Raw genomic sequence first — 57671 nt, 5'->3', positions numbered from 1 at the left:
GCAGGCGGCTGGATCGAGGTCGCGGGTCCGGCCATGGCCACCGGACCTGCGCGGTGGGACGCGCTGATCCATCACGGCCCGGCGGGCGCGCGCGTCCTGTCCCAGGCGCAGGCGCTGGCCCTGATCCTGGAGCGGCTGGACCGCCAGCACGGGCCGACGGGGCAGGCGCTGGCCCGGCGGGTGCGCGCCAGCCATCAGCGGATCCGGACGCTGGTCCGGGACCGCCTGGCGCGACCGGACGGCCCGGCCGATTTCCTGACCGCCGAACAAGCGATGGTCTTTGGCCACTGGATGCACCCCTGCCCCAAGGCGCTGTCCGGCATGACCCTGCCCGAGGAGCGCGCGATGACCCCCGACTGGCGCGGCGCGCTGCGGCTGCACCTGCTGGACCTGCCCGCTGATCTGATCGAGGCGACCGACCCCGACCTGGCGCTGTCCCTGCCCGGCATGACTGATGCCCCCGCGCAGGGGCGCCACCTGCTGCCGGTCCATCCGCTGGCCTGGGACCGGGCGCGGCACGACCCGCGCATCGCGGCCCTGCTGGCACGGGGGGTGATCCGCGACCGGGGGCCGGTGGGGCCCCATTGGTGGGCGACCTCATCCGTGCGGACGCTGTGGCGCGCGGACAGCCCCTGGCAGCTGAAGATGTCGCTGCCCGTGACCATCACCAACTCGCAGCGCGTGAACAAGCGCCACGAGATGCTGGCCGGGGCCGCGATGGCCCCGCGCATCGCCGCAATGGCCGGGCGGTTCGGGCCGCTGCGGCTGGTGTCCGATCCGCATTGGATGACCCTGCGCCTGCCGGACGGAGGGCCATCGGGTCTGGAGGTGATCCTGCGCGACAACCCCTGGCGCCAGCCGCGCGGCGGACAGGTGATGCAGGTGGGCGGGCTGGTGACTGAGCCGCTGCCGGGGCGGCTGTCGCTTCTGGCGCAGGTCATGGCGGGGCTGGACCCGGTGGCGTGGCTGCGCGCCTATCTGGATTGCGCAGTGGGGCCGGTGGTCCGGCTCTATGATACGACCGGCATCGCGGTCGAGGCGCATCAGCAGAACGCGCTGCTGGACCTGTCGCAGGGCCTGCCCACGCGCTGCGACATCCGCGACAACCAGGGCTTCTACGTGGCCGAGGACCGCGCCACCCCCGATCTGCGCGCCATCCCCCAGCTGGTCTATCCGCGCACCGAGGCCGAGGATGCGCTGACCTATGCGCTGATCGTGAACCAGGTGTTCGGCGTGATCCACCGCATGGACCTGGACGGATCGCTGCCCGAGGCGCAGGGCCTGACCCTGCTGGCCGCGCATCTGCAGGGGCTGACCGCCCTGCCCGGCCACGGCGGCGCGCTGGCGCAGGCCTGGCTGACGCGCCCGACGCTGGCGGCCAAGGGCAATCTGCTGACCCAGCTGGGCGGCGTGGACGAATTGCTGATCCCCGGAGAGCGCGCGCCGATGATCCGCGTGGCCAACCCCCTGCCCGCCCTGGCGGCCCGCCAGCGCCTGTCCCATGTCGCCTGAGCGCCGCGCCCTGCGCCAGACGCTGGAAGCGCTGGCCTTCGAGGGCATCCTGCAGCCCTCGCCGGGCGGCTGGACCGTGGGCGCCTTGCTGATCCACGTGCCCTGGCGCCGCCAGCCGGGCGGTCGGGTGCGCCTGCTGGCCGATCCGCAGGACGCGCGCGGACGCCCGCTGACCCTTCCCGCCCTGAGCCGGGGGCTGGCGCAGGCGGGCCATGACCCCGCGACGCTGCTGCGCGCCATGCGGCGCAGCGCGCATTTCCTGCGCGCCGCGGGGCCGCTGCGCGCGGACCGCCTGCGCCTGACCGGCCCCGCGCTGGAGGCCGCGCTGATTGAGGGCCACCCCTATCATCCCGGCTTCAAGGCCCGCATCGGCTTCAGCGATGCCGACAACGCCGCCTATGGTCCCGAAGGTGCCAATGCCTTCGCGCCGCTGTGGCTGGGCCTGGACCCCGCGCTGATCCGGCGTGCGGGCAGCGATGTGGCGGCGGGCCTGTCGGCACCGGGCGCGATCCCGGTCCATCCCTGGCAATGGGCGAGGCTCTGCGACGATCCGGTGATCGCGGGCTGGCGGCGCGCCGGGCGGCTGCGCCTGCTGGGTGGCGGGCCGCTGATGCGGGCCACCGCGTCCCTGCGGACGCTGGCGCCGGTGGCGGGGGGCGATCACCTCAAGCTGTCGCTTGGGGTGGGGGTGACCTCCTCGGTCCGCGATCTGGTGCCCTGGTCTGTGCCGGTGGCGCCCGCGATCTCGGGCTGGCTACAGGCGGTGGTCGCGTCGGACCCGGCGCTGGCGGGGCTGAGGGTCCTGCCCGAACATGGCGCGGCGATCGTGGCCCCCGACCTGCTGGGCGGGCGGCTGGCCGCGATCCGCCGCAGCGCCCCGCCCGACGATGCGGTGCCGCTGTCGGCGCTGTCGCTCTGCGAACCCGACGGTCGCCCGCTGATCGCGGATTGGCTGGCGCGGCACGGAACGCGGGCTTGGCTGGCGCGCTTCCTGGCGGTGCTGGCCCCGGTCTGGCACCTGATGGCGCATCACGGCATCGCGCTGGAGGCGCATGGCCAGAACCTGCTGATGACCCATGACGACGGCTGGCCCCGCGCCCTGATCGCCCGCGATTTCAGCGAAAGCCTGGAATATGTGCCGGACCGCCTGGCGCGGCCCGACCTGGCGCCAGACCTGACGCCCTGGCTGCCCGATATCGCCACCGCCCCGCCGGGCACCTATCACCGCATGGGCGGGGCCTGCGATCTGCGCGATCTGGTGATGGATTGCCTGGTGACCCATGTGCTGGCCGATCTGGCCGACCTGCTGCACCGCCACGCCCTGCTGCCCGAGCCGCAATTCTGGGCGGCGGTGCGCGCGGCCCTGCCCGCCGCCCCGTCTCTGGGCACCCATGCGCCGACCTATCCCGCCGAACGCCTGGGCGGAGCCCTGCTGGGCCTGTCCGCCCCCCATCCCGTCCCGAACCCGCTGAAAGCCCCGCCCATGTCCGACCGCTTCTTCCTGAACGACAGGCCCATCGACCCCATGCGCCTCACGCTGCCCGACCTGCCGGGCGATCCCGACCGGATGCGCGTCGCTCTGCACCTGACCGACCGGGCCGCCTGCCTGGCGCTGATCCTGCGGCTGCGGGCGCAGGGCGCGTCCTGCCACCCGATCCACCCGGAAACCCCGCCCGATCAGGCGCGCGATCTGGCCCGGCGGGCGGGCTGCGACCGGCTGGTCCATGACGGCGGCGTCACCCCCCTGGGTCAGGACGCCCCCCACACGCCGGGCGGCGTGCTGATCCAGACCAGTTCCGGCACCACCGGCGCGCCGCGCATCGTCGCCCGCAGCTGGGCCGCCATCCAGACCGAGATCGACGCCTATATCGCAGCCTTCCCCCAGGCCGCCGCGATGACCCCGGTGATCGCCGCACCCATCACCCATTCCTATGGCCTAATCGCGGGGGTGCTGGTCGGGCTGGCGCGCGGGCACGCGCCAGTGGTGCTGGACAGCGCGAACCCGCGCGCGATCCTGCGCGATCTGGCGGCGGTCAGGGACCCGATCCTCTATGCCGCGCCGCCGCTGCTGCATGTTCTGGCGCGGCTGGCGGGGCGCGGGGGGCTGCATGCGGTGATGTCCTCGGGGACGGTGCTGCCACAGCCCTGGTTCGACGCGCTGCGCGGGTCCGCGCGCCACCTGTTCCAGCAATATGGCTGTTCCGAGGCCGGGTGCCTGGCCATCGCGACCGATCCCTCCGGCCCGGACGACATGGGCGCGCCCCTGCCCCATGTCCGGCTGAGCGCTGGCCAGGACGCGCCCGGCCCGGTCGTGGTCGAGGGCTGCGGTGATTCCATCCAGACCGGCGATCTGGGCGTGATCGACGCGCGCGGGCACGTGATCTTTGCGGGCCGCGCGGCCGAGGTGATCGATGTCGCGGGCCTCAACGTCTATCCCGCCCAGATCGAGGCCGCGGCCCTGGCCCTGCCCGGCATCACCGATGCCGTGGCCTTTGCCATGCCCGACCCCGCAGCCCATCAGCGCCCGGCGCTGGCCTATGCGGGCGACATCGCCCCCGCCGCACTGGAGGCGCATCTGGCCGCCCGCCTGTCACCCCGCCAGCGTCCCGCCCGCCTGTTCCCGATGACCGCCCTGCCGCGCGGCGCGAATGGCAAGATCGCCCGCCGCGCCCTGGCGCAGACCCTGCTGGAGCCCACCTCATGACCGACCCCCGCCCCGTGCCCACCCCCGATGCCGTCATGGCCCGCCTGGCGCAGATCCTGTCCGGGCCGATGGCCTGCCCGCGCATGGACCGCTTTGGCCCCGATGCGCGGTTGGGCCATGACCTGGGCTTGGATTCCGTGGCCCTGATGACGCTGATGCTGCACCTGGACGAGGACGGCCTGCCCATGGCCGAGGACACCTTTGACCGCGCCCCCGGCCTGACCGTCCGCGCCTTGGCCGAGGGCCTGTCCGGCACCACCCCCGCCGCGCCCGAGGAGCCCGTCGACATCAAGGTCCATTGCGTCGTCAGCTGCCTGTGCCAGGCGCTGAAGGATCGTGGCGGCATCGACCATCGCCCGATGTATCTGGGCCTGTGGGACGGGCAGGTGGTGGTCGACGACCGGATGCGCCTGTCCTATCACGCGCCCGACATCGACCACGGCTTCTATGCCGATTGGGCGCAGCGCCTGTTCGGGCTGCGGGTCACGCGCTGGTATGACGACGGGGCGCCGAAATCCGCGAACCTGGCGCGGCTGCATGCGCTGCTGGCCGATTGGCGGCCGGGGCGGCATGTGATGCCGATGATCGACCTGTTCCTGCTGCCGCAACGCGACAACAAATTCGCGCAGGACCCCTTTCCGCATTACGCGCTGATCGAACCCACCGCCGATCCCGACACCTGGCTGATGCGCGACCCCGATTTCCGGTGGGAGGGGCCGCTGCCCGCCGCCGACCTGCGCCGCGCCTTTCTGCGGGACAGCGTGGCGGGCGGCTTCGCCATCGACGCGGACGCAGCCCACCCCGCCAGCGATGCGGCCATCGCCGCGATGCATCACGCGACCTTCGACGCGCAGGCGGTGCCGCTGATCGACGCGATCCGCCGCGTGGTCCAGGCCCACGCCACCGCCCTGCCCCGCGCCGATCTGGAGCCCGCGCTGCGCGAGCTGCCGGTCATCGCGATCCGCAAATACGCCTATGAGCATGCGCTGGCGATCTTTGGCGACATCGAGGGCCGCGACCATGACGCGTTCGAGGAATGCTGCGATCGCATCGCGGCGCTGCATGCCGGGCTGAACGCCGTCCATCGCCGCGCCGTGGCCTTTTCCCGCACGGGCCGCCCCGAGGATCTGGCCCAAAGCCTCCACGATCTGGACGATCTGACCGCGCTGGAACGCGGCATCAAGGCGACCGTCGCGCAATGGTTCGCGCGCTGGCTGGGCGCGCGCGCATGAGGGTGCATGCGGCGTCAGTGGCCTTTCGCCATCAGCAGGTGACGGCGGCGGGGCTGGCGGGCTATGTCGCGCGCCACGGATTTGACGGGCTGGAGATCTGGGCCCCCCATGCGCAGGCGCTGCGCGCGGCCTGGGCCGCGCTGGACCGGCGGCCACGCGTGCCGATGCTGGCGGGCTATCTGCCGGTCGGAACGCCGGACTTCGACCTGGCGCAGGCCCGCGCACTGGTCGATCTGACCGGGCAGTGGCGCGCGCCGTGCCTGCGGCTGTTCGCAGGTGCGATCGGCGCGGCCCAGGCCGATGCGGACCAGCGCCGCGCCATCGCCGCCGACCTGCGCCGGGTGGCCGATCTGGCGGCGGCCCATGGCCTGCGCCTGGCGATAGAGACGCATCCCGGCACCCTGGCCGACAGCCCCGCCACCGCACAGACGCTGCTGGACGCGCTGGATCACCCGGCCATCGGGCTGAACTTCGACGTCCTGCACATCTGGGAGGCAGGCGCCGACCCGCTGGCGGCCCTGCACCGGCTGCGCCCCCATGTCCTGCACCTGCATCTGAAAAGCGTGACCGACCGCGCGGCCCTGTCGGTCTTTGCGCCCGCGAATGTCCACGACCCCGCGGGGACGCGCCGGGGCATGTGCCCGCTGCTGCAGGGCGCGCCGGATTACCGCCGGTTCCTGACCGGCCTGCCCGACGGGCTGGAGGGGTCGCTGGAATGGTTCGGTCCCGATCCGGCGGCGCGGATGGCCGCCGATCTGGTCGGCATCCGCGCCTGCCAGCGCCAGGCCCTGCCCGCCCTGGGGTGACGCGCCGATCACGAAAGGCTTGATCGGACAGGGCGATTCGGGCGACGGTATGGTTAACGGGTGAGGCGGGCAGCCTGCCGCACCCGGTCGGGAATATCGGATAAATTCTGTCGAATTTTTATCTGAGGGCCTGCCAATGCCTTTTTCGGACACGCTCGACACGCTTCTGCCCCAGATCCTGCCCCAGGCCCTCCGAGAGATCGTCGGACGGTTCACCACCGATGGCGTCACGTCGACGCCCTTTGCGGGCGGCACCCTGCATCGCGGCACGCTGCGCGCGGCGTCGGACGAACCGCTGCGCCTTGGCATCGGCACGCTGGACCTGCCGGGGGTGACGGCGGGCATTCCATTCCGGCTGGCCGTTTTCGACGCGCCGCAGGGGCGGTTCCATCTGGATTTGGTGCTGGACGGCCTCAGCCTGACGCTGGACGATCTGGTGGCGGCCGATTTCGTGCCCGAACAGGGCACCGTGCCGCGCCGCCTAGTGCGGCGGACGCGCGATACGGATGTGGTGATCCAGGGGCGGGCCACCCTGCGCCTGGCGCGCGCGTCACAGGATGACGCGGTGGTCGTGCTGTTCGTGGACCCGGACGAGGCCGCCGACCCGCTGGCGCCCACCGGCGGGGTCGTGTCGCTGACCTGCACGCCGCCGCATTTCTTTCTGGGCCGCTCTCAATTCGCGATGACGCTGTCGCAGCTGGCGTTCGACGCGTCCGACAGCGTGTCGCCCCCCTTGGTGACCGGCGCGGGCCAGGGCGCGGAATGGATGGGCTTTGCCATCGCCGAGGCCACGTTCTATGCGCCCCCCAACGCCATCGGGCGGGGCGGATTTTCGGGCGGGGTGCGCAACCTGCTGCTGGGCGCCCCGCGCGGTGTTCAGGGCGAGGTCGAGGTCCAGTGGGGCCGAACCGCGTTGGACCCCGCGACATTCGTGTTCACCCAGGACGGCCAGACCCCGCAGGCCGCCACCGGCAGCGACGCGTCCTGGACCGTGGCGATCAGCGCCAACCAGGACGACCGCGTGACCCTGGCCGCCGCCCTGACCCTCTCCGCCCCGCCCGAGGCGGGGTCCTGGACCGCGCGCTGGCACTGGCCCGACGGGCAGGTGACCGAGGGCGTCAATACCGCCGGTCAGATCGGCCACGGCCAAGTGCTGCGCGTCACGCTGCAGGAACAGCTGGCCTCTGGGCTGCGGCTGTCCCACCCCGAGGTGACGTTTCGTATGGTCGCCTCGGGGTCGGTTCCCCGGATCCATGTGGTCGTGGTCCCCGCCGGTGCTCAGATCGTCCGCAATGTCGCGCATCTGTCCGGCCCCGCGGCCGACATGGCCGGATTGCGGCTGCTGGCGGAATCGACCGCCGCCGTTCCGGGCAGCTTTGACTGGGTGCTGCTGCCGGGCGGCACGCCGCAGGCCCGGCCCGACCTGGTGCTGGACCCCGCGCTGCTGACCGGCCCCGACGCCCCGACGGAACGCTTTGTCCTGCTGCGAGAGACCGACGCCCAGGGCCGCAGGCGCGTGGCCCGGCTGCGGGTGCAGATCACCGATGCGCCGCTGTGGATCGGGGCCACGGGCGGGGTCTTTGCCGCCACCGACCCCACCGTGCCGATGCAGCCGGGCCTGGTCGAGGCCAGCTATGACCTGACCGATTTCCACGCCCAGGGCCTCTATCGCAGCGTGACGGGCGGGGCGCGGATCGACGCGGCGCAACCGGGGGGCGTGGCGCTGCCCGACAATATCCTGGCGCGGGTCACCTTCGACACGGGGACTGCCCCGCCGTCGCCGCCCACCCCGGCCCGGCCCGACCGCCATGTCCAGCTGCTGTTCCAGTTCGCCAAGGCCGAGGTGACCGGATGGGGCCTTGCGCGTCCGGCCCGCGACGATCTGACCGGGGATGCGGGCATCCAGGCGCAGCTGCGGGCTTGGGCCGCGCAGTATCCGGGCGCCAGCTTCGTGATGATCGGCCGCTGCGACGATCTGGGCGACGATGCGTTGAACCGCCACCTGGCGCACGACCGCGTGGAGATCGCGCACCGCCTGCTGACCGATGCCGGGGGCGCGGGCACCCCTGTCGCGGCAGGCGGTGTCGCGTTCTGGGGCGAACAGGACGGACCGCCCTCCGGGGCCGCGACCGACATGCTGACCGCGCAGGAGGCTGCCGCGGACCGCCTGATCCGGGCGCATGTCGGCACGCGCCCGCTGGTGGACCGCACCGGCTGGCCCGACCGCCGCGACACCGCGCATGAGAGCGAGGAGACCCGCCGCCAGTTCCGCCGCGTGGACATCTATGCCGTGGGCGGCACCCCCGCCGCCGGGGCCACACCCGAGCCTCTGGCCTCTGCGCGCCAGCCGCATTGGCGCCGCATGCTGATGCCCGGCCCCGCGGCCCAGCCCGCGCCCGTCCCGCCGCTGAGCCCAAAGGACGACACCCGGATGCGCCTGCTGGTCGCGTGGGACAAGCCGACCGGAGAGGGCTTGCGCGACCTGATCCCGTCCAAGGCCGAATTCGAATATGCCTGGTCGCCCACGGTCACACCCCTGCCCCCCCTGGGCGGGCAGCCCGTCGACATGGGCCGCGAGGTGCTGACCGTCTATGGCGCCTGGACCCATGACGACGCGACCGATTTCACGCAATCTCAGCTGGGCATCCGCTCGGACGGCGATCCGGCGGGGCTGATCCGCATCACCCAGCCCAATCTGGTCGCGGCCATGGCGCTTGGCCCGATGCTGCTGTCCGAGGTCGATGCCGATACCGGCACGGTCGAGGGGGCGGGCCGGCTGGCCGCCCTGGCGGCGGGCACGGCCTTTGCGCAGGCCGATCTGGGGGGTGGTCCGCTGGTCGGCCCCGGCTCGGAGGCGGTGATCAAGTCGATCGAGGCGCGCGCCGAATTCGACAGCCTGGCCGATCCGGGACAGGGCTGGAAGGTCAGCCTGACCGGCGATTACAGCACCAAGCTGCACGTGAACACTGGCAGCCTGGGCCTGTCGACAGACCCCGAACACCCGGTGCGGTTCCGCTACAAGGGCGTCGGCGTGCGCTATGACAGCCGCGCGTCGGGGTTCTGGAACCAGGTCGGTCTGGAATATCCGACCGACGCGATGCAGGTCGAGGACCCCGGCAAGTGGAAGATCGACGGCCCGCTGCAGGATCTGCTGCGTGCGGTCGAGACCGCCCTGGGGCTGGGCTCGCTGTGGGTCGAGACGCGCTTTGCCTTTGCGCTGACCATCGGCGTGGTCGAGATCTCCGAGGCGGTGATCCGCGTCACCTTCACCCGCAACGCGACGCCCATCCCGGATGTCGATTTCTCGCTGCGCGGGCTGACGGCGCGGGTGAACATCCCCGCCACCCTGACCGGAGAGGGGCGCCTGCGCATCGAGGATCCGGGCGGGGTGATCCGCGCGGGGCTGGAGCTGGAGCTGATCCCGCTGCAGCTCAAGGCGCAGGCGGCCTTTGCGATGGCCCAGATCGACGGGGCCGACCCCTATACCTTCGTCAGCCTCTACGCCAAGGTGCAGTTCCCGGTGGGCATCCCCTTGGGGCCGTCGGGGGCGGCGATCCACGGCTTTGTCGGCATGACGGCGATCAACGGCGAACGCGCGGTCACAGCCACCGATGACGTCGTCGCCCGAGAGATCGGCTGGTGGACGACCGCGCCCGAGTCGAAATACCGCCCCCGCAAGGACCGCCACGCCCTGGGCCTGGGCGCGGTGGTTGGCACCCTGCCCGATGCGTCCTTCAGCATGTCGGCGCAGGGCATGATCGTCGTGGCCTTTCCCGACCCCGAGGTGATCTTTGCCGTCGAGGTCAGCCTGCTGTCCATTCCCGACCGCACCGCCAAGGAAAAGGGCGGCGGCAGCGGCCAGATCATCGGCCTGATCGTCATCGACGACCAGGCGGTCAGCGTGGCCGTCTCGGCCCGCTATGACATCCCCAAGATCCTGTCGGTCGTGGCGCCGATGTCGGCGCGTTTCCCCTATCAGGGCGGCGGCAACTATGTCCGGCTTGGCAGCGACGGCCAGCAGGGCCGCGCCGGAGAGCCGGTGACGCTGACGCTGCTGCCCGACACGCTGAACCTGCGGGCCTTTGCCTATCTGATGATCCAGCAGGACGGCATCACCAAGCTGGGCGGGCATCCCGATTTCACCTTCGAGGGGTTCTCGGTCGGCTTTGGCGCGGGCGCGGGGCTGGAGTGGAAGGCGGGGCCGATCCGGCTGTCGGCCTCGGTCCTGCTGCTGGCGGGGTTCGGCACCGATCCGGTGCTGATCAAGGCGGGCATCTTCGTGCGCGGCGCGCTGGACCTGGTCGTCGTGTCCATCGCCGCGCGGGGCGAGATCGTGCTGACCTATCAGGACGGCGCGCTGTGGATGGACGGAGAGTTCTGCGGCAGGGTGGACCTGTTCTTCTTCTCGATCTCGGGCTGCGTGCGGTTCCGCATCGGCAACCCGGCCATCGCCGCGCCCCAGGCCCCGCCGCCGCCGGTGGCCTCGGTCGCGCTGATCGATCGCGGCGGGCGCATCATGGGCGAGGCCGCGCCCGACGGCATGCCCCTGCGCGCCGAACCCCTGTTCCGGCTGGAGCCGGACCCCCGCGACCCTAAGCTGGTGATCAACCGCGGTGCCGATCCGCGCGACAACCACACCGTCTGGCCGGACACTGCGCCGGTCGTCAATTTCCGCCACTATATCCGCGACGCGATCCCCGCAGGCGGGCAGTTCGACCCGCTGGAGCAGCCCTCGGGCGCGGTGTGGTTCGGGTCGAACCGGCTGCAATACACCTATCGCCTGGACAATGTCCGCCTGCTGCGCGCCCGCGACGGGGCGCCGGTGACGGGGCCGCGCCCGCTGGAGTCGGTCTGGACCACGTCCCCGGCCCGCCAGCCCGGCAGCGCGGGACCGCAGGCGCCCTCCGGGGCCGAGGTGACCAGCCTCAAGCTCTTGGACTGGCAGCCTTGGGCCTGGGCGCTGCCCACCACCGATGGCGGCGCCAGTCAGCCGGGCGACCCGGCGCAGACCGTCGAAGACCTGTGCCGCCCCGTCCCCCGCCCGGCCCGCGCCTGCCTGCTGGGAGAGATGGCGTGCACCATTGGCCCCCATGCCATCCGCCTGCGCCGCGACGGCCCCGCCCCCGGCCCCTATCCCAGCCGCTTCGCGCTGACCGGCGCCCCCGAGATGCAGCTGGGGTCGATGACCCTGTCGGCCGAGGCGCTGGCCGGGATGATCGCGGGGACGGGCGGGCTGATCCTGCCGGGCGCGGTGGTGGAGCTGCCCGGCCCCGTCACAGGCCCCACGGGTCCGCTGACGCGCGCCTATCGCCTGCCCGAGGCGCAGGCCGCGGCGGGTCAGGGCGCGGTCCGCACCGCCCTGCCCTGGACCGGCCGTCTGGATCGGCGCATCCGCGACGCCCGCCTGCTGCTGCTGATCTGCGACGGGACCAGCCGCCCGGCCCGGCCCGAACCGCGCCGCTGCTTTGATTTCGACGGGCTGACGCCGGATCGCAAGCTGGCGCAGGCATCCGTCCCGGGCTTTCGCCTGGAGGCCGCCGACCCCGACCAACCCTTCATGGTGACCGACAAGGTGGCCGTGTCGCAGGGCTCTGCCCTGGCCGGGACGGACGGCCGCCCCGATATCCTGATCGCCCCGCCGGGCCTGGTCCTGCGCCCCTCGGGTCCCGCCCGCATCGTCGAGCTGCATCTGCTGCGCGGGGATACGCAGGGCATCAACGTCACCTGGACCGACACGCAGGGCGGCACCGGCAGGTTGCCCAGCATCGGCGCGACCTTGGGGTCGCTGGTCCTGCGCATCGACGCCGCCGCCGATATCGACCGCATCCGGATCGAGACCAAGTCGCAGGCGCTGTTCCTGTATCGCGTCTGCGTGCTCAGCACCCATGCGGCGGATGCCTGCGTCGATTTCGGGGGCCTGGACAAGGGCGCGCTGGACCAGCCCACGCTGCGCCATGCGGGCATCCGCCTGTCGGTGATCGACCCCCGCACGCGGATGGGCCTGGCCGATTGGGTCGACAGCGGCGCCAGCCCCGCCCGGCGCGGCGCGGATGGCACGCCTGAGCTGACCTTTCCCGATGCCGGGATCGAGCTGGTCCCCGACACGCCCTGGCAGGCGGTGTCGCTGGCCGTGTTCAGCGGCGCCGGGCCAGTCACGGCGCGCGGCTATGCCGGTGACGGCACCCTGATCGCCGAGGCCACAGACCCGGCCCGCGACCCGGTCGAGCTGCATCTGGCGGCGTCCCAGGGCATCGCCCGGGTGATCCTGACCGGCGGGCGGCACGAGGCCGTGCTGTTCCGCATCTGCGAAACCCGCGAGGCCGGCCCGGTCTGTCACGACCTGCGCGACCTGAAACCCGGCAGCCACAAGCGGCTGGAGCATCGCGGCCTAACCTATGTCCCCGCCGATCCCGCGCAGATGCTGGAGGTGATGGATATCGTCACCGCCACCGACCCGCTGCGCATGGACCCCGACGGCCTGCCGGAACTGCTGGTCCCGTCCGCAGGATTGGTGATCGGCCTGGACCGGCCCCTGGCGGGGCTAGAGCTGCATCTGGTTGCCCTGGGCGGTCAGGAAATTCGCGCCACCGCCCTGGGCATGCGCGGCGCCGTGCTGGAGCAGGTCAGCGCGCCGGGCGACCCGGATCGGGCCGTCACCCTGTCCCTGCAGGCCGAGGGCATGGCCTCGGTCCGCATCGAGGGCGGCGACAAGCTGCTGCTGCTGCGTGTCTGCACCATCGCTCAGGGCAGCGTGCCGCGCCGCGACGATCCGCCGGTGACCGTGCGCAGCAGCGGTCCGGGCGGCTGGACCGGCTGGACCGCGACGCCCCAGGGCCGGGTGACGGATGCCGCGGGCCGGGCCTGCACGGTCATGGCGTTTGCGCAGCCCCGTGCGCTGCGCGACATCGACGATCTGGCGATCACCGCGCCGGGGGGGCGGCGGGTCACGCTGCTGTCGCTGTGCGGAACGGACCTGGCCGCCACGATGGCCGCCGAACAGGACGCCGCCGCCCGCACAGCCCTGGCCCAGGCCGTCACCGACACGGTCAATGCCGGGCCGGTCGCCGCCGCCCGTCAGGTGCTGCTGGAACCGGGCGAGGAATACCGCCTGGAGATCGACTGGCGCTGGCAGGCCTGGATATCGAACGAGCGGGGCACCGACAGCCCGCCCGCGGTGCCGCCCGATCGCTGGACCCCGGCCTCGGGGCAGCCGCCCCTGCGCCAGACCTATCGGTTCCGCATCGCCCCGCGCGATCTGACGGGTCCCGAACCCCAGGACGGGCTGAACGAATACCTGTTCGATCCCCGCGATCTGGCCCGCTATATCGGCCGGACCGAGCCGGTAGACGGGCGCGACACGGTCTTTACCGATGACCCGATCTGGGTGCATTTCACCACCGGCCATGTCGAGGAGATTGTCGCCCGCTATGGCCGCAAGCTGGTCATCGACGTGCAGCGCACCGACCCGCCGCCCCGACCCGCCGCCGCAGGCCCCGCCGGACCCATCCGCGCCGCCCTGCTGGAGATGCTGCGGGCCTGGGCGCCCGACGACGTGCTGCTGCCGCTGGAACGGCGCGTCAATGCGGCGGTGCGCGCGGCGGCCTGCCTGCCCGACGGTGATGTCGCGGGCGGCCTGTCCCTGGGCGCCCGCCTGCGGCTGGACCCGCAGGCGATGTACGACCTGCGCCTGATGGCGCCGCGGCTGGACGGCAGCGATCCGGTGGTAGTGCAGGCCACGCGGTTCGTCACCTCGCGCCATGCCAACCTGACGGCACTGATCGACGAGCTAGGCTTTGCGCGCACGGGCTCTGCCCCCTATCCCCCCGACGAGATGATCCTGGAGCAGACGGCCCTGCTGCCCACCGGCGATCTGGTCGTCTCCGACCTGTCCCCGTCCGAGGCGCTGCGCGGCATCGGTGCCGATACGCTGCCCCTGCCGCAGGCGCGGTCGCGCGTCATCGCGCTGTGGCGGGCGCTGCCCGGCGGGCAATGGGGCGTGGCGGGCCTGCTGCTGGACAGCCCCGAGCCGCTGCGCCGCGAGGGGGCTCTGAGGCTGGGCAACAAGATCATCGAGGGGCTGCGCTGCTCCCCCGAGGAGATCACCATCCGCGGCGCCGCCGGCACCACCGTGCTGACCCCGGTTCGCGCAACGCGCAACTGGACGCGGGTGCTGTTCACCGCGCCCGCCCCCGTGACGCCGCTGCCCGGCTCGGACTTGGTGCTGGTGATGCGGGGCGGGCTGGGGCTGCGTCTGACCGCGCGGCGGACCATCGGCGTCCGTCCCGTCCTGCTGGAAACCGAGGGGTTCTGATCATGACGCAACCCGTCTCGCCCGTCCTGCTGAACCTGTCCGGGATGCCGGGTCATGCGGGCGAGCCGCATCTGCGCCCCGGCAACCACCTGCGCGTGGCGCATCACCCGCTGCTGGGCCTGCCGGTCGGGCCGATGGTCCTGCAGCGCGCGAACCTGGACCGCCTGCCCGAGGGCTTTGCCCCCCGCCGCGATGCGGTGTTCCTGGACCAGGACGATCAGGTCCTGACCCTGCCGATCCGCCTGACCAAGGGCCAGACCGTCCGCGCGCTGATCCCGCAGACCGGCACGGTCACCTGCATCTGGGTCGGCATCGCCGTCCTGCCCCCCGCGACCGAAAAGCCCCGCGACACGCCTCGCGACGATGCCCCCCGTCAGCCGATGATCGCCCCGATCAGCGCGACCACCGCGCTGAACCGCCTGCCGGGCAGCGTCGCGATGCTGCGCGACGGGCCCATGATACGGCTGCGCGACGCGATCGCGGGGGGGCTGCTGCGCCCCGACCCGGCAGCCCCCCTGCTGGACCGCGACCGCCTGGCCGCGCTGCTGGGCGCGCGTGAGGGCGACGACGCCAAGGCCGAACCGGCCAGCACCGGCGGCCCGATCCGCATGCGCGCCTATGGCGGCAGCATCGGCGGGGACCCGGCCCTGCTGGCGGAACGGCGCGCGGCACCCTATGCCGCCGCGGCGCCGGGCATCGCGCAGCTGACCCTGACCGGCGACGGCACCGTGACCGAGCTGTCCTGGCTGGCCGCCCAGGACCTGGACGGGTTCCGGTGGGACACGATCGACCTGTTGCACCTGCCGCGCCTGTCCGGCATGCGCTATCTGTCGGTCACCGACGCCCCGGCCCGCGCCGCCGACAAGGTCGCGGCCCAGGCCCCCCGCCGCACCCCCCTGCACGAGGTCCCGGCCCCCCTGTCGCCCGCATCGGCCCCTCCATTCACCGCAACCCGCGAACGCGACCGCGTGCGACGTCTTGGTGACCCGCTGCTGGCCGATCTGGGCGCGCTGATCGACGGGCCGCAGCCGCCCCTGCAGGCCGCGGCCCAGCACCCGCTGACCGATGCCACGGATCGCAGGCTGTCCGACGATCCGGGCGATGACAGTTCGGTCAGTTTGGGGCACCTGGCGCAGGTGCTGCAATCGACGCTGGACCCCGGGGTCGCGGCCTGGCTGGGCTACAAGGGGATGGACGGCGCGCGCCAGGGGGTGCGGGGGCTGGACCTCTATCGGGTCGTGGCGTTCTTTCGCCACCCCCGCTCTCTGGGCGCGAAGGACGAGGATCTGCGCGACAGCGGGCTGGAATTCGTGTTGCCGAACCTGCCGCGGGGCACCGCCGATCTGGACCCCGACCGCGTGTTCAACACGCTGAGCAAGCTGGCGGGCAACCTGCTGCAGGCCGAAAGGCGCAGCCTGCAGGGGCGTCTGGAACCCGGCGGCGACTATCTGATGCTGGAGGCCGTGGCCGCGGTCGATCGCGGCGCGCCGCCCCTGCCCCCGCCCCCGGTCGGGATGCTGGAGCCGCTGCACCGCGCCTGGATGCCCGCCCCGCCGACTGCCGCCTTGCGCGAGGTCGAATGCCTGCTGCGGGGCGTCCTGCCCGGCGCAACGCTGGCCTTTCACCGCCAGCAACCGCCGACGGGACCCGTGCGCCTGTTGAACCCGCGGGTCGCCGGATCGGACTGGCACAGGCCGATGGTGCTGGGGCTGCCGGGCGTCGATGACGGGCTGATTCCGGCGGACACCCCGCCCCATCAGGGCCGTATCGCCGACCGCCGCGCCGATGCGGGCGCGGCGCGCCACTCGGTCGCGCAGCAGGACCGCTTTGGCCGATGGTCGGAACCGGCATCGGCCGATGCCGCGCCGGGCAAGCGGCCCCTGCCGCCGGTCCCGGTGGTCCAGGGCAGCTATGTGCCGCCCGACCGGACTGATGCGGCCACCATGGGCGGGGTGCTGCACCTGTTCGTGCCCCTGCCGGAACCGGACAGCCTGGCGCCTGCGTCCCATCCGCTGCGGCATGTGACGCTGCATGTCAGCCATCACGGCGTGGACGATCCGACCGACAGCATCAACATGCCGCCGGTCGTGGTGCCGGTGGCCAATGCGCAGGATTACGGCCCGCCGCCTTCTGGCAGCGATCCGCGCCCGCGCGCCTTGCCCGCGCAGATCCGGGGGCCGGTGCTGGCGCCGACCGAACGGCGGCGTGCCGTCATCGAGGCGGTCTGGCACGACATGGGCGGCCAGGAATCGCTCCGGTCGGCGCCGCTGCGCCTGGCGATGACCGATCCGCGCCCGCCACTGCAGATGCCGGTGGCGGATGTCCTGCTCTACAGCGCGCGGCCCGATGCGACGGGGCTGGCCTGGATCGAGCGGCGCTGGAGCGCGCCACCGCGCACAAGCCACGCGGTCTTCTACACCGACGAGGTGCGGCTGGTCAGCTGGCTGGCCGCGAATGGCCATGCAGCGCTGGCCGCGCAGATCCAGGCCGAGGACGACCGCGCCGCCCGCGCCGGCCTGCTGCGCGGGGTCCAGCACCTGTTCCCCGACCGCCTGTTCGAGCGGTTGGCCGGTGTCATCGACGACCCCGCGCCGGGCCAGCGGCGGTTCCGGCACGCGGTTTCAGGGGCCAGCCGGGTGCTGAACGCCTATCGCATCGCGACAGAGGACCCCGACAGCGGCGCGCGGCCCGACCTGTCGGGGCTGGACATGGTGTTCTATGGCGTGCCGAATTCCGACCCGCCGCCCCGGCCCGCCGTGTCGGTGCGCATGGTGCCGCCGGGGCCGGGCGACCGCGGCGCGGCCCTGGTGGCCGAGGTCACCGTGACGCTGGAACCGGGCGTCACCCCGCCCCACAGGCTGCGCCTGCATCGCACGCGGGGCGGTCCGGTCGACCCGCTGTCGGCGCCGCTGGTGGCGATGCAGACCCTGCCCGCCGCCGACCCCGACCAGCCGCGCCGCACGGTGGTGTTCCGCGACATCGGCACCGCGACCATCGCCCCCGATGCGCGGCTGTCGCCCTATGCGGGGTATCGCTGGTTCGCGCTGGCCCAGGGGGCGCCGGAATCGGGATCGTCGGTGCCGGGGATGTTCAGCGCGCCGTCAGACCCCGCGGGACTGAACGCGGTTCCGGTCAGCATCGACGACGCGCCCATGGTGACGCTGACCGGGACTGCCGTTCCGGGCGGGCGCCAGGGCGTGATGCTGGAGATCGACCACCGTCTGGGGCTGGCGCCCACGGCGATGGGGCGCTGGCGCTGGCAGGTGCTGCGATCCGAGCCGGGTCAGCCCGCCACGCTGCTGTCCGAAGGCGCGGTGGTCACCCTGCCGCTGCGCATTCCGGAAACCGCGCCGGACGGGTTCGCGCCCCTGTCCACGACCTATCGGGTGGTGCTGACCGACCCCCTGGGCCGCAACGCCCCCCCGGCCGAGGTGACGGTCGGCTGAGGGCGCGGCCCCTTACCGGCCCGGCGTGACGGGCAGCCGGTTCGAGGCCTTCATCTCCTTCAGCGACAGGTTCGACCGGATGCTGGTCACGCCCGGCAGGCGGCGCAGCGTGCTGTCGACAAAACGGCTGTAATCGTCCAGATCGCGCGCCACCACGATCAGCAGGAAATCATCCGCCCCGGTGGTGTTGTGGCAGGCCAGGATGTTGGGCGTCGTCTGGACGATGCGCTGGAACTCGGCCATGGCCGCCTGGTCATGCTCCGAACAGCGCAGCTGGACAAAGGCCATCACCCCCAGGCCCAGCTTGCGGCGGTTCAGGACGGCCTGATAGCCCTCGATCACCCCCGCCTCCTCCAGCCGTTTCAGGCGGCGCCAGCAGGGGGTCTCGCTCATGCCCAGATGCTCGGCCAGCCTGGCGTTGCTCATGCGCCCGTCCTCCTGCAGCAGGGTCAGGATCTGCGCGCCGACGGCATCGATCTGGGTCAAGGGCAGGAACCTCTCCTAAAGCCGCGTGAATGCGGGCGATCTGCCCCGGATTATGCGCAACTGCGCGGGATTGGCAAAGGTCTTTCGCCGAAATACGGCATGATGCCCGCGACCCGATGCCAAGGAAAGGTGCCCGCCATGAAGGCCGTGCTGTTCGAACAGTTCCGCGAAACCCCAAAGGTCGTGACCCTGCCCGATCCCACGCCGCTGCCGCATGGGGTGGTGCTGCGGGTCGCGGCGACGGGGGTCTGTCGCAGCGACTGGCACGGCTGGATGGGCCATGACGGCGACATCACCCTGCCCCATGTGCCCGGCCATGAACTGGCCGGCGTGGTCGAGGCCGTGGGCCGCGACGTGACCCGTTGGAAAGTCGGCGACGCGGTCACCGTGCCGTTCATCTGCGGCTGCGGCGATTGCGGCGAATGCCGCGCGGGCCATCAGCAGGTCTGCCTGCATCAGCAGCAGCCGGGCTTCACCCATTGGGGGTCGTTCGCGGACTATGTAGCCATCCATCAGGCCGACCTGAACCTGGTGGCCCTGCCGCATGGCATGGATTTCGCCACCGCCGCCAGCCTGGGCTGCCGCTTTGCGACGTCGTTCCGGGCGGTGATCGACCAGGGCCGCGTCAGCGCGGGCCAGTGGCTGGCCGTGCATGGCTGCGGCGGCGTGGGGTTGTCGGCGGTGATGATCGCGGCGGCCGCGGGGGCCAATGTGATCGGCGTGGATCTGGACCCGGCCAAGCTGGCCCTGGCGCGCGATTTCGGCGCGGTGGCGGTCGTCGACGGGCGCGAGGCGGACATCCCCGGGGCGATCCGCGACATCACGCGCGGGGGCGCGCATGTCTCTCTGGATGCGCTTGGCCATCCGGTGACGATGACCAATTCGATCCTGTGCCTGCGGCCACGGGGCAAGCACATCCAGGTCGGCCTGATGCTGGGCGAACACGCCGCCCCCGCCATCCCCATGCCCCGCATCGTCGGGCAGGAGATCGAGATCCTGGGATCGCACGGGATGCAGGCGCATCGATACGGCGCGATGCTGGACATGGTCGCCAGCGGCAGGCTGGACCCCGCGCGGCTGGTGGGCGACCGGATCGCGCTGGCTGATGCGCCCGCCGCGCTGATGGCCATGGACCGGTTCCGCTCCGTCGGCGCGACGGTCATCACGCGGTTCTGAGCGTCAGGCGGCCTGCGCCAGCGGACCGTCCAGCGCGATCACGCGGTCGCAGCTGCGCGCGATCAGATGCGCGTCGTGGCTGACGATCAGCAGGGCCATGCCCGCCTGATGCGCGATGTCGATCATCAGGCGCGTCACCTGGGCCTGGGTGATCAGGTCCAGCCGTGAGGTCGGCTCGTCCGCGAACAGGAACACCGGGTCCAACAGCAGCACCCGCAGCAGGGCCAGACGCTGCAGCTCTCCGCCCGAGACGGCGTCGGGGCGGCGCGTCAGCAGGCCAGGCGACAGGCGCATCCGGTCCAGCAGCGGCGCGATGCGCGCCCCGTCCAGCCGGTGCAGCGCCACCAGATCGTCCAGCGCGCGGCCCAGGGTCACGGCGCGCGGAAAGGCGCTTGGCGGGTCCTGATACAGCTTTTGAAAGCGGACCGGCGCGATGCCCTGCGCCCGCTGGACGCGGCCCGCCTCGGCCCACGCCAGACCCAGCAGCGTGTCGCCCAACGTGGACTTGCCGCAGCCGCTTGGGCCGGTGATGCCCAGAACCTCGCCCAGATGGACGCTGAGGTCCAGGTCGCGAAACAGCACCCGCCCGCCGCGCGCGGCGGACAGCACCTCGGCCCGCAGGACCGGGGCGCCCTGTGCCGGACGCGGAGCCTGGCGCGGCCAACTGGCCGGGTCGGCGGCGATCAGCGCGCGGGTATAGTCGCTGTCGGGGGCGGCCAGCACCTGCGCGGTCGGCCCCTGTTCGACCACCCGGCCCTGGCGGACCACCATCAGATCGCCGCCAAGCGCGCGCGCCAGCGCCAGATCATGGGTGATCGTCAGCAGCCCCCCGCCATCCGCCGCGCCCTTCAGCAGCAGGGCGCAGATCTCGTCGCGGCGATGGGCATCCAGGCCCTTGGTCGGCTCATCCGCGATGATGATGCGCGCGCCGCCCGCCCGCGCGGCGGCAAAGGCCGCGCGCTGCGCCATGCCGCCCGACAGCTGATCGGGGCGCAGGCCGCCCGCGCGGCCCAGACCCAGCCCATCCAGATCGCGCACGGCGGCCGTCCGCGCCTGAACGCGGGACAGGCCACGGACCAGGGCATGCCCCTCGGCCACCTGATCGCGGGCGGGCATCAGCGGGTCCAGCGACAGCCAGGGTTCCTGCGGCAGTACGCCCAGGGTCCGACCCCAGAGCGGGCGGAACGACGCGGGGTCCGCGGCGTCCAGCACCCGGTCCCCGATGGTCACCCGGCCCCGCGCGGTCAGCCCCTGCGGCAGCGTGCCGATCAGGGCCTGGGCCAGCAGGCTTTTCCCCGATCCGGTCTCTCCCAGGATGGTCAGGGGGCGGCCGGGATGCAGGACCAGCGTCGCGGGATGGACCAGCATCTGGCCCGCGGCCTGGACCACGATGTCGGTGGCACTCAGCAATGGCGTCATGGGCGGCGTCCTTGGGCAAGCAGGTTCAGGGCCAGGATGGTCAGAAAGATGGCGATCACCGGCAGGAACAGCGCCATGGGCGCCTCGCGGTAATAGGGCAGCAGCTCGACCATCATCTGGCCCAGCTCGGGGCGCGGGGCGCGGATGCCCACGCTAACGAAGCCCAGGGCCGCGATCAGCATGATCGCCGTCGCCGCGCCAAAGGCCGCCACGGTCAGCAGCATCGGCGCCAGATCGGGCCACAGATGGCGACGGAAGACATAGCCCGGACCAAAGCCCAGCAGGCGGCTGGCCTGGACCCCGGGCGCGGCCAGCAGGCGGGCGGCGGTGGCGCGGGTCAGGCGAAAGAACTCGATCCACAGGACCAGGGTCAGGCCGATGGCAAAGGCCAGGGGCGTGTTCGAGATGATCACGCCGATGATCAGCACCATCAGCAGGCCGGGCAGCGCCAGCACGCTGTCGGCCAGCAGGACCAGCGCCCGGTCAACCCACCCCCCGCGCCAGGCGGCCAGAACCCCCAGCCCGGTGCCCAGCACCCCCGCCAGCAGCACCGCGACCCCCGCGATGGACAGCGACAGCCGCAGCGCCGCCGCCAGCCGCGCCATCAGCGACCGGCCCAGATGGTCATAGCCCAGGGGCGCCGCCGCATCCGGCCCGGCCAGCCCCCGCATCAGGTCCTGGCGCAGCGGATCGGCAGGCACCAGCAGCGGCGCGCCCCAGGCAAAGCCCAGCACCAGCAGCAGGATCGCGCCCCCGGCCCATTGCGCGGGGGTGGGCCCGCGGGCGGCGGGGGGCGTCAGGGTGGCGTCGGACAGGCTCATGCGCGGATCTCCCTCGGGTCGATCAGGCGGGTCAGCAGGTCGGTCAGCGCGTTCAGCGCGACAAAGCCCAGCCCCAGCAGCAGCGCCGTGCCCTGCACCATCGGCACGTCGCGCCCGAAGATCGCATGGACCAGCGCGTGCCCGATGCCGGGCCAGCCAAAGATCGATTCGACGACCACGACCCCCTCGACCAGCATCACGAATTGCAGCGACAGAAAGGTCACCATGGCCACGCCGATGTTGCGCAGCCCGTGGCGGCGCAGCATCTGGCCCTCGGACAGGCCCTTCCAGCGGCCGAAGGCATAGAAGGGCCGCGCGGCCACCCCCGCCATGGCGTCCCGCGCCATGCGCGCCGACACCGCCGCCAGCCCCAGGGCCAGGGTCAGCGCGGGCAGGATGATGTGTTCCGCCCGCCCGTGCCCCGCCGCAGGCAACCAGCTCAGCTGGATTGAGACCAGCACGATCAGGATCAGCCCCATCAGGAATTGCGGCACCGCCCGCAGCCCCGATGACAGGACCAGCAGCCCCCGGTCCAGCCAGCCCCCGGCGCGCAGCCCGGCCAGGATGCCCAGAGGCGGCCCGATCAGCGCCGACAGCAGCAGCGCCGCCCCCGCCAGATGCAGGCTGGCGCCCATCTGGTGGCGGATCTCGTCCCAGACCGGCCGCCCCGAGATGACCGAGACGCCCAGATCCAGCCGCCCCAGATCGCCCAGCCAGACCATGAAGGCCGCCCAGGCAGGACGGTCCAGCCCCAGCTCGGCCCGGACGGCGGCGGCGGCATCGGCCGTCACCATGTCATAGCCGTATCGCCCCGCCGCGATGCGGAACGCCATATCGCCCGGCAGCGCCTGCATCATCAGAAAGGTCAGCACCCCCACCAGGAACGCCACCACCCCCGCCTGCGCGGCCCGGTATCCAAGCGCGCGCCAGATCACGGCTGCACCCAATCCATCTGCGACAGGCCGATGGTCCGTTCGAACGGGTCGATGACCGCACCGCTGACGCCAGTGCTGACCGCGGCGGTCTGCTGATACCAGGCGACGGGAATGACCGGCAGATCGGCCTGCAGCATCGCCATGGCCTGATCGCGCTGATCCTGCCCGCCCTGCCCCGCCGCCAGATCGCGGATCAGGGCGGTGAAGGCGTCATTCTGCCAACCCATCGCGCCCCAATCGCCGCCCGGCGCGTAATCGGTCAGGATCGTGCCGATCGGGTCAGGCACCAGCGCGAAATTGCGCGCCAGCAGCGCCAGATCCAGCGTGCCGTCGGCATGGCGGACGGGGATCTCGCTGGAATTGGTGGAATCGATGGTCACCTCGACCCCGATCTGGGCCAGCATCTGCTGGATCACCGCCGCCGACAGCGGCAGTTCGGGGCGGTCGGGATAGGTGGTCAGGGTCAGCGCGAACCGTTCCCCGTCGCGCGTCAGGATGCCGTCCGGGCCGGGCTGCCAGCCCAGATCGGCCAGGATCGCGCGCGCGGCCTCGGGGTCATGGGCCAGGGGCTCCAACCCCTCCACATGCCAATCGGCGACCGAGGGCGGGAACAGCTGATCCGCCCCCGTCGGATAGCGCAGGATCGCCTGCGCCAGCCCCTGCCGGTCGATGGCCAGCGACAGCGCGCGGCGCGCCTGCGGGTCCGACAGCGCCGGGTGGCCCGCATTCACCTTGACCAGCAGAGAGCGGGGCACCGGCACCGACAGCACCTCGACCCCCGCCACGCCCGACAGGCGCGCGACCGATGCCGGGTCCAGGTTGAAGACGTAATCGGCATCCCCGCTTTCGGCCAGCAGGGCGCGGGTCTCGGCCCGGCCCACGGCCTGATAGGTGACCTGGGCGATGCGCGCGGGCTGGCCCCAATAGCCGTCAAAGCGTTCGGCCTCCAAGCGCAGCGGCTCCTGCATGCGGGTCAGGCGATAGGGGCCGGTGCCGATCACCTGCGTGGCGTTGCCCTGGGCGTCATAAGCGGCGGGCGCATAGATCAGCGCGCGGTATTCCGACAGGAACGCGGGCAGCGGCGCGAAGGGCTGCGACAGCGTGATGCGCAGATCCTCGCCTTCGGGGGCGATGGCGGTGATGGGGGCGGTGTCCAGCAGGCCGGGCTTGGCCCGCGCATGGGCCAGCGCATCGGCCACGGCCTGGGCGGTCAGCGGCGTGCCGTCGTGAAAGGTGACGCCCGGTCGCAGGCGGAACAGCCAAGACAGCCCGTCATCGGCCACCTGCCATTCCGTCGCGAGGCCGGACGTCAGGCGACCGTCGGGGTCGGCATTCACCAGCGTCTCGGCAAGCTCCATCTTGATCATGATGTTGCCCGAGGTCGAGGGGTCGGCGCCCTTGATCTCGAACGGGGCGACGACATCCAGCACGCCTTCGGTGGCCAAAGCGGGGCTGGCGAACAGGGTGGCGAGGGTCAGGGTCAGAAAGGGGCGCATCGCGGTCCTCACAGATTTTTGTAATGCTATTACATTACACGAATAGGACCGCAACCACCTTGCGGCGCGATTGCAGGATGTGCATGACTGCCCCCGCAGCCAGACCGGAGAACCCCATGCGATCCCTGTTCCACCTTGCCATCCACGTCACCGATCTGGACGCGGCGCGTCGCTTTTACGGCGATGTCCTAGGCTGTACCGAGGGCCGGTCAGCCCCGACCTGGGTCGATTTCGACTTTTTCGGCCATCAGCTGTCCCTGCATCTGGGCACACCCTTTTCCACCACGCGGACCGGCAAGGTCGGCGATCACATGGTGATGATGCCGCATCTGGGCGTGGTGCTGCCGCTGGCCGACTGGCGCGCGCTGGCGGAGCGGCTGGCCGCGCATGGCGTGGCCTTCGACATCCCGCCGCAGATCCGTTTTGAGGGCCAGCCCGGAGAGCAGCGGACGATGTTCTTCTTCGACCCGTCGGGCAACCCGATCGAGGTCAAGGGATTCGCCGATTTCGACGGGCTGTTCGCGGCATGAGCGGCCTGGTCCTGCCCGCCCCGCCCCTGCCCACCGCGCCCGTCCACGGATCGGACGATCGATTCGCGGTCCGGCGCATCTTTTGCGTGGGGCGCAACTATGCCGACCACGCCCGAGAGATGGGCCACGACCCCGACCGGGAACCGCCGTTCTTCTTCACCAAACCCGCCGATGCCGTGCTGACGGGCGATGCCGACCTGCCCTACCCCCCTGCCACCCAGGATCTGCATTTCGAGGGAGAGCTGGTCGTGGCCCTGGGCGCAGGCGGCCGCGACCTGCAGGCCGCCGATGCGGGTGCGCTGATCTGGGGTCATGCGGTCGGCAATGACCTGACCCGCCGCGACCTGCAGGCCGAGGCCAAGCGCATGGGCCGCCCCTGGGACATGGCCAAGGGGTTCGACGGCTCGGCGGTCTGCGGCCCGATCCACCGCGCCGACGGCCCCCTGACGCAGGGCCGCCTGCTGGTCGAGGTCAACGGCACCCCCCGCCAGGACAGCGACCTGTCGCAGATGATCTGGCCCGTGGCCGACATCATCGCGCATCTGTCGCGGCTGGTCCGGCTGGAGGCGGGCGACCTGATCTATACCGGCACCCCGGCAGGCGTCGGCGCCCTGCAACGCGGCGACATCGTGACCGTGCGGATCGAGGGCCTGACCCCCATCCGCACGCGCATCACCTAGAACCGCCAGGCGGCGCGGATCTGCATCAGGTCCGCGTCCACCGGCACGCCGCGCCCGCCCAGCCGATCCTCCAGCGCCTCGTCGATATCCATGCGGCTGTAATCCAGCCCGACGGTCACGCGCGGGGTCACCGCAACATCCAGCCCTGCCCCAAAGACCGGCACCGTTTCCGACAGCGCATCCGCCGTCAGCCGCGCCATGCCTGCCGACAGATAGTGCTGCACCCGCCCCAGATCGGCGCCCAGACGGGCCCGCAGCCGGACCAGAACACCACTGTCGTCCAGATCGTCCACCGTGATGCGATCGACCGCCAGTTCAGCCCCCCAGGACGGGCCGCCCCAGGTCGCGGCCATAGCCCGCATGCAGGCCCAGACCGTCGATTCGGCCCAGATCGATATCCCGGCCAAAGACCTGCGCGCCCAGATCGCCCCGCCCGACCTGCGCGCCCAGACGAAGCCCGCTCCAGTCGCCATCGGGCAACCCGATCTGCTGCGCGGACAGCGGACCCCCGGCGGCGAGGACGGTCATCACGGCAGCAAGCAGACAGGGGCGGATCAGGGGCAAAGCAGGCATCCTTGTGACAAGAAAAGACGCGGCCCGCATCGGGACGCGTCCGGCGATCCTGCCGAGGCATGGATCGATTCGCCACTGCCGGTTGCAGAACCGGTCACGAATTCCTGTGGGAGGGTCGGCCGGGCGCGGACCCTAGCCCCAGACCTGTTCGAATTCGCGCCATTCCCGTGCGCCCATTCCTGAATTCTCCTGTGTGACCACCTCGCCGGCAAGGCGGCGCTTCAGGGCAGCGGCCCCCTGTGCGGACAGGCTGACGGCATTCATCCGATAGTCGCTGAAGGCGCCAAAGGCCGCCGGCACCCAGTCGCGGGTGATATCGCACATGATGTCGGCATAGGCGCGGATCTCGAACTGGGCGTGGCTGTCGGCGCGCAGGCGCAGGAAATGCAGCAGGTTGTGCAGGTCGACCTTCCAGTACCACTGGGTATAGATGTTGGCGGGCAGGTTCATCCGCGCCAGCTCCCGCGCCAGGCCCTGCTGGCCGTCCTGGGACAGCATCGCCTCGTAATTGTCATAGCTGCGCATCGCGTCCTCGCGCAGCAGGTCCAGCACGCGCTGCGCCTCCTCGCCCTGCAGCACCGCGCCTCGGCCCTGGTTGTTCTGCTGCGACTGCGCGGCCAGATGCTCGGGCGCCGGGATGTAGAACTCGCGGTCCAGGATGGAATAGCGGGCCGAATATTCGTTCACGTTGGCCGTGCGGTGGCGGATCCACTGGCGCGCGACAAAGACCGGCAGCTTGATGTGGAACTTGACCTCGCACATCTCGAATGGGGTCGAGTGCCAGTGCCGCATCAGATAGCGGATCAGGCCCTCGTCATTCTGAACCGACTTGGTGCCGGTGCCGTAGCTGACCCGCGCCGCCTGGCAGATCGCGGCATCGTCGCCCATATAGTCGACGACCCGCACCAGCCCGTGATCCAGCACCGGATGCGCGACATACAGGTGGTTCTCCATGCCCTCGGACACGGCGCGCAGGGTCTGACGGGGCGTCGCGCGCAGGCTGTCGATCTCGGCCTGCTGGTCGGGCGTGATGGGCATGGCGGAGGTCCTCTTGGGCGGTCGCGGTGGCCCTCGTCCTAAGTCAAGACGGGGGCTGCGGCAACCACTCAGACAGGACCGCGTTGAAGCCTGCGCGCAGACATGCCAGCCTCTGCCCGCAAGAACAGGAGATCCCATGAACATCCGCTATCTGCACACGATGGTCCGCGTAAAGGACCTGGACAAGACGATGGCCTTCTTCCGCCTGCTGGGCCTGGAGGAGACGCGCCGCATCGACAATGACAAGGGCCGCTTCAGCCTGGTCTTCATGGCCCCTCCGGGCCAGCCGGAATGCCCGGTCGAGTTGACCTACAACTGGGACGGCGACGACGGCCTGCCCTCGGACAGCCGCCACTTCGGCCACTTGGCCTACCGCGTCGGCAACATCTACGAGATGTGCCAGCGGCTGCAGGACGCCGGCGTGACGATCAACCGCCCCCCGCGCGACGGTCACATGGCCTTCGTGCGCAGCCCCGACAACATCTCCATCGAACTGTTGCAGGAGGGCGACCACCTGCCCCCGCAGGAGCCCTGGGCCAGCATGGAGAATACGGGCAGCTGGTAAGGCGCCGGGAACAGGCACACCCGGCCCCGCAGGGCCGGGTTCAATTCAGTAGATGTAACGGATCTGCTCGGTCCAGAACCGCTCGATCCGGCGGCACTGCAGGTTCACCTGGTCCAGCGGCGGGTCCTCCAGGACACCGGACATGGCCAGACCTTCGGCGTGGCGCATGAACAGCTGCCGGACCATGCCGCGCACCGCCTGTCCCTCGGCGGTCAGACGCACCCGGACCGAGCGGCGGTCCATGTCGCAGCGTTCGTGATGGACATAGCCCATTGCGACCAGCTTCTTCAGATTATAGCTGACATTCGAGCCCTGATACATGCCGCGCGAGCGCAGCTCTCCGGCCGAGACCTCCGCCTCTCCCAGATTATAGAGGATCATCGCCTGCACGGGCGTCAGGTCGCCGCGGTGCAGGCGTTCGAACTCATCCTTGACCAAGTCCAGCATCAGCCGGTGCATCCGCTCCAGCAGTTGCAGGGATTCCAGGTAGGCGTCGGTCATGTCCGACAGACCGGTGTCAAGCGACGAGGCATCAAGGATCGGGCGCTGATCGCGGGGTGCAGGGGCAAGCATGGGTTTGGGTTGTCCTGTCCTGTTCGTCATGACCCCATGGATGACAGACAAAAGACAATCGTCAGTTAATTCACGCGACATTCCGCGCCGTAATTTCCGAAAGTTTTAGCGACCTTGCGCGAATCTGCCTGCGGCATGGGCCGCCACGCGATCCAGCATCGCCGCCAGCAGGTCCGGCGCGCCCCGATCGGGGCCGTCGCCCTCTCCGATTCGCGCGGTGACCCACAGGTACAGATCCTGGTCGTTCTCGGCCAGCATCCGCTCATAGAGGTCCAGATCGGCCGCGGACAGATCCGCCAGGCATTCATCAGCGAAATAGCCCAGGATCAGGTCCATCTCCTTCATGCCGCGCCGCCAGCTGCGCATGTGCAGGCGCTTGAGCCGGTTCGCCGGGGTTTCCAGGGTCTCAGCCATGCGACAATGCCTCCTCCAGACGGTCAACGCGGGCGGCGGCCTCGGCCAGCAGGCGCCGCAGCTCGGCCAGCTCGGCGCGCATCGCCGCCCCCGTGGTGTCGTCTTTCGGCCCCGCGCCCTGCCCCGTCAACAGCCAAACCGCCGAAACCCCGGTCAGCGTGGCGATCCGTCCCATCAGGCTGGCGGTGGGTTCGGCCTGATCGACCTCCCATCCCTCCAGGGTCTCGGGGCGCAGGCCCAAGGCGTCGGCCATGGCGGGAATGTCCAGGCCGGCCCCCTCACGGGCGGCGGTCAGGCGGTCGCCCAGGGTGGCCACGGGTTCGGCATAGCTGTCCATCGCGTCTCTCTTGCTTGTGAGGCGGGTGGCCGCAGCGTATGCCATGCGGGCCGACAGTTCAAACCGACAGCAGCAAGGTGTCTCATGGCGTTCATCTCGGACCGGCTGGCCCGCATCAAACCCTCGCCCACCATCGCGATGTCCACCCGCGCGGCGGAGCTGGGCGCGCAGGGGCGCGACATCATCAGCCTCTCGGCCGGAGAGCCGGATTTCGACACACCGCTGCATGTACGCGATGCGGCCAAGGCGGCCATCGACGCGGGCCACACCCGCTATACCGCGGTGGACGGCACGCCGTCGCTGAAACGCGCGATCGCCGCGAAATTCGCACGCGAGAACGGGCTGGACTATAGCCCCGCGCAGATCACCGTGGGCACCGGCGGCAAGCAGATCCTGTTCAACGCGCTGATGGCCACGCTGGACGACGGCGACGAGGTGATCGTGCCCGCACCCTATTGGGTCAGCTATCCCGACATGGTGCTGCTGGCGGGTGGCCGCCCCGTGGTGGTCGAATGCCGTCAGGAGGCCGGGTTCCGCCTGACCCCCGAGGCGCTGGAGGACGCGATCACGCCGCGCACCAAATGGCTGATCCTGAATTCACCATCCAACCCGTCGGGGGCGGGATACGACCGTGCGCAGATGCAGGCGCTGTGCGACGTGCTGCTGCGCCATCCCCAGGTCTGGGTGCTGGCCGACGACATCTATGAGCATCTGGTCTTTGACGGGTTCGAATTCTGCACCCCCGCCCAGGTCGAGCCGCGCCTGAAGGACCGGGTGCTGACCATGAATGGGGTCAGCAAATCCTATGCCATGACCGGCTGGCGCATCGGATACGGCGCGGCACCCGAGCCGTTGATCAAGGCCATGGCCAAGCTGCAGTCGCAATCGACCTCGAACCCCTGCTCGGTCAGCCAATACGCCGCCGAGGCCGCACTGACCGGACCCCAGGATTACATCCGCGACAGCCGCGCGGTGTTCCAGCGGCGCCGCGATCTGGTCGTGGCGGGGCTGAACGGCTGCCCCGGTCTGGACTGCCCGGTGCCGCAGGGGGCGTTCTATGTCTATCCGTCGATGGCCGGGCTGATCGGGCGCACCAGCGCGGGCGGCACGCTGATCGACTGTGACGAGGCCTTCGCCAATGCGCTGCTGGACGAACAGGGGGTCGCGGTGGTGTTCGGCGCGGCCTTCGGCCTCAGCCCGCATTTCCGCATCAGCTATGCGACCGCCGATTCGGTGCTGGAGGATGCCGTGGCGCGCATCCGCCGGTTCTGCGAGGGGTGCAACTGACCCCGTCCACCTTGCGTTGAGCCCCTATCGAGCAACCGCAAGAAGGAGCTGACAATGCTGCCGCACAACACCGTGGTCGTCGTCGCAGACGGCCATTCCGCCACCCTCTTCCGCAACACGGCCAAGCAGGGGCTGGAACTGTCCCAGACCGAGACGGTGACCCCCGACAGCCTGACGCCCGGCCCCGTGGCCCAGCTGGACGAGATCTCGCCCCGCGACGAGGAGGAGGCAGGCTTTGCCGTGCAGCTGGCCAAGCATCTGAATGCGCTGGTCCTCAAGAACAAGGTCGATGACATCGCGATCATCGCCGACCCCTCGACCCTTGGCGTGATGCGCAAGCATTACCACAAGGAGCTGCAGCTGCGGCTGCGCAAGGAGGTCGCCAAGACCCTGACCAATTCCGACATTTCCGCGATCCAGAACAGCCTGTCCTGACCGCGCCGAATTGGCGTCAGCCACAATGAAAGACGCCCCGCGATCGCGGGGCGTCTTTTTGCATCAAAAGATGCCGATCAGATACAGAATGATGATCACCACCACCGGAACGCCCATGAACCAGGCAATCAGTCCCTTCATCGTCATCTCCTCACGTTATGTTGAGGGCCAACGGTCCGGGCGCCCGGGGGTTCCCGTCAAAGTGCCGTCCAGCCGCCATCGACACTGATGGTGGTGCCGGTGATCTGCGCCGCCGCATCGCTGCACAGAAAGACGGCCGTGTCGCCCAGCTGGTCGGTGGTGGCGAATTCCTTGGAGGGCTGGCGTTCCAGCAGGACCTTTTCGATCACCTCATCGCGGCCCATGTCGTATTTCGCCATGGTGTCGGGGATCTGGCTCTCGACCAGGGGGGTCAGCACATAGCCGGGGCAGATCGCATTGGCGGTGATGGGCTCGCGCGCGGTCTCCAGGCCGGTGACCTTGGTCAGGCCGACGACGCCGTGCTTGGCCGCGACATAGGCGGATTTGTAGGGGCTGGCCGTCAGCCCGTGGGCGCTGGCGATGTTGATCACCCGCCCCCATCCCGCCTTGCGCATCAGGGGCAGCGCCGCCGCCGTGGTGTGAAAGGCCGAGGACATGTTGATCGCGATGATCGCGTCCCATTTCTCGGCCGGGAAATCGGGGATGGCCGCGACATGCTGGATGCCCGCGTTATTCACCAGAATATCGCAGGCCCCCGCCTGTTCGATCAGCGCGCGGCAGGCATCGCCCTTGGACATGTCGGCGGCGATGTAGCGGACGCGGGTGCCGTGATCGGCCGCCATTTTTTCAGCCAGGGCGTGATCCTCGTCGCGGTCGGTAAAGCTGTTCAGCACCACGTCGGCACCCGCGCGGGCCAGCCGTTCGGCCACGCCCAGCCCGATGCCGGAATTGGACCCGGTCACCACGGCGGTCTTGCCCTTCAGGAATTTCTCGAACATCGGCTGCTCCCTCACTGGCCGGCGCACCGGCTTTTGCAGGCGCAGCATGGGCAAAAAAAAACGCCCGCACAAGGCGGGCGCAAGTTATGAGGCAGGTTTCATACAGGCAAGAAACCTATCGAGCAGTAAGGTCATTTATACGCGAGGAACCGCCCGAGTCCAACAGCAATCCTGCCAGCTTGGTTGACGCACCCCGGCCAAGCCTGTTGATAATGTGCGCAAACAAGAAACGATCGGGCGGCGGGCAATGCGAATCTTCGAAAACCTTAACAAATGCGCGATCAGGACCATGGCCGCGGGCTTGCTGGCGCTGTCGGGCGGTGTTGCAGCAATGCCGCTGGCAACCCTTGCCGAACCGGCCCATGGCATTGCAATCTATGGAGAACCTGCCCTGCCTGAGGGGTTCGCGCACCTGCCCTATGCCAATCCCGACGCGCCCAAGGGCGGCACGATTCGGCTGGCCGAGCCGGGCGGATTCGACAGCCTGAAGCCTTGGGTGCTCAAGGGCAACGCGGCCTGGGGGGTGGGCGTCCATGTCACCGAATCGCTGATGACGCGCTCCATCGACGAGCCCTTCACCCTCTATGGCCTGCTGGCCGAGTCGATCGAGATCGCGCCCGACCGCAGTTGGGTCGCGTTCACCCTGCGCCCCGAGGCGCGGTTCTCGGATGGCAGCCCGGTCACGGTCGAGGACGTGATCTGGTCCTATGAGACGCTTGGCACGCAGGGGCATCCGCGCTTTCTGACCGCCTGGTCGCGGGTCGAGCGGATCGAGGCCACAGGCCCGCACAGCCTGCGCCTGACCTTCGTCGCGCCCGACCGGGAGCTGCCCTTGCTGATGGCGCTGCGCCCGATCCTGAAGAAGGCGCAATGGGAGGGGCAGGATTTCACCGATTCGACCCTGGAGGCGCCCATCGGCAGCGGCCCCTATGTGGTGGACCGGGTCGATCCGGGACGCTCGATCAGCTTTCGGCGCAACCCCGACCATTGGGCGCGCGACCTGCCGGTCATGCGCGGGCTGAACAATTTCGACACGATCCGCTATGATTACTTTGCCGATTCCAACGCCATGTTCGAGGCGTTCAAGGCCGGAGAGGTCACCGTCTGGCGCGAGCTGTCGGCGCAGCGATGGGCGGGCGAATACGATTTTCCCGCCGTGACAAGCGGCCGCGTCGTCAAGGCCGAGATCCCCAACGAGCGCCCTTCGGGGATCATGGGTCTGGTGATGAACAGCCGCAACCCGATCTTTGCCGACTGGCGGGTGCGGCAGGCCATGATCGAGATGTTCAACTTTCCCTTCATCAACCAGACGCTGAATGGCGGGGCCGATCCGCGCATCACGTCCTATTTCTCCAATTCCGTGCTGGGCATGGGCGACGGCCCGGCCACCGGCGCGGTGGCAGACCTGCTGGCGCCCTTTGCCGCCGAGTTGCCCCCCGGTGCGCTGGAGGGCTATGCCCTGCCCGAGGGGTCGGACCGGTCGATGGACCGCGCGGGCGTACGCCGGGCGCTGGACCTGATGGCGCAGGCGGGCTGGACGGTCCAGGAGGGCCAGCTGCGCAATGCCGACGGCCAGCCCTTCGCATTCGAGATCCTGCTGAACCAGAACGGCACCGCGATGCGCAGCGGCTCCGAGACCCAGCAGATCGTGAACATCTATGTCGAGGCGCTGCGCCCCTTGGGGATCACGCCGCGCGTGACGCTGCTGGATGCCGCGCAATATGTCGAACGCACCAACAACTATCAGTTCGACATGACCTGGTACGAACGCGGGTTGTCGCTGTCGCCGGGCAGCGAACAGCGCCTGTATTGGGGCCGCGACGGGGTGACCACCCCCGGCAGCCGCAACTGGATGGGCATCGACAGCCCCGCCGCCGAGGCGATGATCGACGCGATGGTCGAGGCCGACAGCGCCGAGGCGTTCACCGCCGCCGTCCAGGCGCTGGACCGCGTGTTGACGGCGGGGCGGCATGTGATCCCGGTCAGTTTTTCGCCGATCTCACGGCTGGCCCATGCGGCCGATTTGACATACCCCCCGCAGATCCCGATCTACGGGGACTGGCCGGGCTTTATGCCCGAAACCTGGTGGCAGGAGGCGAACTGATGCGGATCTTTTGGGTTACAGTGGTGGCCATGGGACTTTTGGCAGGATGCAACACCGTCGCCGGTGTCGGCGAGGATATTTCAGGGGCGGCACGCTGGTTCCAGGGTGCCATCCCGGCAGGAGGGTATTGATGAAGTGGCACCATGTGCAGGCCAACTGGGCCGCCTTCTACGAGGCGATCATGGACAAATGGCCCGAGGCCGATGAGTCGGAGCTGGACGAGATCGACGGCGACCAGCGCGCCTTCCTGGCCTATCTGGTCGACGTGACCGGCCAGGAGCCCGAGGAGATCCGCGAGGAGCTGCGCGAGTGGCTGGTCGGAGAGATCCCGTCGGATGTCGTCATGGACCCGGTTCATGACAACCACTCGATCGCGCTGTCGTCCAAGTTCGTGAACGAGGGCGAGGACGAATTTTCCGACGACGCCCGTTTCGGCGACGACAGCGACAAGGACGAGTGACCCGATCCGCAGTCGCCCCAAGGTCGGGGCGACTGCGGGTCCGTCAGGCCGCGCCCGGCGCGCCGATGCGGTCCAGCTTGGCGATATGGCGGGCCATCAACAGATAGATCGCCCCGTACAGCGCCGCGACGACCAGCCCGACCCACTGGATCTCGAAGGGGGTGAAGACATAGGCCCCCACTAGCGCCAGCTGCAGCAGGAAATGCAGCGGGTAATAGCGACGGTCGCCCAATGTCTCCCGGGACCAGCCCAGATTGGCGGAATAGAGCCGGATCAAGCTGTCCAGTGAATTGATCACAAAGACCACCCCCACCCCGATCATGAACCAGTTCAGCCAATCGGGGATGACCACGCCCCCCTGATGATAGACGAACAGCACGCTGAACCACAGACCCAGGGGCACGGCGGGCAGCGCCACCATCGCCACCGCCAGCTGCCAGACCCGCATGCCGCCGACGAAGCGCGCGACGAACTGTCCGATCATGATCGACCAGGCGAACCACCAGAACAGGTAGAATTCGTGATAATCGGAGATCGGCGTCGCAAAGCGCGGCAGGTGGCGGAAGTAATCGGCCAGCAGCCCCAGATTGGCAAAGAAATCCGGCAGCCCCACCCGGCTATAGACAAAGGCGATCATCGCCAGCGCGGTAAAGGCCAGCATCCCGAACCCATAGCTGGACAGGATCGCCAGCCATTTCATCACCGCCATGTTCCCGCTGGAGATCACCGCCGTGGCGATCACCACCACCACCAGCCCCCAGACCGCCCCCTGCGACAGGTCGGGCGCATAGGTCGGCAGGTTCGACATGAACAGATAGCAGGTAAACGAACAGGTCGCGATGACGGTCAGGTTATAGACCCATTTCACGACCGGAATCTGGAACAGCTGCAGGCGCGGCTCGATCGCGATGAAATAGAAGGTGGCGACGAAATACATCAGCCAGACCAAGGGCCCCCACATGCCGAACTCGACCGCCAGGGCGTTGGTGAAGCCGAAGGCCGGGTCCTCCTCATACAGGGGGAACTCCGCCAGCGGCAGCATGACCAGGCCCATGTCCAGGCCGGCGGTGAACAGCAGGGCGATAAGGGTGAACAGGCCGACGGGCTCTTCGCCCTGCAGCCGCAGGCGGGGCCAGCGGATCAGGACGAACAGCGCGCAGGCCAGCACGCTGAGATAGGCGACGGTGATGATCGGCGTCATGCGCAATCCTTCTTTGGAACCTGAACGATCGGTTCAGGTAATTCGTAGGCGATCCCTCCGCAAAGGGCGGATGGGACGGCTTTAATTGGCGCAGGGGCCAGTATTTCGCTTTGATAGCCTAAGTGTGATCCAACTTGAGTGACGGGTCAATCAAAAACCGCCCCATCCGCGCCGTCCTGCCACGGCAACGCCCATGCGGGCCGTTTCGGTTCATCATCCGCTTGAGATCGGGGGGCGCATCTGCGACATGCTGCCCGGACACGCAGCGGAGACCCATGTGATGTCCAACAGCCTGAAGATCGCCCTGGGAAGCATCGTGGTCGGCCTTGTCGTGCTGGGCCTCAAGACGCTGGCCTGGCGGCTGACCGGGTCGGTGGCCCTGCTGTCGGACGCGCTGGAAAGCATCGTCAACGTGGCGACCGCGCTGGCCGCGCTGGTGGCGATCAAGGTCGCGCAGCGGCCCGCCGATCAGGGCCATCCCTATGGCCATCACAAGGCCGAATTCCTCAGCGCGGTGCTGGAGGGGGTGCTGATCATCGTCGCGGCCCTGCTGATCCTGCGCGAGGCCTGGCATGCGTTCCAGAACCCCCGCCTGATTCAGGATGCGGGCCTGGGCATGGCGATCAACGCGGGCGCGGGCGCGCTGAACGCCGTCTGGTGCTGGGTGCTGATCCGCCAGGGGCGGCGGCTGCGGTCACCCGCGCTGGTGGCGGATGGCAAGCATCTGCTGTCGGATGTGATCTCGTCCGCGGGGGTGCTGCTGGGCGTGGGGCTGGCGGTGGCGACGGGCTGGGCGGTGCTGGACCCGGCGCTGGCGATGCTGGTCGGGGTCAACATCCTGTGGTCGGGGTGGAAGGTGATGACGGCGTCCCTGTCCGGCCTGCTGGACGAGGCGGTGCCCGAAAAGACCCTGGCCGTCATCCGCGAGATCATCTCGGACAAGGCCAGCGGCGCGCTGGAGGCGCATGACCTGCGCACGCGTCACGCGGGCGCGGTCACCTTCATCGATTTTCACCTGGTCGTGGACGGGCAGACCACCGTGTCGGACGCCCATGACATCTGCGACCGGGTCGAGGCCAGCCTCAAGGCCCGCCTGCCCGACGCGCAGATCACCATCCATGTCGAACCGGAGCACAAGGCCAAGCATTCCGGCGTGCTGGTGATCTGAGGCCGCTCAGGCCGCCAGACGCACCCAGACCGGGACGTGGTCGCTTGGCTTTTCGCCGGCGCGGGCGTCGCGGTCGACGCCGGTCTCGACCATCAGGTCGGCCGCCTGCGGCGACAGCAGCAGGTGGTCGATGCGGATGCCGTTGTCGCGGTCCCACGCCCCCGCCTGATAGTCCCAGAAGGTGAACGGTCCCCGCGTGGCCCAAGGGTCGCGGATGCGCACCGCATCGGTCCAGCCCTGGTTGACGATGGCCTGGAACGCGGCCCGGCTTTGCGGCAGGAACAGCGCATCCTCGGTCCAGTTCTGCGGGTTGGCGGCGTCACGGGCCTGCGGGATGATGTTGTAATCGCCCAGCATCACCACCGGCATCTCGGTCGCCAGCAATTCCGCGGCGCGGTGGCGCAACCGCTCCATCCAAGCCAGCTTGTAGTCGTATTTGGGGCCAGGCGCCGGGTTGCCGTTGGGCAGATAGAGGCCGGCGATACGCACCGCGCGGGTGCCCACCACTGTCGCCTCGATATAGCGGGCCTGCTCATCCGTATCGTCGCCGGGCAGGCCGCGCGTCACGTCCTCCAGCGGCAGGCGCGACAGGATGGCGACGCCGTTGAAGCCCTTCTGGCCATGCGTCTCGACCTGCCAGCCCAGATCCTGGAAATGCTCGCGCGGGAAACCCTCGTCCACCGACTTGATTTCCTGCAGGACGACCAGATCGGCATCGGTCGCGCCCAGCCAGTCGGTCAGCGCCTGGATGCGGGCCTTGACGCCGTTGATGTTGAAGCTTGCGATTTTCATGGGCCGCATCTTTAGCGGCCCCACAGCGATTGGCAACCGGCTCCGGTCAGATCGAGAACGATGTGCCGCAGCCACAGCTGGCGGTGGCGTTCGGGTTCTCGATCACGAAACGCGCGCCGATCAGCTCATCGGTGAAATCGATCACCGCCCCCGCCAGATAGGGCAGCGACACCGGGTCCACCACGACGCGCTGGCCGGATTTCTCCAGGATCAGGTCGTCGGGCTCGGGCGCGTCCAGGCGGATGTCATACTGGAACCCCGAACAGCCCCCGCCCAGCACGGCGACGCGCAGGGAGGCCGGCTCCTTGCCCGCATTGATCTGGGACAGGCGGTCAAAGGCGCGGTCGGTCACTTTGGGCGGCAGGTTCATGGGGCGTTCCCGTTTTCGTCTGATGCCATCAAATATAGGGTCGCCGGGCACCAGCCGCAAGGAATGCCCCGTGACCGCACTTGCCCCCTATGCCTGCCAGCCTGCCGACAGCCGCGGGCGGCTGCATGACGAAAGCCTGTCGACCTTTCGCTCGCCCTGGCAGCGCGACCGCGACCGGATCATCCATTCCAGCGCCTTCCGGCGGCTCAAGCACAAGACCCAGGTTTTTGTCGAGCATGACGGAGAGGGGTATCGCGGCGACTATTTCCGCACCCGCCTGACCCACACGATCGAGGTTGCACAGGTCGCCCGCACCATCGCCGGTGCCCTGGGCCTGAACACCGACCTGGCCGAGACCGTGGCCCTGGCCCATGACCTGGGCCACCCGCCCTTCGGCCATACCGGAGAGGACGCGCTGGCAGCCCTGATGGCCCCCTATGGTGGCTTCGACCACAATGCCCAGGCCCTGCGCATCGTCACCCGGTTGGAGCGGCACTATGCCGATTTCGACGGGCTGAACCTGACCTGGGAAAGCCTTGAGGGCATCGCGAAACATAATGGTCCAATTGTCGGGACAAGCCCGACGGGGGGCCCCATCACCGGCCCCCTGCCCTATGCGCTGGCCGATGTGAACGCGCTGTGGGACCTTGAACTGCACACCAATGCCAGCGCCGAGGCGCAGGTGGCCGCGGTGGCCGATGACGTGGCCTATAACCACCACGACCTGCATGACGGGCTGCGCGCGGGCCTGTTCACCGAGGCCGATCTGGCCGAGTTGCCCGTCATCGGCCCGGCCTTCGCCGAGGTGGACCGCCGCTATCCCGGCCTGGACCCCACGCGCCGCCGCTACGAGGCGCTGCGCCGCGTCTTCGGCGTCATGGTCGAGGATGTGATCGCGGTCGCCCAGAACCGCCTGGCGGGCCTGCAGCCGCAATCGGCCGACGACATCCGCGCGATGGACGGCCCGATCATCCGCTTTTCCAAGCCGCTCTATCAGAACATCAAGGCGATCAAGTCCTTCCTGTTCCAGCGCATGTACCGCGCCCCTTCGGTCGTGGTCGAACGCACGCATGTCACCCAGATGCTGCATGACCTGTTCCCGCTGTATCTGGACCACCCCGACCGCCTGCCCGACCAGTGGCGCGCCGCGGCCGTGGCGCTGAACGATCCGACCGAGCGCGCCCGGCTGGTGCTGGACTATGTGGCAGGCATGACTGACCGCTATGCGATTGCTGAACATCAACGGCTGTTTCACGACGCGCCCTGAACCTTGGCTGGTGTTGCCGCGTTGAGCGCGCAACACTGACCCAAGCAAAGGATGGATGTCATGATCACCCGCACCGGATCTGCCGAATGGACTGGCGGCCTGAAAGAGGGCAAGGGCCAGGTTTCGACCAAGTCGGGCGCGCTGTCCGCCCAGCCCTACGGCTTCAACACCCGCTTCGAGGACAAGCCCGGCACCAACCCCGAGGAGCTGGTGGGCGCGGCCCATGCCTCGTGCTTCTCGATGGCGCTGGCGATGATGCTGGAGCAGGAGGGGATCTCGGGCGTGTCGATCAAGACCACCTCGGACATCTCGATGGACAAGGAGGGCGACGGTTTCGCCGTCAAGAAGGCCCACCTGACCACCACGATCACCGCCGATGCCGACCGCGCCAGGGTGCTGGAGATCGCGGAAAAGGCCAAGGCCGGCTGCCCGATCAGCAAGCTGCTGAACGCAGAGATCACCATGGACGCATCGGTCGCATGATGCTGGTCCGGGTCGGTCATCAGTTTCGCATCACGGTCGAGCAGCCGACCCCCCTGATCTGCCTTGTCGCCCCCGAGGCGGCACGGCACCCCGATTTCGTGGCCCCCGAGGAGGTCACCACCACCCCCGAGGTCGAGGTCCATGAATATCGCGACCGGTTCGACAACATCTGCCGCCGGATGATCGCCCCTGCGGGCGAGTTCATCCTGCGCGGCGACGTGACCCTTTACGACAGCGAGGCCTGGGACGAGGTCGATCCCGACGCCCAGGAGGTGCCGGTCGAGGAGCTGCCCGACGAGGCGCTGATGTTCCTGATGCCGTCCCGCTATGTCGAAAGCGACGTGTTGTCCCAGCAGGCCTGGGACCTGTTCGGCCAGGTCACGCCGGGATGGGGCCGCGTTCAGGCCATCCTGGATCATGGCCACAAGGTCCTGCGCTTCGACTATGGCACGGCGTCCGTGTTCCGCACCGCCCATGACGCCAGCCAGGGCGGGACGGGCGTCTGCCGCGATTTCGCGCATTTGTCGCTGGCCTATCTGCGCGCGATGAACATCCCGGCGCGTTACGTCAATGGCTATGTCGGCGATATCGGCGTGCCCAAGGTCGATGCCCCGATGGACTTCGCAGCCTGGATCGAGGTGTTCCTGTCCGGCCGCTGGTGGACCTTCGACCCCCGCAACAACGAACGCCGCCTTGGCCGCGTCGTTGTCGCACGCGGGCATGACGCGGCGGATGTGTCGATGCTGTCCAGCTTTGGTCCGCACACCCTGACGGGCTTTGACGTCTGGTGCCACCCGGTCGACAAAGAGGGCAACGAGTTGCCGGGGATGGATTACGGTCCGCAGCCACCCAAAGCATTAACTGTTGGCTGACCGGGGAAAGTAACGGGAATGGGTCCGGCCCTGACGAAGGATGTGGATGCCTGAAAACGCTTTTGCAGAACGTTCGATCAAGCCGTCAGTATTCCACAATGATACCCACGCTCGCTCAAACGACACACCCTGTGCCGCTTCATCTTGGATCAACAGATGAAGCGGCGGCTTAAAAGAATAAGTGGAAGCCAGTTTACATTTTTTTAGAATTGCACGGCACATTTCTGAAACCCACAAGTCGTCCGATGCGACCCCGGTCCATCCCGGCGCTTTCGTCGAATCGATTCTCTCCAATACCTGAGGCCGTTTTTTTAGATTGTCTTCAGGTGTCAGATGGTAAAGGGACAAGGTCGTCGGCACTGGCTGACCACGCATTTCCTCTTCATTGGCGATTGAGATGGCACGCGCTGCTATTTGAGGGATCGCTTCCACGATCTCAACGCCGACTGACCCAGTCAGAAAATCGAGGCAAAAATCCGGACATTCCTGTTTCACGATCTTCGTAGGATGCGGACCACCGAAAATAGTCCGGCGCGCCAATAGTGCGTGGCCGAGCGTCCAGCGCTCCCTTGCCTGCGCGTCCTGGCCAAGTCCCCGCCCAAGGATGGGCTGACACAGTTCCTCAAGAACTGCTTCAAACTCCCCAGGCGTGCGTATCTCCCACTCAGTCTTCAGACCATCATCTCCTTGGTCGCGGTCAGCCGGATCTCCGGGTGGTCGCGGCCGATGCGGTCGATGTCCCATTGCAGACGGGTCAGGAACACCAGATCGCCGTCATGGTCATGGGCCAGATGCTGCTTGTTCGCCTCGGCAAAGGCATCGACCTTGGCCTTGGGGCCGCTGACCCAGCGGGCGCTGGTGAACTGGCTGCCCTCGAACCGGACGGGGATGCCGTATTCCAGCTCGATCCGGCTGGCCAGCACCTCGAATTGCAGCGCGCCCACGACACCCACGATGAAGCCCGAGCCGATCGACGGCTTGAAGACCTTGGCCGCGCCTTCTTCCGCGAATTGCATCAGCGCCTTTTCCAGGTGCTTGGCCTTCATCGGATCGGTCGCACGCACCGTCTGCAGCAGTTCGGGGGCAAAGGACGGAATGCCGGTGAAGCGCAGCGCCTCGCCCTCAGTCAGCGCGTCGCCGATGCGCAGCTGGCCATGGTTCGGGATGCCGATGATGTCGCCGGCCCAGGCCTCCTCAGCCAGTTCGCGGTCGGCGGCCAGGAACAGCACCGGGTTCGACACGGCCATGGGCTTCTTGGAGCGCACATGCACCATCTTCATGCCGCGTTCGAAATGCCCCGAGGCCAGCCGCACAAAGGCCACCCGGTCGCGATGTTTGGGGTCCATGTTCGCCTGGACCTTGAAGACAAAGCCGGTGACCGGCGCCTCGTCCGGCGAAATCTGGCGGCCGTCCGTGTTCTGGGGCTGGGGCGGAGGGCCGTATTCGCTGATCCCCGACATCAGCTCCTGCACGCCAAAGCTGTTGATCGCGCTGCCGAACCAAATGGGCGTCATGTGCCCCTCCAGGAACGACTGCCGGTCAAAGGCGGGCAGCAGCTCGCGCGCCATCTCGACCTCCTCGCGCAGCTTGGCCAGCAGGTCGGCGGGCACGTGATCGGCCAGCCGCGGGTCGTCCAGCCCGTCGATCTTGATGCTCTCGGCGACCTTGTTGCGGTCGGCGCGGTCCATCAGCTCCAGCCGGTCATGCAGCATGTCATAGCAGCCGATGAATTCGCGCCCCACCCCGATGGGCCAGGATGCCGGGGCCACGTCGATGGCCAGATTCTCCTGGATCTCGTCGATGATCTCGAAGGTGTCGCGGCTTTCGCGGTCCATCTTGTTGCAGAAGGTCAGGATCGGCAGGTCGCGCAGGCGGCAGACCTCGAACAGCTTGCGGGTCTGCGATTCGACGCCCTTGGCCCCGTCGATGACCATCACCGCCGCATCGACCGCCGTTAGCGTGCGATAGGTATCCTCGGAAAAATCGCTGTGCCCCGGCGTGTCCACCAGGTTGAAGCGGTGCCCGTCGAAATCGAAGGACATGGCCGAGGCCGAGACCGAGATGCCGCGATCCTTCTCCATCTGCATGAAATCCGACCGCGTGCGCCGGGCCTCGCCCTTGGCCCGCACCTGACCGGCCATCTGGATGGCGCCACCATACAGCAGGAACTTCTCGGTCAGCGTGGTCTTGCCGGCGTCGGGATGCGAGATGATCGCAAAAGTCCGGCGGCGGGCGATTTCGGGCGGAAGATCGGGGCGGTTGCTCATGCCTCGCGCTTTAGCGCGCCCGCGCGTCCGGCGCAATTCCCGGTGTTGCGGCGGGTTTGGCTTGAATTGTCTGCATCGTTTCCTTGAACTGCGGCGCCCGCCGGGGAAACTGGCCGGAACGAAAACGGAGAGGCGGATGGACGGCTCGCTGGATCAGCTGATGCGATTGTTGTCGAACCGGGGCCTGGAATGGCTGCGGCAGCGCATCATGGCCCTGCCCGAGGCGATGTCGGTCGACCACCCTGACCTGGGCGCGCTGGCGATGGTGGGCCAGGCGGCACCGGTTCTGTCGGGCTTGCGCGGGCGCATCTCTCCGATGGAGGTGATCGTGATGCGCCGCCTGACGCCCGATCTGGTGCGCGCAGGCGCGATCCGGGTGCTGGAGGGCGCACGCACGCCCGATCTGGTCCGCCTGATGCTGGCGGGGGGCCTCGTCGCCTGCGACGACCCGCTGTGGCAGATGGCCTGCGAGACGCTGGCCGAGGATGCCGCCCTGCCCCTGCCGCAACGGCTGGCCCTGTCCGATGACCCCGCCTTGCTGGCCCAGGCCGAACGGGTGCTGACCACCTCGCCGCGCCGGATCACGCCCGACCATGTCACGACGGTCGCGCAGCTGCTGATGCAGCTGTTTCACTATGGCGCGCGGCGACCGCGCCTGTCGCAGGCGCGTGCCTTCACGCAGATATTCGACCATCTGCGCAGGCTGGCGGATTGGGCGCAGGCGGCAGGCTGCACCGCCTCGGTCGCGCAGGTGGCCTTTTGCCTGCGCCTTCTGGACGAGGATTATCCGCTGGCCGAGATGGTGTCCGACCTGATCCAGGTGCAGCGGCCCGACGGGTCGTTCCCGGCCCGCCTCGGGTTCGGGACCGCCGATCAGGAGCTGGCGCAGGCGGCGGGACCCACGGTTCTGGTGGCCATGGCGCTGCATATGGCCGCGTGGCGGCGCTGGCGGGGCGCGGCGCCCGTCTGGCTGCAACCGCATCCGCTGCGCACGGCGACGCGGCTGCTGGCCGACCGCCTGGCGCGCGCGCCCATCCCCGACACGCTGGCGCTGCATGCCGCGACCAGCCTGACGCGTGCAACGGGGCAGGACTGGCTGCGGCGACTGTCGGCCCCGCGCGGAGCGGAACCGGCGCTGCTGGCGGACCTGGCGCGGGTCTGTTTCCGCGACCCCATCTCGGCGCGGCATCTGCGCCGCTGGCTGGACCTGCCGCGCCTGCCCGCAGGTCCCGCGACCCTGGACCGCGTCGAGGCCGCGTGGCTTTCGGGGGCGCCGGTCTTGATCGCCAGTCCCCTACCCCCTGCCCTGAGTGCATTGTGGGAGCGTGCCGCCCGCACCGGCGATGACGTCCTGTTCATGGACTGCGCCCGCATCGCGCTGCATCACGGCGACGGGGTGCCTGCCCCCGTGATCCGCGACCGCGCCCGACGGCTGGCCGCGCGCGCGCTGACGGCACAGGATTCGGTGCCCGACATGCTGGTCAGCCTGGACCGCCTGTCCCTGCTGGCGCAGCTGTTGGAGCCTGAACCGGCCGCAGCCGCCGCCGCCTGACCGGTCAGAACAGCCCTTCGACCTGGCCCTGATCGTCCAGGCGGATCACTTCGGCCGCCGGGTGTCGCGGCAGGCCGGGCATGGTCATGATCTGCCCGCAGATCGCCACGACAAAGCCCGCGCCCGCGTTCAGGCGCACCTCGCGCACCGGGATCGTGTGGCCGGTGGGCGCGCCCCGCAGGTCGGGATCGGTCGAAAAGCTGTATTGCGTCTTGGCGATGCAGACCGGCATGTGGCCATGCCCCGCCGCCTGCCAAGCCTCCAGCTGGGCGCGGACGCCCGGCGCGGCCTCGACATGGGCGGCGCGGTGGATGCGGGTGCAGATGGTCTCGATCTTGTCCCACAGGGGCATGGCGTCGGGATAGAGCGGCGCGAACTGCGCCTTGCCGCCCTCGGCCAGACCCACCACCGCGCGGGCCAGATCGGTGGCGCCCGCGCCACCCTCGGCCCAATGCCGCGCCAGAATCGCCTGCACCCCCTGCTGGGCGCAATAGGCGCGCAGGGCGTCGATCTCGGCCTCGATATCGCCCGCGAAATGGTTCAGCGCGACGACCACGGGCAGGCCAAAGCTGCGGATATTCTCGATATGGCGGCCCAGATTGGCGCAGCCCGCGGTGACGGCGGCGACATCCTCAGACCCCAGATCAGCCTTGGCGACGCCGCCGTTCATCTTGAGCGCGCGGACCGTGGCCACCAGCACCACGGCGGCGGGCGACAGCCCCGCCAGACGGCACTTGATGTTCAGGAACTTCTCGGCGCCCAGATCGGCGCCGAAGCCCGCCTCGGTCACGACGTAATCGGACAGGCGCAGCGCCGCGCGGGTGGCGATCACGCTGTTGCAGCCATGGGCGATATTGGCAAAGGGCCCGCCATGGACCAGCGCCGGGTTGTTCTCCACCGTCTGGACCAGATTGGGCTGCAGCGCGTCCTTGAGCAGGACCGTCATCGCCCCATCCGCCTGCAAATCGCGCGCGGTGACGGGGCGTCGGTCGCGCGTCTCGGCCACGACGATGCGGCCCAGACGGTCCTGCAGGTCGGCCAGGTCGCGCGCCAAGCACAAGATCGCCATGACCTCGGAGGCCACGGTGATGTCGAAGCCGGTCTGGCGCGAGAACCCGTTGGCCGGACCGCCCAGACCCACGACCGTATCGCGCAGCGCCCGGTCGTTCATGTCCATCACCCGCCGCCAGGTGATGCGGCGTGTGTCGATGTCCAGCGCGTTGCCCCAGTGAATGTGGTTGTCGATCATCGCGGCCAGCAGGTTGTGGGCCGAGGTGATGGCGTGGAAATCGCCGGTGAAATGGAGGTTCATCTCCTCCATGGGCACGATCTGCGCGCGCCCACCGCCTGCCGCGCCGCCCTTCATGCCGAAATTCGGCCCCAGGCTCGCCTCGCGGATGCAGATGGTCGCGCGGTGGCCCAGCAGGTTCAGCGCGTCGCCCAGACCCACGGTGGTGGTGGTCTTGCCCTCGCCCGCAGGGGTCGGGTTGATGGCGGTGACCAGGATCAGGCGGCCCTGGGGACCGCTGAGGCCGGCCAGCGCGTCATGGGTGATCTTGGCCTTGTCATGGCCATAGGGCAGGATCTGGTCGGGCGTCAGGCCAAGCCGGGCGGCGATATCCGCAATGGGCCGCTTGGACGCGGCCCGCGCGATCTGAAGATCGGTCTGCATGATCTAGCGCACCACCATCACGGAGACGGGCGAATGGCGCACCACCGCATTGGCGTCCCGGCTGACCAGGATGCTGCGCAGCTCATCCGGCTTGTCGCTGGCCATGACGATCAGGTCGGCCTTGTACTTCGCCGCGGCCTTGAGGATCGTCTCGGCCACATGGCCGTGCCCCACGTGGATGCGGACCCGGGATTCGTCGGGGAAGTGCTGACTGGCGAAATCGTCCAACGCCTCCTTCATCTTCTGCAGGATCTTCTGCTCATAGCCCTTGGGCAGGAAGGTCGCGACCATCGAGCTGCCGAAATCATGCACGATCCCCAGCAGGTGGATCACCCCCTGCTCTCCCGCCAGCCGCTTGGCGGCAGGCAGGGCCTTTTCCCAGCTTTCGGGATGCTGCAGGTCGATGGGCAACAACACGGTGTCATGCATGACGCGCTCCTTTCACGGGTTCGGCGCGGGGTTCGCGGCGGCGCTGCAGCCAGACGACCAGCCCCATCAGCAGGAAGGCCGGGATATAGATCCAGTACCGCGACGGTGCCGGAACGGGCGCGTTCACCGTCAGGATCGTCTGGTCCCAATCCAGACCGGCGGCCTGTGCAGGGCTGTCAAAGGCCACGTTGTCGATCAGCATCCGGTCGCCATCCTGGGCCAGTTCGATCCCGGCGGCGGCCAGACGCTCCTCTCCGGTGGCGCCGGGCGGGACGGCCAGCAGGGCGGTGAATTCAACCGGGTTGCCGATGTCGTTCAGCCCCGCGATCTGCAGGCGCAGGCCCTCGCCCGGGTCGCTGTCCTCCAGCGCCTGGACGAACTCGGTCCCCGGACGCTCCTCGAAGGGCGGGAAGACATAGTCCCAGAAGAAGCCCGGCCGGAAGATGGTGAAGGCGATCAGCAGCAGCAGGACCGTCTCCCAGATCTTGTTGCGCACCAGGAACCAGCCCTGCGTCGCCGCCGCGAACAGCAGCATCGCGATGGTCGCGGTGACAAAGACAAAGATGCCCTGCATCCACCCCACGTCGATCAGCAGCAGGTCGGTATTGAAGATGAACAGGAACGGCAGCGCCGCCGTCCGCAGGCTGTAGAAGAACGCCACGACACCGGTGCGGATCGGATCGCCCCCCGACACCGCCGCCGCCGCAAAGGAGGCAAGCCCCACGGGCGGCGTCACATCGGCCATGATGCCGAAATAGAAGACGAACAGATGGACCGCGATCAGCGGCACGATCAGCCCGTTCTGCTGGCCCAGGGTGACGATGACCGGCGCCAGCAGCGCAGAGACGACGATATAGTTCGCCGTGGTCGGCAGCCCCATCCCCAGGATCAGCGACAGCACCGCCGTCAGGCCCAGGATGGCCAGCAGGTTGCCGCCCGACAGCACCTCGACCACATCGGCCAGGGCCGAGCCCACGCCGGTCTGGCTGACCGCGCCCACGATGATGCCCGCCGTCGCCGTGGCGATGCCGATGCCGATCATGTTGCGTGCGCCCGAGATCAGACCGTCGACCAGATCGTCCACGCCCACCCGCAGCGCGCGGGCCGTGGTGCTGATGCCGGTGCGGTCCGCGCCGCGCAGCCACACCATCAGCGGGCGCTGCGTCAGCAGGATGAAGATCATATATGCCGTGGCCCAGAAGGCCGACAGGCCCGGCGACAGCCGGTCCACCATCAGCGCCCAGACCAGCACCACCACCGGCAGGATATAGTGCAGGCCCGACCGCACCGTCGGTCCCGGCAGCGGCAGCGCCGTCACCGGGGCGTTGGGGTCGTCGATCTGCAGCGGCTCCTCGCGCGAGGCGACCCACATCAGGCCGACATAGGCCGCCGTCAGCAGGCCAAAGACCACATAGGGCGCGCTGGAGCCGAAGGCGGGCCGGATCCATCCCATCAGGTAATAGACCGCCAGCGACAGCGCGCAGATCCCCGCCACCATGAAGGCGATGAACATCAGGCGCTGCAGGATCGGGGGCGGCTCATAGGCGCGGGGCAGGCCCTGCATGCCGGCCTTCATCGCCTCCAGATGGACGATGTAGACCAGCGCGATATAGCTGATCGTGGCGGGCAGGAAGGCGTGCTTGACCACGTCGAAATAGGGGATGCCCACATATTCGACCATCAGGAAGGCCGCGGCCCCCATCACGGGCGGCATGATCTGGCCGTTGACCGAGGATGCGACCTCGACCGCGCCGGCCTTTTCGCTGGAAAAGCCCACCTTCTTCATCAGCGGGATGGTGAAGGTGCCGGTGGTGACCACGTTGGCGATGGATGACCCCGAGATCAGGCCGGTCATGGCGCTGCTGACCACGGCGGCCTTGGCCGGCCCGCCCCGCAGGTGCCCCATCAGCGAGAACGCCACCTGGATGAAGTAGTTGCCCGCCCCCGCCTTGTCCAACAGCGCGCCGAACAGCACGAACAGGAACACGAAGCTGGTCGAGACGCCCAGGGCGATGCCGAAGATGCCCTCGGTCGTGACCCATTGGTGGTTGGCGACCTCGGCCAGCGAATTGCCGCGATGGGCGATGATCGAGGGCATGTAGGGCCCCAGGAACGTATAGACCAGGAACACCGTCGCCACGATCATCAGCGCCGGGCCCAGGCTGCGGCGCGTGGCCTCCAGCAGCAGCAGGATGCCGATCACGGCCATCAGCACGTCGGTGGTGATCGGCGCGCCGACCCGGCGGCCCAGGGCGTCGCTGTTGAGGAACACGTACATCGTGACGCCCACGCCCACCAGCGCCAGCGCCCATTCCCACGGCGGCACGCGGGTCTTGGGGCTGCCCAGCAGGACGGCGGCGATCACGCCCGCCCCGGCCAGCGCGATCCACCAGATCGGCATGGCGGCGGGGGCGCCATAGATGAACAGGCCCGACAGGATCAGCGGAACCGCGACCCCCAAGGCCAGCTGAAACGGTGATCTTTCAGCGGGATAGGCCATGAAAGCCAGAAACAGCGCGAAGGCCAGATGCACCGCGCGGGCATCGGTCGCGCTGATGATGCCGAAATTCAGCATGAAGGGCAGCGGCGAGGCGATCCACAGCTGGAACAGCGACCAGCACAACGCCACCGCCAGGATCAGCTTGCCCACCAGCCCCGGCGGCGTGCGCGCGCCCGTGTCCGAGGAGGCGACCAGCTCGTCCAGCTCCTCCTGCGTCAGCGCCCCGCGCCCCGAAGCCTGCATCTCGACCGCGCTGGCCTGTTGCTGGCGCTCCTTTGTCCCGTCGTTCCGGCTCATCACGGCACCCCCTGCGATCCATCTTGTTCTTGTTCAGGCATGATGAAGGGGCGGCCCCATCAGGGCCGCCCCGGTCAGGCGTGGATCACTCGATCCAGCCCTGTTCGCGGTAATACCGCTCGGCGCCCGGATGCAGGGGGGCGCTGTTGCCGTCGGCGATCATCTCCTCGGGCGTCAGGGTCGCGAAGGCGGGGTGCAGGCCCTTGAAGCGGTCAAAGTTGTCGAACACCGCCTTGACCACCTGATAGACGGTCTCCTCGGGGATTGCGGCCGAGGTCACGAAGGTCGCCTTGACGCCAAAGGTCTCGGTATCCTCGTCATTGCCGGCATACATGCCGCCGGGGATCGTGACCTTGGAGTAGAAGGGATTGGCCTCGACCAGCGCGTCGATCTCGGGGCCGGACACGTCGACCAAGCGGGCGTCCACGGTCGAGGTCGCCTCCTGGATCGAGCCGTTGGGATGGCCCACGGTATAGCTGATCGCGTCGACCTGGTTGTCGCCCAGCGCCGCTGACTGTTCGGCCGGGCGCAGCTCGGACGACAGGGCAAAGTCGGACATGCTCATGCCCATCGCCTCCAGCACGACCTCGAAGGTCCCGCGCGAGCCCGACCCGGGGTTGCCCACGTTCACGCGCTTGCCCGACAGATCAGTAAAGGTCTCGACGCCGCTATCGGCGCGGGCCACGACGGTGAAGGGCTCGGGGTGGACGGCAAAGACCGCGCGCAGGTCCTCGAACGCGTCGCCCTCATAGTCAGAGCTGCCGTTATAGGCGTGGAACTGCCAGTCGGACTGGGCCACGCCCATGGTCATGCCGCCGGACTTGATCTGGTTGATGTTGTCGATGGACCCGCCGGTCGCGGGCGCGGTGCAGCGCAGGCCGGTGGTGGCGGTGTCGCGGTTCACCAGGCGGCAGATCGACTGGCCCACGACGTAATAGACGCCGGTCTGGCCGCCGGTGCCGATCGTGATGAACTGTTCCTGTTGCGCCATCAGCGGCGTGGCGCAGAGCGCGAAGGCGGTGCTCAGCAGGACGGGTTTCAGGTGGCTCATGCGGCGTCTCCCTTGGTCTGTTTTGGCCGGTCGGGGCGCGCCTGGCGCCCGGACCCGCAGGATCACGTCATCGTCAGGGAACTGTGCGCGAAACACAACCCCGTCGCTGAACCGCCGTGCCTTACCCTCGGTTCCGGCCGGGCTCCAGACCGATCGCGGTTTTTCGCGCCGCCTGCCCTCAGCCCGCCAGCGCAGCCGCCACATGGTCGCGCAGCGCGGGCAGCAGATCGGCCTGAAACCACGGGTTCGCGCGCAGCCAGCCGGTGTTGCGCCAGCTGGGATGGGGCAGCGGGATCACGTCCGGCGCATGGGCGCGCCAGTCGCGCACCGTGGGCGTGACCGACCGCGCGCCCAGGTGCCAGCGCATCGCATGCCCGCCTACCAGCAGCGTCAGCCGCGGCTGCAGCAGCGCCATCACGGGCGCGCGCCAGGTCGCCGCGCAGATCGGCGGCGGCGGCAGGTCGGCCCCACGCGCATCATAGCCCGGAAAGCAGAAGGCCATCGGCACGATGGCGATCCGGTCGCGGTCATAGAAGGTCGGTCGGTCGATCCCCATCCAGTCGCGCAGCCGGTCGCCCGACCGGTCGTCAAAGGGTAGACCGCTGGCGTGGACCCGTGCGCCGGGTGCCTGCCCCGCGATCAGAACCCGCGCCGTGCGGCTGAACCACACGACCGGGCGCGGCCGATGGCCGGTCGCCGTCGCCGCAAAGCGGTCGCGGCAGATCCGGCAGGCCCGGATGCGGTCGTCCAGCGGAGGTTCAGGCGCCATCATCTGCGGCATTTATGACGAAATGATCAAGAAATAAGGCTGGTCAGATCACAATTTCTGGGGCCGGATGGCAAGGCTGGACAGCCCGTCCGGCCCGCCCTAAGGTCGCCCCGGCAGTCGAGGCACCCGGCATGGCACGCCTCGTGCCGTTTTTTGTTGGTAAAGCAAGGCCATGCTAGAATTTGACGATGTGTCCAAGTCGTTCTGGACCGGCAAGCAGCATAAGATCATCCTGGACCAGGCCTCGTTCCGGGTGGAACTGGGCCAGTCCCTGGGCATCCTGGCCCCCAACGGCACCGGCAAGACGACGCTTGTGAACATGATGTGCGGCCTGGAGAAGGCCGATGAGGGGCGGATCAGGCGCGAATGCCGGATCTCGTTTCCCCTGGGCTTCATGGGCGGTCTGGTCAGCCGCCATACCGGCAACGAAAACGCGCGCTATATCGCCCGGATCTACGGGCTGGACCCGGATTACGTCTCGGCCTTCACCCGCTGGCTGTGCGACATCCACGAATATTTCGACATGCCCGTAGGCACCTATTCCAGCGGCATGCGGCAGCGATTCAACTTTTCGCTGCTGCTGGCGCTGGATTTCGACATCTACCTGATTGATGAGGGCATGCCCCAGACCACCGATGTCGAATTCAACCGCAAGGCAGGCCGCGTCCTGTTCGAACGTTTGCAGACCGCCACCACGGTGATCGTGTCGCACCAGCCCAGCACCATCGAAAAGTTCTGCAACCGGGCGGCGATCCTGCGCGACGGCAGGCTTTACCTGTTCGAGACCCTCGACGAGGCAAAGCAATATTATGACTACACCTCCTAGAGCGCGCCGGTATCACCTCTCTGCCTCGGAATCGGTCACGCAGGGCGGCAGCCCCGGCGCCGTGCCCGCGGACCACACCGGCGCCGCGCCGCGCGCCCCTGACGGGGCCATCCGGGTCGAAGTGACGCGCCGTGCGCCCCGTGCCGCAGGGAACACCGAGCCCCCCAAGGACCGCCAGGCACGGCTGGACAAGTTCCTGGCCACCGGTCCAGTCGATGACGGTTTCGGCGATTTCAGCCTGACCAAGCCCCCGGCCGCGGCGCCTGCGGCCCCCGCCCCCGCCGACGACCCCGATCTGGAGGCCAAACTGGCCGCGATCCGCGCGGAAAAGCTGACCGAGCGGCAGATGCGCATCGCCCGCCGCATCGCCGCCCTGCACCAAATCGAGGCCGCATCCCCCGAGGAGGCCGTCCTGCGCCTGCGCGAGCGGGGGATCGACCCGTCGCATCGCACTGCGGTCGGCAGCATCCTGTCCTCCGAAGGCAGCCGCGCGCAGGCGGCCCCCGCGCCCAACGCCCCGGCGCTGCGGCCCGCGCCCGTCCCCTCGATCCTGCCGGACCGGGCGCCGGGAAAGCGCCCCGCCCTGCCCTCGCGGGAGGAACTGACCGAGGAAAAGCGCGCCGCCGAGATTTATCGCATCCAGCGCGACCTGGCCCGCCGCCGCCGCCGCCGGATGGCGATGCTGGCCTTTCGCCTGATGCTGTTCGTCATGCTGCCGACAGTCCTGGTCGGCTGGTATTACCACCGCATCGCCTCGCCGCTTTATGCGACCGTGTCGCAGTTCCAGATCCAGTCGGCCGAAGGCGGCGGGTCGGGCGGCGGTCTGGGGGCGATGCTGGGCGGCACGGGCCTGGGCACGAACCAGGACGCCGTCGCGGTCCAGAGCTATCTGACATCGCGCGACGCCATGCTGCGGCTGGACGCGGAGCTGGGGTTCCGGCGCGCGTATCAGGACCCCTCGGTGGACGCGATCAAGCGCCTGCCCCCCGATGCCACGAACGAGGCGACGTTCAGCCTGTATCAGGATTCGGTCAAGATCGGCTATGACCCGACCGAGGGCGTGCTGAACATGGAGGTGATTGCCCCCAATCCCGAATTAAGCGAGCAGTTCTCGCGCGCGCTGATCACCTATGCCGAGGAGCTGGTCGATGCGCTGACCTCGCGGATGCGCGCCGACCAGATGGAGGGCGCCCGCGAGACCTATGAGGATGCCGAGGCCAAGATGCTGGCCGCCCAGATGCGTGTGCAGGAGCTGCAGGTCAGGCTGGGCGTGCTGGACCCGGTCGCCGAAAGCAGCGTCGTGATGGGCCAGGTCAGCGGCCTGGAAAGCCAGCTGACGGAAAAACAGCTGGAGCTGGGGCAGCTGCTGGCCAATCCGCGCCCGCTGCAGAGCCGCGTGGATGCGGTGCGCGGCGACATCACCCGCCTGCGCGAGCTGATCGCCGAGACGCGCCTGCAACTGACGCAGGACAGCGACACCCGCGGCTCTCTGGCCGCGATCGCGGGAGAGCTGCGCGTGGCCGAGGCCGAGATGGTCACCCGCCAGGAGATGCTGGGCGCCGCCGCCGCCCAGATGGAGGCCGCGCGCATCGAGGCCAACAAGCAGGTCCGCTATCTGTCGCTGTCCATCGCGCCGATCCCGCCGGACGAGGCGACATATCCCAAGGCGTTCCAGAACACCCTGGTGGCTTTCCTGATCTTTTCGGGTATCTATCTGATGCTGTCGCTGACGGCCTCCATCCTTCGCGAACAGGTATCGACATGACCACGCCCAAGCATATCCCCATCGGCCCGATCACCTGCGGCAACGACCTGCCGCTGACGGTGATCGCCGGACCCTGCCAGCTGGAAAGCCTGGACCACGCGCTGATGATCGCCGAGACGATGGCCGCGGCCTGCGCCGATGCGGGCGCGTCCTTCGTGTTCAAGGCCAGCTATGACAAGGCCAATCGCACGTCCCTGTCGGGGCGCCGCGGCCTGGGCATCGACGAGGGGCTGGCGATCCTGGCCGCCGTGCGTGACCGTTTCGGCTGTCCGGTCCTGACCGACGTGCATGACGCCGGCCAGGCGATCCGCGCGGCCGAGGTCGTGGACGTGATCCAGATCCCGGCCTTCCTGTGCCGCCAGACCGACCTGCTGCTGACGGCGGGCCGGACAGGGGCGGTCGTGAACATCAAGAAGGGTCAGTTCCTGGCGCCGTGGGACATGCCGAACGTGGCCGACAAGGTCGCCTCGACCGGCAATGGCAACATCCTGCTGACCGAACGCGGGGCCAGCTTTGGCTATAACACGCTGGTGGCGGACATGCGGTCGCTGCCGATCATGGCGCGCACCGGCTATCCGGTGATCATGGACGCGACCCATTCCGTCCAGCAGCCCGGCGGCCAGGGCGGCAGCTCGGGCGGGCAGCGCGAATTCGCGCCGGTGATGGCGCGGGCGGCGGTGGCGCTTGGCGTGGCCGGGGTCTTCATCGAGACGCATGAGGCGCCCGACACCGCGCCCTCGGACGGGCCGAACATGATCCCGCTGGACCGGATGCCCGCGCTGATCGCCTCTCTGATGGCCTTCGACCGACTGGCAAAGGCCGACCCGCTGCCGGCATGATCCGTGCGCTGCTGATCCTGCTGGCGCTGGCCGCGCCCGTCGCGGCGCAGGCCCCCGACCCCGCCGTGCCGCAGGTGCCAAGCGGCGCGATCTCGACCCAGGACAATCAGGCGACCGATCTGGCGATCCTGGCGCGTATCAGCAGCATCCTGGCGCAGGTGCCCGAATTCGACGGGGTCAGCGCGCGGGTCGATGCCGGCATCGTCACCCTGACCGGAGAGGTCACCGAACAGCAGACCGTCGCCCGGCTGGAGACCCTGCTGGCGCGGGTCGAGGGCGTCGTCGCGATCGAGGACCGGGTGACCCTGTCCACCGATCTGGGCACGCGGCTGGTCTCGGTCCGCGACCGGTTCCAGACGCGGCTGACGGCGGTGGTGGCGGGGCTGCCCTTCATGGCGCTTGGCCTGGCCGTGGGGGCAGTGATCGTGCTGGCGGGCGGCTGGCTGTCGCGGCGCGAACGCGCGCTGGCGGGAATTGCGCCCAATCCCTTCATCGCGGGGTTTCTGGCGCAGACGATTCGGCTGACCGCCTGGATCGTGGCACTGGTGGTCGCGCTGGACCTGATGGGGGCGCGGGCGCTGCTGGGCACGCTGTTGGGTGCTGCGGGCATCTTTGGCCTGTCGCTGTCCTTTGCCGCGCGCGACACGATCGAGGGGTTCGTGGCCACGATGCTGCTGTCGCTGCGCCAGCCCTTCAACCCGAACGATCTGATCGAGGTGAACGGCCTGCGCGGCCGGGTGATCCGCCTGACCAGCCGGGGCACCACCCTGCTGACGCTGGACGGCAACCACATCCGCATCCCGAACCAGATCATCTACAAGGCGGTCCTGACGAATTACACGCGCAATCCGGAACGGCGCTTCATGGTCGATCTGGCGATCGATCCGGGCGCCGATCTGGGCCGCGCGCGCGACGTCGTGCTGAAGACGCTGGCGGGCATGGATTTCGTGCTGAAACGCCCCGAACCGGTGGCCTGGCTGGATGCGCAGGGCCCCGAACATGTGGTGATCCGCGCGGGGGGCTGGGTGTCGCAGGACGGCACCGATTTCGACCTGGCGCGGGGCGAGGCGTTCCGCCTGCTGCGCCACGCGCTGGACGCCAAGGGCTATCTGATCCCCGAGCCCATCCACCGTATTCGCCTGGAACAGACCGACGCGTCCGAAGCGCCTGCCGCCACGCGGCCCTCGCGCCCCGCCGACCGCCGCCTGTCGGATCTGGGCCCCGACGCCGCCTTCGAGGAGATGGTCGAGCGCGAGCGCATCGATGACGGCCGCGACCTGCTGAACCCCACCCCGCGCGGTTAGGCCGCGCGACCGGCCGCATCGGCCGATGCCCAGGCCCATTGAAAGTTATAGCCGCCCAGCCAGCCGGTCACGTCGACGCATTCGCCGATGAAGGCCAGCCCCGGCACCTGCCGCGCCTGCATGGTCCGCGCATCCAGATCGCGTGTATCGACCCCGCCCAATGTGACCTCGGCGGTGCGATAGCCTTCGGTGCCCACGGGGCGCACCTGCCAGCGGTTGACCCGCGCGCCCAGGGCGTCCAGGCGGGCGTTCGGCTGATCGGCCAGCCGCGCCTGCACAAGCCCCGTCTCGGCGACGATGGCCTGCGCCAGGCGATCGGGCAGCATCTGCCCCAGCACGGTGGCGACCTGCGCACGGCCCGCCCCCGCCCGCGCGGCCTTCAGCGCGGCCGCGATATCGCGGTCGGGCGACAGGTCGATGGTCAGCGTCTCTCCGGCCTGCCAAAAGCTGGAGATCTGCAGAATTACCGGCCCGCTGAGGCCCCGATGCGTGAACAGCAGCGCGTCGCGAAACGCCCCGCCCCCATGGGCGATCCGCGCCTCGACGGACAGGCCCGCCAGAGGGCGGCAGAGCGCCAGATCCTGCTCGGCAAAGGTCAGCGGCACCAGCGCCGGACGCGTCTCAACCAGACGCAACCCGAACTGGCGCGCCAGGTCATAGGCCATGCCGGTCGCCCCGATCTTGGGGATCGACTTGCCGCCCGTGGCCACGACCACGCGCGCCGCCGTGATCGCCCCGCCTGAGGTCTCCAGCACAAAGCGGTCGCCCTGACGCTCCACCCCGGCGATGCGGGTCTCCAGCCGCAACTCGGCCCCGGCCATGCGGTCCAGCAGCATCGCGGTGATCTGGGTGGCCTTGCCATCGCAGAACAACTGGCCCTGGGTCTTCTCATGCCAGGCGATTCCCGCCGTCTCGACCAGATCGACAAAGGCCTGAGGCCGATACCGCGCCAGAGCACTGGCCGCGAATCGCGGATTGTCCGACAGGAACCGATCGGGCGCGGTCGCAAGGTTCGTAAAATTGCACCGCCCCCCGCCCGAGATGCGGATCTTTTCCGCCGGGGTGGCGGCATGATCCAGCACGATGACCCGCCGCCCCTGCGCCAGCGCCGATCCGGCGCAGAACAATCCGGCCGCGCCGGCCCCCAATATGACAAGATCCGCATGTTCCATGCCGCGTCGATAGCGGGGCTTTCGCATGGGGGCAAGATTTCTGCATTTTCCGTCTTGCACCCCCCGACGCGCTTGGGTAATCACCCTGCACAGTTGGGGCGTGGCCAAGTGGTAAGGCATCGGTTTTTGGTACCGTGTACCGTAGGTTCGAATCCTACCGCCCCAGCCAATTCATATTTAGTAGTAAAATCAACAGCTTAACGTGGCGCTGTCGAGCGTATGTGTTACAACTCTGTTTGTGTAGCACGTGGGCTATTTTGGTTGCATCGACTCATGCCAATAAGAAAAGCCCCGAACGCTATGGGGGCGTTCGGGGCAATAGGCAGGCACCGCGCGGCGGATAGGAGATTGCCACCGTGCCATGTCGGGGTTTTTGGGATGCCACCCGCGCAGTGATCCGACTGATCGCAGTCCAGGGCGGTTCTCGGTTCGCCCTAGACTACTTAGCATTACGGCTGATCAGGCTGCGTGTCGCATGCGATCAGGCAGCTTTTTCTTTGCCTTCCTGATCACGCTGCCATTCGGTATAGGCGATCTCCTCGCGAAGATCGCGTTCCGCCTGCTCAGCATTCAACAGCCGAAGTTCAAGTGCTGCTGCCTTTGCGTCAGCCTTGGCTTTCTTCAACTCGGCGTTGTTGCGTAACTCACGCGTGAGACGTGATGCCCCCTTTCCCCGTTGTCATCAGTCCACGCGGACTATCTCGGCCGTTCCGATGGCCGAGAAGCGGTTCATGAGTGCGATGCGGATTTGGATT

Annotated in this window: 47 protein-coding genes and 1 tRNA gene (1 of these 48 running past the window's edge); 24 read left to right on the top strand and 24 right to left on the bottom strand. The window is 69.1% G+C overall.

What is annotated here, in order from left to right; genetic code table 11:
• The 6 genes from FA740_RS13865 to FA740_RS13845 form a co-directional block, all read left to right on the top strand.
• Positions 1–1512 carry the 3' portion of an IucA/IucC family protein gene (locus tag FA740_RS13865; protein WP_136857367.1) on the top strand. The gene continues 138 nt to the left of window position 1, outside the view, so only the last 1512 of its 1650 coding nucleotides appear in the window; the start codon falls outside the window, past its left edge; its stop codon occupies positions 1510–1512.
• On the top strand, positions 1502–4216 hold the full coding sequence (locus FA740_RS13860; protein ID WP_136857366.1) for an IucA/IucC family protein: 2715 nt from the start codon (positions 1502–1504) through the stop codon (positions 4214–4216). The genes FA740_RS13865 and FA740_RS13860 overlap by 11 nt, the downstream gene beginning before the upstream one ends.
• A complete protein-coding gene (locus FA740_RS19745) occupies positions 4213–5448 on the top strand; it encodes a DUF6005 family protein (RefSeq protein ID WP_169306310.1) in 1236 nt (411 codons plus the stop codon). Before FA740_RS13860 ends, FA740_RS19745 begins: the two co-directional genes overlap by 4 nt.
• On the top strand, positions 5445–6254 hold the full coding sequence (locus FA740_RS13855) for a sugar phosphate isomerase/epimerase family protein (protein ID WP_169306309.1): 810 nt from the start codon (positions 5445–5447) through the stop codon (positions 6252–6254). The genes FA740_RS19745 and FA740_RS13855 overlap by 4 nt, the downstream gene beginning before the upstream one ends.
• Before the next feature lie 136 nt (positions 6255–6390).
• Positions 6391–14565, top strand: coding sequence for a hypothetical protein (locus FA740_RS13850; protein WP_136857364.1), 8175 nt, complete (start codon positions 6391–6393; stop codon positions 14563–14565).
• A gap of 2 nt (positions 14566–14567) precedes the next feature.
• Positions 14568–18011: a hypothetical protein gene (locus FA740_RS13845; RefSeq protein WP_136857363.1), complete on the top strand. Its 3444-nt coding sequence runs from the start codon at positions 14568–14570 to the stop codon at positions 18009–18011.
• A 12-nt stretch (positions 18012–18023) separates the two neighbouring features.
• Here FA740_RS13845 and FA740_RS13840 read toward each other — a convergent pair whose 3' ends face one another.
• Positions 18024–18497 carry an Lrp/AsnC family transcriptional regulator gene (locus FA740_RS13840; protein WP_136857362.1) on the bottom strand — a complete coding sequence of 158 codons (474 nt, stop codon included), beginning with the start codon at positions 18495–18497 and terminating at the stop codon, positions 18024–18026.
• 138 nt (positions 18498–18635) lie between these two features.
• On the opposite strand from FA740_RS13840, the gene FA740_RS13835 reads away from it, so the two are divergent.
• On the top strand, positions 18636–19673 hold the full coding sequence (locus tag FA740_RS13835) for a zinc-dependent alcohol dehydrogenase family protein (protein WP_136857361.1): 1038 nt from the start codon (positions 18636–18638) through the stop codon (positions 19671–19673).
• Positions 19674–19676: 3 nt separating this feature from the next.
• Here FA740_RS13835 and FA740_RS13830 read toward each other — a convergent pair whose 3' ends face one another.
• Genes FA740_RS13830 through FA740_RS13815 form a run of 4 tightly spaced genes read right to left on the bottom strand, consistent with a single transcriptional unit; the run spans position 19677 to position 24344 of the window.
• Positions 19677–21092 carry an ABC transporter ATP-binding protein gene (locus FA740_RS13830; protein ID WP_136857360.1) on the bottom strand — a complete coding sequence of 472 codons (1416 nt, stop codon included), beginning with the start codon at positions 21090–21092 and terminating at the stop codon, positions 19677–19679.
• Positions 21089–21913: an ABC transporter permease gene (locus FA740_RS13825; RefSeq protein ID WP_136857359.1), complete on the bottom strand. Its 825-nt coding sequence runs from the start codon at positions 21911–21913 to the stop codon at positions 21089–21091. The genes FA740_RS13830 and FA740_RS13825 overlap by 4 nt, the downstream gene beginning before the upstream one ends.
• Positions 21910–22848: an ABC transporter permease gene (locus FA740_RS13820; RefSeq protein WP_246053640.1), complete on the bottom strand. Its 939-nt coding sequence runs from the start codon at positions 22846–22848 to the stop codon at positions 21910–21912. The genes FA740_RS13825 and FA740_RS13820 overlap by 4 nt, the downstream gene beginning before the upstream one ends.
• Entirely contained in the window at positions 22845–24344 is a 1500-nt protein-coding gene (locus FA740_RS13815) for an ABC transporter substrate-binding protein (protein ID WP_136857358.1), read from the bottom strand. The genes FA740_RS13820 and FA740_RS13815 overlap by 4 nt, the downstream gene beginning before the upstream one ends.
• Before the next feature lie 116 nt (positions 24345–24460).
• On the opposite strand from FA740_RS13815, the gene FA740_RS13810 reads away from it, so the two are divergent.
• Positions 24461–24874: a VOC family protein gene (locus FA740_RS13810; protein ID WP_136857357.1), complete on the top strand. Its 414-nt coding sequence runs from the start codon at positions 24461–24463 to the stop codon at positions 24872–24874.
• On the top strand, positions 24871–25554 hold the full coding sequence (locus tag FA740_RS13805; RefSeq protein ID WP_136857356.1) for a fumarylacetoacetate hydrolase family protein: 684 nt from the start codon (positions 24871–24873) through the stop codon (positions 25552–25554). Before FA740_RS13810 ends, FA740_RS13805 begins: the two co-directional genes overlap by 4 nt.
• Here FA740_RS13805 and FA740_RS13800 read toward each other — a convergent pair.
• The 3 genes from FA740_RS13800 to thyX form a co-directional block, all read right to left on the bottom strand.
• Positions 25551–25907, bottom strand: coding sequence for an outer membrane protein (locus tag FA740_RS13800; protein WP_136857355.1), 357 nt, complete (start codon positions 25905–25907; stop codon positions 25551–25553). The genes FA740_RS13805 and FA740_RS13800 overlap by 4 nt on opposite strands.
• Positions 25870–26082 (bottom strand): hypothetical protein, encoded by a 213-nt coding sequence (locus FA740_RS13795; RefSeq protein ID WP_136857354.1) that lies wholly within the window; start codon positions 26080–26082, stop codon positions 25870–25872. Before FA740_RS13795 ends, FA740_RS13800 begins: the two co-directional genes overlap by 38 nt.
• 177 nt (positions 26083–26259) lie before the next feature.
• A complete protein-coding gene (thyX, locus tag FA740_RS13790; RefSeq protein WP_136857353.1) occupies positions 26260–27165 on the bottom strand; it encodes an FAD-dependent thymidylate synthase in 906 nt (301 codons plus the stop codon).
• 136 nt (positions 27166–27301) lie between these two features.
• Here thyX and FA740_RS13785 point away from each other — a divergent pair, with 136 nt between their 5' ends.
• On the top strand, positions 27302–27730 hold the full coding sequence (locus FA740_RS13785; RefSeq protein ID WP_136857352.1) for a VOC family protein: 429 nt from the start codon (positions 27302–27304) through the stop codon (positions 27728–27730).
• Between the two features lie 45 nt (positions 27731–27775).
• On the opposite strand, the gene FA740_RS13780 is transcribed toward FA740_RS13785, so the two are convergent.
• From FA740_RS13780 to FA740_RS13770, 3 genes are all read right to left on the bottom strand, one after another.
• Positions 27776–28231 carry a MarR family winged helix-turn-helix transcriptional regulator gene (locus FA740_RS13780; protein ID WP_136857351.1) on the bottom strand — a complete coding sequence of 152 codons (456 nt, stop codon included), beginning with the start codon at positions 28229–28231 and terminating at the stop codon, positions 27776–27778.
• A gap of 177 nt (positions 28232–28408) precedes the next feature.
• On the bottom strand, positions 28409–28717 hold the full coding sequence (locus FA740_RS13775; RefSeq protein ID WP_246053638.1) for a succinate dehydrogenase assembly factor 2: 309 nt from the start codon (positions 28715–28717) through the stop codon (positions 28409–28411).
• The gene (locus FA740_RS13770; protein ID WP_136857350.1) at positions 28710–29099 is read right to left on the bottom strand and encodes a helix-turn-helix domain-containing protein; all 390 of its coding nucleotides are present in this window, start codon (positions 29097–29099) and stop codon (positions 28710–28712) included. The genes FA740_RS13775 and FA740_RS13770 overlap by 8 nt, the downstream gene beginning before the upstream one ends.
• A gap of 39 nt (positions 29100–29138) precedes the next feature.
• On the opposite strand from FA740_RS13770, the gene FA740_RS13765 reads away from it, so the two are divergent.
• Both FA740_RS13765 and FA740_RS13760 read left to right on the top strand, forming a co-directional pair.
• Positions 29139–30341: a pyridoxal phosphate-dependent aminotransferase gene (locus tag FA740_RS13765; RefSeq protein WP_136857349.1), complete on the top strand. Its 1203-nt coding sequence runs from the start codon at positions 29139–29141 to the stop codon at positions 30339–30341.
• Between the two features lie 54 nt (positions 30342–30395).
• The gene (locus FA740_RS13760) at positions 30396–30776 is read left to right on the top strand and encodes a baeRF12 domain-containing protein (RefSeq protein WP_136857348.1); all 381 of its coding nucleotides are present in this window, start codon (positions 30396–30398) and stop codon (positions 30774–30776) included.
• 197 nt (positions 30777–30973) lie between these two features.
• Here FA740_RS13760 and FA740_RS13755 read toward each other — a convergent pair whose 3' ends face one another.
• The gene (locus FA740_RS13755) at positions 30974–31756 is read right to left on the bottom strand and encodes a 3-hydroxybutyrate dehydrogenase (RefSeq protein WP_136857347.1); all 783 of its coding nucleotides are present in this window, start codon (positions 31754–31756) and stop codon (positions 30974–30976) included.
• Between the two features lie 289 nt (positions 31757–32045).
• Between FA740_RS13755 and FA740_RS13750 the strand changes: the two genes are divergently transcribed.
• On the top strand, positions 32046–33860 hold the full coding sequence (locus FA740_RS13750) for an extracellular solute-binding protein (protein WP_246053637.1): 1815 nt from the start codon (positions 32046–32048) through the stop codon (positions 33858–33860).
• Positions 33861–33990: 130 nt separating this feature from the next.
• Positions 33991–34320: a hypothetical protein gene (locus FA740_RS13745; RefSeq protein ID WP_136857345.1), complete on the top strand. Its 330-nt coding sequence runs from the start codon at positions 33991–33993 to the stop codon at positions 34318–34320.
• A 43-nt stretch (positions 34321–34363) separates the two neighbouring features.
• On the opposite strand, the gene FA740_RS13740 is transcribed toward FA740_RS13745, so the two are convergent.
• The gene (locus FA740_RS13740) at positions 34364–35521 is read right to left on the bottom strand and encodes a BCCT family transporter (protein WP_136857344.1); all 1158 of its coding nucleotides are present in this window, start codon (positions 35519–35521) and stop codon (positions 34364–34366) included.
• A gap of 280 nt (positions 35522–35801) precedes the next feature.
• On the opposite strand from FA740_RS13740, the gene FA740_RS13735 reads away from it, so the two are divergent.
• Positions 35802–36689, top strand: a complete 888-nt coding sequence (locus FA740_RS13735; protein ID WP_136857343.1) for a cation diffusion facilitator family transporter — start codon at positions 35802–35804, stop codon at positions 36687–36689.
• 6 nt (positions 36690–36695) lie between these two features.
• On the opposite strand, the gene xth is transcribed toward FA740_RS13735, so the two are convergent.
• Both xth and FA740_RS13725 read right to left on the bottom strand, forming a co-directional pair.
• Positions 36696–37481, bottom strand: a complete 786-nt coding sequence (gene xth, locus FA740_RS13730) for an exodeoxyribonuclease III (protein ID WP_136857342.1) — start codon at positions 37479–37481, stop codon at positions 36696–36698.
• A 46-nt stretch (positions 37482–37527) separates the two neighbouring features.
• Positions 37528–37851: a HesB/IscA family protein gene (locus FA740_RS13725; protein WP_136857341.1), complete on the bottom strand. Its 324-nt coding sequence runs from the start codon at positions 37849–37851 to the stop codon at positions 37528–37530.
• A gap of 22 nt (positions 37852–37873) precedes the next feature.
• Between FA740_RS13725 and FA740_RS13720 the strand changes: the two genes are divergently transcribed.
• Genes FA740_RS13720 through FA740_RS13710 form a run of 3 tightly spaced genes read left to right on the top strand, consistent with a single transcriptional unit; the run spans position 37874 to position 40473 of the window.
• Entirely contained in the window at positions 37874–39118 is a 1245-nt protein-coding gene (locus FA740_RS13720; RefSeq protein WP_136857340.1) for a deoxyguanosinetriphosphate triphosphohydrolase, read from the top strand.
• Positions 39119–39178: 60 nt separating this feature from the next.
• A complete protein-coding gene (locus FA740_RS13715) occupies positions 39179–39601 on the top strand; it encodes an OsmC family protein (protein WP_136857339.1) in 423 nt (140 codons plus the stop codon).
• The gene (locus tag FA740_RS13710) at positions 39598–40473 is read left to right on the top strand and encodes a transglutaminase-like domain-containing protein (protein WP_338119668.1); all 876 of its coding nucleotides are present in this window, start codon (positions 39598–39600) and stop codon (positions 40471–40473) included. Before FA740_RS13715 ends, FA740_RS13710 begins: the two co-directional genes overlap by 4 nt.
• Here the strand turns inward: FA740_RS13710 and FA740_RS13705 are convergent.
• On the bottom strand, positions 40459–40968 hold the full coding sequence (locus tag FA740_RS13705) for a hypothetical protein (protein WP_136857338.1): 510 nt from the start codon (positions 40966–40968) through the stop codon (positions 40459–40461). The two genes, FA740_RS13710 and FA740_RS13705, sit on opposite strands and share 15 nt — an antisense overlap.
• Before the next feature lie 176 nt (positions 40969–41144).
• Positions 41145–42740, bottom strand: a complete 1596-nt coding sequence (locus tag FA740_RS13700) for a peptide chain release factor 3 (RefSeq protein WP_136857337.1) — start codon at positions 42738–42740, stop codon at positions 41145–41147.
• A 136-nt stretch (positions 42741–42876) separates the two neighbouring features.
• On the opposite strand from FA740_RS13700, the gene FA740_RS13695 reads away from it, so the two are divergent.
• Positions 42877–44292: a hypothetical protein gene (locus tag FA740_RS13695; RefSeq protein ID WP_136857336.1), complete on the top strand. Its 1416-nt coding sequence runs from the start codon at positions 42877–42879 to the stop codon at positions 44290–44292.
• 4 nt (positions 44293–44296) lie between these two features.
• Here FA740_RS13695 and FA740_RS13690 read toward each other — a convergent pair whose 3' ends face one another.
• From FA740_RS13690 to FA740_RS13670, 5 genes are all read right to left on the bottom strand, one after another.
• Positions 44297–45964, bottom strand: a complete 1668-nt coding sequence (locus FA740_RS13690) for a formate--tetrahydrofolate ligase (RefSeq protein WP_136857335.1) — start codon at positions 45962–45964, stop codon at positions 44297–44299.
• 3 nt (positions 45965–45967) lie between these two features.
• Positions 45968–46393 (bottom strand): universal stress protein, encoded by a 426-nt coding sequence (locus FA740_RS13685; RefSeq protein ID WP_136857334.1) that lies wholly within the window; start codon positions 46391–46393, stop codon positions 45968–45970.
• Positions 46386–49190, bottom strand: a complete 2805-nt coding sequence (locus FA740_RS13680) for a TRAP transporter permease (RefSeq protein ID WP_136857333.1) — start codon at positions 49188–49190, stop codon at positions 46386–46388. The genes FA740_RS13685 and FA740_RS13680 overlap by 8 nt, the downstream gene beginning before the upstream one ends.
• An 85-nt stretch (positions 49191–49275) precedes the next feature.
• Positions 49276–50241 carry a TAXI family TRAP transporter solute-binding subunit gene (locus tag FA740_RS13675; protein WP_136857332.1) on the bottom strand — a complete coding sequence of 322 codons (966 nt, stop codon included), beginning with the start codon at positions 50239–50241 and terminating at the stop codon, positions 49276–49278.
• 178 nt (positions 50242–50419) lie between these two features.
• Positions 50420–51013: a uracil-DNA glycosylase family protein gene (locus tag FA740_RS13670; protein ID WP_136857393.1), complete on the bottom strand. Its 594-nt coding sequence runs from the start codon at positions 51011–51013 to the stop codon at positions 50420–50422.
• Between the two features lie 169 nt (positions 51014–51182).
• On the opposite strand from FA740_RS13670, the gene FA740_RS13665 reads away from it, so the two are divergent.
• The 4 genes from FA740_RS13665 (at position 51183) to FA740_RS13650 (ending at position 55744) form a co-directional block, all read left to right on the top strand.
• Positions 51183–51836 carry an ABC transporter ATP-binding protein gene (locus FA740_RS13665; protein WP_136857331.1) on the top strand — a complete coding sequence of 218 codons (654 nt, stop codon included), beginning with the start codon at positions 51183–51185 and terminating at the stop codon, positions 51834–51836.
• Between the two features lie 61 nt (positions 51837–51897).
• Complete coding sequence (locus tag FA740_RS13660) at positions 51898–53601, top strand: KpsE/RkpR family capsule polysaccharide export protein (protein ID WP_246053635.1); 1704 nt, start codon at positions 51898–51900, stop codon at positions 53599–53601.
• Positions 53598–54440 carry a 3-deoxy-8-phosphooctulonate synthase gene (gene kdsA, locus FA740_RS13655; protein WP_136857329.1) on the top strand — a complete coding sequence of 281 codons (843 nt, stop codon included), beginning with the start codon at positions 53598–53600 and terminating at the stop codon, positions 54438–54440. Before FA740_RS13660 ends, kdsA begins: the two co-directional genes overlap by 4 nt.
• Positions 54437–55744, top strand: a complete 1308-nt coding sequence (locus FA740_RS13650; protein ID WP_136857328.1) for a mechanosensitive ion channel family protein — start codon at positions 54437–54439, stop codon at positions 55742–55744. Before kdsA ends, FA740_RS13650 begins: the two co-directional genes overlap by 4 nt.
• On the opposite strand, the gene FA740_RS13645 is transcribed toward FA740_RS13650, so the two are convergent.
• Entirely contained in the window at positions 55741–56916 is a 1176-nt protein-coding gene (locus tag FA740_RS13645; RefSeq protein ID WP_136857392.1) for a BaiN/RdsA family NAD(P)/FAD-dependent oxidoreductase, read from the bottom strand. The genes FA740_RS13650 and FA740_RS13645 overlap by 4 nt on opposite strands.
• A 94-nt stretch (positions 56917–57010) precedes the next feature.
• On the opposite strand from FA740_RS13645, the gene FA740_RS13640 reads away from it, so the two are divergent.
• A tRNA-Gln gene (locus FA740_RS13640) sits at positions 57011–57085 on the top strand.
• A 312-nt stretch (positions 57086–57397) separates the two neighbouring features.
• Here FA740_RS13640 and FA740_RS19740 read toward each other — a convergent pair.
• Positions 57398–57541, bottom strand: a complete 144-nt coding sequence (locus tag FA740_RS19740) for a hypothetical protein (RefSeq protein ID WP_169306308.1) — start codon at positions 57539–57541, stop codon at positions 57398–57400.
• Positions 57542–57671 lie beyond the last annotated feature (130 nt).

The sequence above is a fragment of the Paracoccus hibiscisoli genome, from assembly GCF_005048265.1.
Classification (GTDB): domain Bacteria; phylum Pseudomonadota; class Alphaproteobacteria; order Rhodobacterales; family Rhodobacteraceae; genus Paracoccus; species Paracoccus hibiscisoli.
Note: the sequence above shows the minus strand (reverse complement) of the source record. Positions and strands in the feature narration are given on the sequence as shown.

Excerpts from the sequence above, each read along its gene's own strand:
- FA740_RS13645 (WP_136857392.1), bottom strand. The coding sequence starts at position 56,916 with ATGGAACATGCGGATCTTGTCATATTGGGGGCCGGCGCGGCCGGATTG.
- FA740_RS13835 (WP_136857361.1), top strand. The coding sequence starts at position 18,636 with ATGAAGGCCGTGCTGTTCGAACAGTTCCGCGAAACCCCAAAGGTCGTG.
- FA740_RS13760 (WP_136857348.1), top strand. The coding sequence starts at position 30,396 with ATGCTGCCGCACAACACCGTGGTCGTCGTCGCAGACGGCCATTCCGCC.
- FA740_RS13800 (WP_136857355.1), bottom strand. The coding sequence starts at position 25,907 with ATGGCCGCGACCTGGGGCGGCCCGTCCTGGGGGGCTGAACTGGCGGTC.
- FA740_RS13710 (WP_338119668.1), top strand. The coding sequence starts at position 39,598 with ATGATGCTGGTCCGGGTCGGTCATCAGTTTCGCATCACGGTCGAGCAG.
- FA740_RS13745 (WP_136857345.1), top strand. The coding sequence starts at position 33,991 with ATGAAGTGGCACCATGTGCAGGCCAACTGGGCCGCCTTCTACGAGGCG.
- FA740_RS13675 (WP_136857332.1), bottom strand. The coding sequence starts at position 50,241 with ATGAGCCACCTGAAACCCGTCCTGCTGAGCACCGCCTTCGCGCTCTGC.
- FA740_RS13860 (WP_136857366.1), top strand. The coding sequence starts at position 1,502 with ATGTCGCCTGAGCGCCGCGCCCTGCGCCAGACGCTGGAAGCGCTGGCC.
- FA740_RS13685 (WP_136857334.1), bottom strand. The coding sequence starts at position 46,393 with ATGCATGACACCGTGTTGTTGCCCATCGACCTGCAGCATCCCGAAAGC.
- FA740_RS13805 (WP_136857356.1), top strand. The coding sequence starts at position 24,871 with ATGAGCGGCCTGGTCCTGCCCGCCCCGCCCCTGCCCACCGCGCCCGTC.
- FA740_RS13695 (WP_136857336.1), top strand. The coding sequence starts at position 42,877 with ATGGACGGCTCGCTGGATCAGCTGATGCGATTGTTGTCGAACCGGGGC.
- FA740_RS13740 (WP_136857344.1), bottom strand. The coding sequence starts at position 35,521 with ATGACGCCGATCATCACCGTCGCCTATCTCAGCGTGCTGGCCTGCGCG.
- FA740_RS13785 (WP_136857352.1), top strand. The coding sequence starts at position 27,302 with ATGAACATCCGCTATCTGCACACGATGGTCCGCGTAAAGGACCTGGAC.
- FA740_RS13795 (WP_136857354.1), bottom strand. The coding sequence starts at position 26,082 with ATGACCGTCCTCGCCGCCGGGGGTCCGCTGTCCGCGCAGCAGATCGGG.
- thyX (WP_136857353.1), bottom strand. The coding sequence starts at position 27,165 with ATGCCCATCACGCCCGACCAGCAGGCCGAGATCGACAGCCTGCGCGCG.
- FA740_RS13845 (WP_136857363.1), top strand. The coding sequence starts at position 14,568 with ATGACGCAACCCGTCTCGCCCGTCCTGCTGAACCTGTCCGGGATGCCG.
- FA740_RS13735 (WP_136857343.1), top strand. The coding sequence starts at position 35,802 with ATGTCCAACAGCCTGAAGATCGCCCTGGGAAGCATCGTGGTCGGCCTT.
- FA740_RS13815 (WP_136857358.1), bottom strand. The coding sequence starts at position 24,344 with ATGCGCCCCTTTCTGACCCTGACCCTCGCCACCCTGTTCGCCAGCCCC.
- FA740_RS13700 (WP_136857337.1), bottom strand. The coding sequence starts at position 42,740 with ATGAGCAACCGCCCCGATCTTCCGCCCGAAATCGCCCGCCGCCGGACT.
- FA740_RS13830 (WP_136857360.1), bottom strand. The coding sequence starts at position 21,092 with ATGACGCCATTGCTGAGTGCCACCGACATCGTGGTCCAGGCCGCGGGC.
- FA740_RS13780 (WP_136857351.1), bottom strand. The coding sequence starts at position 28,231 with ATGACCGACGCCTACCTGGAATCCCTGCAACTGCTGGAGCGGATGCAC.
- FA740_RS13690 (WP_136857335.1), bottom strand. The coding sequence starts at position 45,964 with ATGCAGACCGATCTTCAGATCGCGCGGGCCGCGTCCAAGCGGCCCATT.
- FA740_RS13665 (WP_136857331.1), top strand. The coding sequence starts at position 51,183 with ATGCTAGAATTTGACGATGTGTCCAAGTCGTTCTGGACCGGCAAGCAG.
- FA740_RS13825 (WP_136857359.1), bottom strand. The coding sequence starts at position 21,913 with ATGAGCCTGTCCGACGCCACCCTGACGCCCCCCGCCGCCCGCGGGCCC.
- FA740_RS13765 (WP_136857349.1), top strand. The coding sequence starts at position 29,139 with ATGGCGTTCATCTCGGACCGGCTGGCCCGCATCAAACCCTCGCCCACC.
- FA740_RS13720 (WP_136857340.1), top strand. The coding sequence starts at position 37,874 with ATGCCATCAAATATAGGGTCGCCGGGCACCAGCCGCAAGGAATGCCCC.
- FA740_RS13775 (WP_246053638.1), bottom strand. The coding sequence starts at position 28,717 with ATGGCTGAGACCCTGGAAACCCCGGCGAACCGGCTCAAGCGCCTGCAC.
- FA740_RS13670 (WP_136857393.1), bottom strand. The coding sequence starts at position 51,013 with ATGATGGCGCCTGAACCTCCGCTGGACGACCGCATCCGGGCCTGCCGG.
- FA740_RS13725 (WP_136857341.1), bottom strand. The coding sequence starts at position 37,851 with ATGAACCTGCCGCCCAAAGTGACCGACCGCGCCTTTGACCGCCTGTCC.
- FA740_RS13855 (WP_169306309.1), top strand. The coding sequence starts at position 5,445 with ATGAGGGTGCATGCGGCGTCAGTGGCCTTTCGCCATCAGCAGGTGACG.
- FA740_RS13750 (WP_246053637.1), top strand. The coding sequence starts at position 32,046 with ATGGCCGCGGGCTTGCTGGCGCTGTCGGGCGGTGTTGCAGCAATGCCG.
- kdsA (WP_136857329.1), top strand. The coding sequence starts at position 53,598 with ATGACCACGCCCAAGCATATCCCCATCGGCCCGATCACCTGCGGCAAC.
- FA740_RS19745 (WP_169306310.1), top strand. The coding sequence starts at position 4,213 with ATGACCGACCCCCGCCCCGTGCCCACCCCCGATGCCGTCATGGCCCGC.
- FA740_RS13850 (WP_136857364.1), top strand. The coding sequence starts at position 6,391 with ATGCCTTTTTCGGACACGCTCGACACGCTTCTGCCCCAGATCCTGCCC.
- FA740_RS13650 (WP_136857328.1), top strand. The coding sequence starts at position 54,437 with ATGATCCGTGCGCTGCTGATCCTGCTGGCGCTGGCCGCGCCCGTCGCG.
- FA740_RS13770 (WP_136857350.1), bottom strand. The coding sequence starts at position 29,099 with ATGGCATACGCTGCGGCCACCCGCCTCACAAGCAAGAGAGACGCGATG.
- FA740_RS13755 (WP_136857347.1), bottom strand. The coding sequence starts at position 31,756 with ATGTTCGAGAAATTCCTGAAGGGCAAGACCGCCGTGGTGACCGGGTCC.
- xth (WP_136857342.1), bottom strand. The coding sequence starts at position 37,481 with ATGAAAATCGCAAGCTTCAACATCAACGGCGTCAAGGCCCGCATCCAG.
- FA740_RS13810 (WP_136857357.1), top strand. The coding sequence starts at position 24,461 with ATGCGATCCCTGTTCCACCTTGCCATCCACGTCACCGATCTGGACGCG.
- FA740_RS13715 (WP_136857339.1), top strand. The coding sequence starts at position 39,179 with ATGATCACCCGCACCGGATCTGCCGAATGGACTGGCGGCCTGAAAGAG.
- FA740_RS13680 (WP_136857333.1), bottom strand. The coding sequence starts at position 49,190 with ATGAGCCGGAACGACGGGACAAAGGAGCGCCAGCAACAGGCCAGCGCG.